Origin of the sequence: uncultured Thiothrix sp. (genome assembly GCF_937873765.1) — a bacterium.
Taxonomy (GTDB): domain Bacteria; phylum Pseudomonadota; class Gammaproteobacteria; order Thiotrichales; family Thiotrichaceae; genus Thiolinea.
In genome coordinates, this window is sequence record NZ_CALMZC010000012.1 from 56,627 (window position 1) to 114,297 (window position 57,671).

Sequence of the window (57,671 nt, forward strand, 5' to 3'; positions counted from 1 at the left end):
AGCCTTTCTGTTGAGCTGCTTTTTTGAAGTAATTACTGAATTGACGCTCAAGCACACCATAAATACGACGTACTTTTTGCTTTTCACGTAACTGAACACCATAGTCTGAAAGACGACCACGGCCTTCACCATGTTGACCCGGTTTTTTATCCAGTTTACATTTTTTCTCAAGAGACACACCGCGGCTCTTAAGATAAAGATCTGTACCTTCGCGTCTGCTCAGCTTACAGGTAGGTCCAATATATCTTGCCATTGTTAACTGCTCCCGTTACACACGACGCTTCTTAGGCGGACGGCAACCATTATGAGGAATGGGTGTAACATCCGTAATGTTGGTAATTTTGTAGCCTACATTATTTAAGGCACGTACTGCAGATTCACGACCAGGACCTGGACCTTTGACTTCAACATCTAAGTTTTTCAGGCCATATTCTTTAGCTGCGGTCCCTGCACGCTCAGCTGCAACTTGCGCCGCAAATGGAGTGCTTTTACGTGAGCCACGGAAACCTGAACCACCTGCAGTCGCCCATGCTAAGGCATTACCTTGACGGTCAGTAATGGTAACAATGGTATTGTTAAAAGACGCAAAGATGTGTGCAACACCATCAGTAACCGTCTTTTTAACTTTTTTAGCGCGCGCATTGGCAACGCTCTTTTTGGTTGGCTGTTTTGCCATAACTTAACTATCCTGTAACCTGATCACTTACGGATTGGACGGCGCGGCCCTTTACGGGTGCGAGCATTAGTTTTGCTACGTTGTCCACGTACGGGAAGACCACGTCTATGACGGACGCCACGATAGCAGCCCATATCCATTAAGCGTTTAATGCTCATGGAAACTTCACGACGCAGATCGCCTTCGACCAGGAACTTAGCGACTTCAGCGCGAACTCGTTCTAATTGTTCTTCGTTCAAGTCACGAATCTTAGTTTGCGGTTCGATACCAGCCGCTTTACAAATGTCTTGAGCGCGCGGACGCCCAATTCCGTAAATAGCTGTCAAACCAATGACAGTATGCTTATTTACAGGAAGATTAATACCCGCAATACGAGCCATTAAAGATATTCTCCAGATTCTCGGAAAAGCCGGCGATTATGCCGAAACTTTTACTATTTATCAACAAATAACCCCTGCCGAGGCAGAGGTCATTTACGGTCCTTACCCTAACAAGAGTAAGAACAATCTGTTTTTAACCCTGACGTTGTTTATGACGCGGATCAGACGAGCAGATTACACGTACTACCCCACTGCGACGAATAATACGGCAGTTACGGCATAATTTTTTTACAGAAGCTCTAACCTTCATGACAACCTCTTCACTAAATCAATTAACGCACTGTGCTAGGACGAGTTTGCGTTTTGAAATTGGCTTTCTTCATCAGGCCTTCGTACTGATGTGACATCATGTGTGCTTGCAATTGAGATAAGAAATCCATAACGACAACCACGATTATTAACAATGATGTACCACCCCAACCTAAGATTAAAAACTCGGGCAATAAGCACACTAAAGTAATATAGATTGCACCAACGCCAGTTAGACGAGTCATAACACCATCAATATATTTGGCAGTTTGCTCACCTGGACGAATACCAGGAATAAAAGCACCTGCTTTCTTTAAATTGTCTGCAGTTTCCCGTGAGTTGAAGACTAAGGCTGTATAGAAGAAGGAGAAAAACACAATAGCCATTGCATAAAACAACACATAGAGTGGCTGCCCAGGCTGTAGCATATTGACGAAATTTTGGATGATACCTGTACCATCAGAACCGCTAAACCAATGCCCTAAAGTAGCAGGAAACAAGATAATACTAGAAGCAAAAATAGGTGGGATTACGCCTGCCATATTGAGCTTCAAAGGCAAATGACTAGACTGACCCGCATACATTTTCCGTCCTTGCTGACGATTAGCATAGTTAACCGTAATCCGCCGCTGCCCACGCTCAACAAAGATAACGAAGGCAGTCACAATGATGACTAACACCATCAACAAGATAACAAAGAAAGGAGATAATTCACCAGTATTTACTAGCTCCAAGGTACCTGCAACAGCTGCTGGTAACCCAGCCACAATGCCAGCAAAGATAATCAATGAAATACCATTACCAATACCGCGTTCAGTAATTTGCTCGCCTAACCACATTAGGAATAAAGTTCCAGTGACTAAAGTAACTACTGTTGTCAGAATAAAGCCGTAACCCGGGTTGATAGCTATGGTTTGACCACCACCAATATCTTGACCACCTAGGGCGATAGCGACACCTAAACTTTGAAACAAGGCCAAAGCCACCGTCCCATAGCGCGTATATTGCGTTATCTTGCGTCTACCGGTTTCACCTTCCTTCTTGAGTTGTTCAAGGGAGGGAATAACTGTCGTCATTAACTGAATAATGATAGATGCTGAGATATAAGGCATTACGCCTAAGGCGAATACACTTAGACGCTCTAAAGCACCACCGGAGAACATATTGAAGACGCCAAGGATGGTACCACTGTTTTGCTCAAAAAATTGAGACATCGCCAGTGGATTCACACCTGGAACAGGAATGAAAGTACCAATCCGATAAACAATCAAGGCCAGCAGCACAAAAACGAGCCGCTGACGCACTTCAGCTATGTTGCCAAATCCTGCAAAGGATCCGGTTGAAGCAGGTGACTTTGCCATTTTTAGTAATTATTCCTCGATTTTGCCGCCCACGGCTTCAATCGCTGATTTAGCACCTTTAGTAGCGCCTACACCTTGCAGGGTGAAAGCTTTTTCGACTTTACCAGATAAAATAACTTTAGCTTGTAAAGTACGTGCTGGGATAACATTAGCTGCTTTTAAAGAAGCCAAGCTAATCACATCACCTTCAACTTTTGCTAATTCGTCTAAACGAATCTCAGCGGTACGCGCACCAATCCGGGAGATAAAGCCCATTTTTGGTAGACGACGTTGCAAAGGCATTTGACCGCCCTCGAAACCGACTTTATGGAAACCGCCAGCACGTGATTTTTGCCCTTTATGACCGCGGCCTGCCGTTTTACCCAAGCCTGAACCAATACCACGACCTACACGTGTACGCGCAGGACGGCTACCAGCGGCTGGTTGTAAGGTATTTAGTTTCATCTTAAGCTTCCTCAACCTTAAGCAGGTAAGAAATTTTATTGATCATGCCACGATTTTCTGGTGTATCAATAACTTCTACCATGCGATTCATACGACGAATGCCTAAGCCGCTTGCGCATTGCTGATGGCTTTTCAGACGACCACTAATGCTACGCACTAGGGTCAATTTAATTTTTTTAACTTCTGACATGGCTTATCCTTTGATCTCTTCAACGGTTTTGCCACGCTTAGCTGCAATCATTTCTGGAGCATGCATAGAAGCTAAACCGCCAATCGTAGCGCGGATGACGTTGCCTGCGTTCCGTGTACCAATACACTTAGATAGAACGTTTTTCACTCCAGCCACCTCAAGCACGGCACGCATTGCACCACCGGCGATAACACCCGTACCTTCAGAAGCAGGTTGCATAAACACAGTCGCAGCGCCAGAGGAATACTTGATTGGATACTGTAAAGTACCATCCACTAAAGCGACATTAACCATACTTTTACGAGCCTGTTCCATCGCTTTTTGGATCGCAGCTGGCACTTCACGTGCTTTGCCATAACCAAAACCAACGCGGCCATTGCCATCACCTACTACTGTTAAAGCAGTAAAACTGAAGATACGGCCACCCTTAACTACTTTAGAAACGCGGTTAACATGAACCAACTTTTCCTGCAGGCCGTCTGTTGACGCTGTTGTATTTTCTACCTTTGCCATAAGACTTAACCCTTAGAATTTCAAGCCAGCTTCACGAGCAGCATCTGCTAAAGCTTTGATACGGCCATGATATTTAAAACCGGAACGGTCAAAGGCTACTGCCTCAACACCTTGGGCTCTAGCACGCTCAGCGACTAATTTGCCAACGGCTGCTGCTGCATCCACATTACCGGTATAATCTAATGAACCACGCAAATCTTTTTCTACTGTAGAAGCACTAGCAATTACTTTATCCCCTTCGGGCGTAATAATTTGTGCATAGATATGACGTGGCGTGCGATGTACGCACAAACGTGTAGCACGTAACTCACGCATTTTACTACGTGCTGTTTTGCTACGACGAATACGACTTAATTTCTTTTCCATGCTAGGCTACCTTACTTCTTCTTGGCTTCTTTACGGATGATCTTTTCATCAACGTATTTCACACCTTTACCTTTGTAAGGTTCTGGTGGACGATAGGCACGCACTTCGGCAGCGACTTGACCTACTTTCTGTTTGTCAACGCCACGGATAATAATGTCAGTCTGGCTTGGAGTTTCTACCGTAATGCCAGCGGGTACTTCATACACGACTGGATGAGAGAAACCTAAAGACAGATTTAACTTACTACCTTGAGCTTGTGCACGATAACCAACACCAACCAGTTGTAGTTTCTTTTCGAAACCTTCACTGACACCTTTAACCATACTAGTGGTTAAAGCAGAAGTTGTACCAGCTAAAGCCCATGCACTTTCAGCACGTGGGCGGAAACTCAATACATTGTTTTCTTGGGTAACTTCTACATCTGTATGGACATTTAGTTCTAAAGAACCTTTAGAACCTTTGACATTCAGACGCTGCCCGTCAATTTTGACCTCAACACCATTCGGTACTGTCAGGCCTCTTTTCGCGATACGTGACATGAGAATCTGCCTACCTTACTCAACCACACAGATGACTTCGCCACCTTGACCAATAGCACGTGCTGCACGATCACTCATGACACCTGCAGAGGTGGAAACGATAGCCACACCATAACCACCCATGACTTTAGGCAGTTCATCTTTGCCGCGAAATACACGCAGACCAGGACGGCTAGTGCGAGCAATTCGGCTAATAACAGGCTTGCCTTGGAAGTATTTTAACTTCACGGTAGTGACAGGCTTACCGCCATTCTCATCTACATCATAACCAAGGATATAACCTTCGTTCAGTAATACTTCCAAAATCGCTTTCTTTTGCTTAGAAGCTGGGAAAGAGACTGTGGCTTTGCTAGCTGCTTGACCGTTACGAATGCGCGTCAGCATATCGGCAATAGGATCACTCATACTCATGATATTTTTCTCCTCTTACCAACTAGCTTTAGTTAAACCGGGAACATCACCACGCATGGCAGCTTCACGTAATTTGTTACGGCATAGGCCAAACTTACGATAAACACCATGTGGGCGACCTGTCACATTGCAACGACGTTGCTTACGCACTGTACTGCTGTCACGGGGTAACTTTTGCAGAGCAGTACTCGCTGCCAATACCTCTTCAAGAGAACTAGCTGGGCTTGCAATGACTTTTTTCAGTTGAGCACGCTTGTCAACAAACTTAGCGGCTATTTCGGCACGCTTAACTTCACGTGCAATCATGGATTTCTTTGCCATGTAACTCGTATCCTCTTACTGTCTGAAAGGGAATTTGAAGGCTTCAAGTAGAGCCCGTCCCTCTTCGTCAGTCTTAGCAGTAGTGGTAATGGTAATATTCATACCGCGTAGAGCGTCGATTTTATCGTAATCAATCTCAGGGAAAATGATTTGCTCTTTAACGCCCATGTTGTAGTTACCACGGCCATCAAAACCTTTTGGGTTAAGACCACGGAAGTCACGGATACGAGGAATAGATACGTTGATTAAACGATCTAAAAACTCATACATGCGCTCACGACGCAAGGTTACCTTACAACCAATTGGCCAGTTGTCGCGAATTTTAAAACCTGCAATCGATTTGCGGCTTAGCGTGACAACGGGTTTTTGACCAGCGATTTTTGTCATATCATTGACTGCATGCTCAATGACTTTTTTATCCCCGACCGCCTCACCTAAACCCATATTTAGAGTGATTTTAGTGATACGAGGGATCTCCATTACATTTTGTGTACCGAGCTTTTCTGTCAGTTCTTTAATGACAGTTTCACGGTAATATTGCTGTAACCTTGCCATGAAATATTTTACCTATTAAGCGTCTACGCGCTCACCGTTGGATTTGAAGACACGGATTTTCTTGCCATCTTCCAGGAGCTTGAATCCAATCCGATCACCCTTGCCAGTGGCCGGGTTGACTAACATCACATTAGAAGCTTGGATGGGCATCTCTTTTTCGACCACACCACCTTGCACACCTAATGTTGGATTTGGTTTTTGATGTTTCTTTACAACATTAACACCTTTGACCAAAACTTTACCGGTTGCCAGAACTTGCATCACAGAACCACGGCGCCCTTTGTCTTTGCCTGTAATGACAACAACTTGGTCGTTTTTACGAATCTTTTGCATCACTTCACCTACGCTATGTCAGCTCAGCCGTCTTAAAGCACTTCTGGTGCCAGCGAGATAATCTTCATAAAACGGTCACCACGCAATTCACGAGTAACCGGGCCAAAGATACGAGTTCCAATAGGCTCTAACTTGTTATTCAGTAATACGGCTGCATTACCATCAAAACGAATAACAGAGCCATCGTTACGACGTACACCCTTAGCAGTACGAACGATAACGGCGTTGTACACGTCACCTTTCTTCACTTTGCCGCGTGGAATAGCATCTTTAATACTTACTTTGATTACATCGCCAATATTGGCATAGCGACGATGTGAACCACCTAAAACCTTGATACACATTACGCGACGTGCACCACTGTTATCTGCGATTTGCAGCATTGATTGCATCTGGATCATGTCTATTCTCCGTCTTAGGCTTCGCCAGCTGCACGCTCGACGACCTTAACCAAAGTCCAGTGCTTGGTCTTTGACAGAGGGCGGCACTCTTTAAAACTCACAGTGTCGCCAACCTTGCACTCATTATTCTCATCATGAACATGATACTTTTTAGAACGCTTAATAAACTTTCCATAAATAGGATGCTTTACTTGACGCTCCATCAATACCACGATGGATTTATCCATTTTGTCGCTGATGACGCGCCCCATCAAACTGCGTTCGACTTTAACTTCTTCGCTCATCATCATTTACCTGCAACTTTCTTTTCTGACAGAATCGTTTTAATACGTGCAATTTCAAGACGCACACGTTTCATTTCTGAAGGACGTGACAACTGGCCAGCAGCCTGTTGCATACGCAATTTAAATTGCTCTTTCAGGTTTTCAGTCAGTTCAGACTTAAGCTCATCAACGGACTTTTGACGTAATTCTACTGCTTTCATCACATCACCTGACGGGAAACGAATGCTGTTTTAAACGGTAATTTGGCTGCTGCTAAGCGGAAAGCTTCACGCGCCATTTCTTCACTCACACCTTGCATCTCATATAAGACTAGGCCGGGTTGTACTAGGGCTACCCAGTATTCAACGTTACCTTTACCTTTACCCATACGGACTTCTAAAGGTTTTTTGCTAATCGGTTTGTCAGGGAATACACGAATCCACAACTTACCCCCACGACGTACATGACGGTTAATTGCACGACGTGCTGATTCAATTTGGCGAGCCGTCATCCGGCCACGCTCTAATGCTTTTAATCCGTATTCGCCAAAGCTAACTGCATTACCTGCTTGAGCTAAGCCGCGATTACGGCCTTTGTGCATTTTACGGAATTTGGTTCTTTTGGGCTGTAACATCTCAAACCTCTATCACTTCTTCTTTCTAGCCTGCTGGTTATTTGCATTCCCAGAGTTAGATTGTTTCTGTTCAAGGTCAAAGACCTCACCCTTGAAAATCCAAACTTTCACACCGATGATGCCATAAGTTGTTAAGGCTTCAGCCGTTGCGTAGTCGATATCAGCACGCAGTGTATGCAATGGAACACGACCTTCACGATACCATTCGGTACGCGCAATTTCTGCACCATTCAAACGACCTGCAACGCTGACTTTGATACCCAACGCGCCTAAACGCATGGCATTGCTCACAGCACGCTTCATCGCACGACGGAACATAATCCGACGCTCAAGCTGACTAGTGATACTTTCTGCAACCAACTGAGCATCTAATTCAGGCTTGCGAATTTCTTCAATGTTTAATTTCACATTGTTGACATGCAGCCCCATGATGCTAGCAACATCAGCGCGTAACTTCTCAATATCCTCACCTTTCTTGCCGATAACCATACCGGGACGAGCTGTGTGGATAGTGATGAAAGCAGACTTAGCCGGACGCTCAATTTGAATACGACTGACTGAAGCTTCTTTCAGTTTTTTCTTTAAAAATGCACGAACTTCTAAATCTTTATGTAGAAATTCTGCATAATCTTTACCTTCTGCATACCACTTTGAACGCCAATCAGATGCGATGCCAAGACGGATGCCAGTTGGATGTACTTTTTGACCCATATTTAACCTCTGACCTCAATCGCCAACAGCGACAGTGATATGACTGGTACGTTTCAAAATGCGATTTCCACGACCTTTGGCACGAGGCATCATACGTTTCATGATCGGCCCCTGATCGACAAAAATCGTTTTTACAGAAAGCTCATCCACATCTGCACCATCGTTATGCTCAGCATTAGCAATCGCAGATTCGAGTACTTTCTTAATGATTTCAGCGCCTTTTTTCGGGCTGAACGTCAAAATTTCTAAAGCTTTGCCAACAGGTAGACCACGAATCTGATCGGCAACTAATCGACCTTTCTGAGGCGAAATACGCGCAAAGCGCAAGCGAGCTGCAACTTCCATATTTATACCCCTTACTTCTTCGATTTCTTGTCAGCAGCATGACCACGATAAGAACGGGTAGCTGCAAACTCACCCAACTTGTGGCCAACCATATTTTCATTAACCAACACAGGTACGTGTTGTTTGCCATTATGCACAGCAATCGTCAAACCAACCATATCTGGCAGGATCATTGAGCGGCGAGACCAAGTCTTAATCGGCTTGCGATCATTTTTGGCAACCGCAGCTTCAACCTTACTCATCAAATGATGGTCAACGAATGGACCTTTCTTTAGTGAACGTGGCACGACTTAATCCCCTTACTTTTTGTTCCGGCGACGTACGATCATCTTATCAGTACGCTTATTACTACGAGTCTTATAACCCTTGGTTGGAACACCCCAAGGTGTTACTGGATGACGACCACCAGAGGTACGACCTTCACCACCACCGTGTGGATGGTCAACTGGGTTCATAGCGACACCGCGCACGGTTGGACGCACACCACGCCACCGCTTGGCACCTGCTTTACCCAGTTTAGTCAAACCATGTTCTGAGTTGCCGACTTCACCGATAGTGGCACGGCACTCAGATAATACTTTACGCATTTCACCAGAGCGTAAACGCAAGGTTGCGTAGTTACCTTCTTTAGCTACCAACTGAACGGATGCACCTGCGCTACGCGCTAATTGAGCACCTTTGCCCGGACGCATTTCCACACAATGAATGACAGAACCGACTGGAATATTCCGTAGTGGCAAAGAGTTACCCACTGCAATAGGAGCATGTTGACCAGAAAGAATAGAATCGCCAGCAGATAAGTTTTTTGGGGCGATAATATAACGACGCTCACCATCCGCGTAAAGCACTAATGCAATATTCGCACTACGATTAGGATCGTATTCTAAATGCTCAACGCGTCCTGGAATTTCATCTTTACGCCGCTTGAAATCCACCAAGCGATAATGTTGACGATGGCCACCACCGATGTGGCGCACAGTCATTCGACCGCGATTATTACGCCCACCGCTTTTGGTTTTCCGCTCCAGTAGGCTTTTGCAAGGTGCACCCGTGTGCAACTCCTTATTAACAACATGGACCTGGAAGCGACGCCCTGGGGATGTTGGTTTTGCCTTAACGACTGCCATGACTAATCCTTAACCTTATTCAGCGGAAGCATCGAGAGATTGACCTTCAGCCAAGCGCACATACGCTTTTTTCCAGTCACTACGTTGACCGGCACGGCGACCAAAGTTCTTCTGCTTACCTTTAACATTGACAGTCCGCACTTGATCAACTACGACCTCGAACAACAACTGAACTGCCTCTTTAATGTCTTCCTTAGTCGCATTTTTAGCAACTTTGAACACATATTGATTTGCTGACTCAGTAGCAGCGACGCTCTTTTCGGTCATGCGTGGAGCCAACAGTACTTTGTATAAACGTTCTTGGCTCATGCCAACCACTCCTGAATCTTTTCTACCGCTGAGCGAGTCATTACAACTTTCTCGTGGCCAACCAAGCTCACTGGATTCAACTCAGTTACTGAAGTAACTTCACAATAAGGAATATTGCGCGCTGCCAGTAAGACATTGACATCAGCCACATCAGATACTAACAATACATCGTTAGTACCGTAATCTTTTAATTTTGTAACCATCAATTTAGTCTTAGAGTCTTCTAAGCTAATTGAATCAACAATTACAAAACGTTCTTGACGTACTAACTCAGATAAAATGGCGCGCATAGCAGCACGATACATTTTCTTATTGAGTTTTTGCTCAAAACTACGAGGGCGAGCGGCAAAAGTCACACCACCAGTACGCCACAAAGGGCCACGGGTAGTACCTGCACGTGCACGGCCTGTACCTTTTTGGCGGAAAGGCTTCAGACCACCACCACTAACATCAGAACGATTCTTTTGGGCTTTAGTGCCAGAACGGCCTGCTGCCATATAGGCAACCACTGCTTGATGCACTAAGCCCTCATTAAATTCGCGGTTAAACACCACTTCATTTACGGTAAGGGTGCCGCCGTTTGCTACTTGCAATTCCATACCTAAATCCTTATGCCTTTACTGAGTGCTTCACGGAGACACTACCACCAGTAGCACCAGGAACTGCACCCTTCACTAATAACAAGTTGCGCTCAGTATCAACGCGGATGACTTCTAAGTTCTGCACACTAGTGTTTACACCACCTAAACGACCAGCCATTTTCTTACCGGGAAAAACGCGACCTGGAGTTTGGTTTTGACCAGTAGAGCCTGGTACACGGTGAGAACGAGAGTTACCGTGAGTAGCATCTTGACCACGGAAGTTGTGACGCTTGATAGTACCAGCATAACCTTTACCTTTGCTGACACCTGCCACGTCTACGTATTGGCCTTGCTCAAACATGCTAACGGTTAACTCAGCGCCTGCTTGATATTCAGCAGCTGCATCAACACGAGACTCTTGCACTTGTGTCCCGACCGGAACACCAGACTTGGCGAAATGCCCAATCAGAGCTTTATTCACACGTGAAGCTTTTTTCTCACCTACAGATAACTGAATGGCTTCATAGCCATCGCTTTCTTTAGTTTTGACTTGAGACACACGGTTTGGCGCAATCTCTAAGACGGTGACAGGAACCGCATCCCCAGATTCACCGAAAATACGGGTCATACCAATTTTGCGACCCAATAGACTGATAGCCATTTGCTTACCTCTTCACTACTCTGACGAGCACTTCTGCTAATTCTTGTCTTTAGAAAAACTCGGCTCGACAATATGTCGAGCCGAAGAAAGCCGCGCATTATATATGGAAAATTAACGCACGTTAAGTATTTATTTCAAATCAGTTCAATTTAATCTGAACATCAACGCCTGCCGCTAAATCCAACTTCATCAGTGCATCAACGGTTTTGTCGGTTGGATCAATAATATCCATCAAACGCTTGTGAGTACGGATCTCATATTGATCACGAGCATCCTTATTCACGTGTGGAGAAATCAGGATAGTGTGACGCTCAATACGAGTGGGTAATGGGATTGGACCCTTTACTCGTGCACCAGTACGCTTTGCAGTTTCAACAATTTCCATTGCTGAACGATCAATCAAACGATGATCAAATGCTTTCAGACGAATACGAATTCTTTGGTCAGACATATGTTTTACTCAATAATTTTAGCGACGACACCAGCGCCTACAGTACGACCGCCTTCACGAATCGCAAACCGCAAACCATCTTCCATCGCAATCGGATTGATCAGAGTGATTACCATCTTCACGTTGTCACCTGGCATCACCATCTCCACGCCCTCAGGTAACTCACAAGCACCGGTCACGTCCGTGGTACGGAAGTAGAACTGTGGACGATAGCCATTAAAGAACGGGGTATGACGACCACCTTCTTCCTTAGATAAGACGTACACTTCAGCTTCAAATTTGTTGTGGGGCTTAATCGTGCCCGGTTTGCACAGCACTTGACCACGCTCAACGTCATCACGCTTAGTACCACGTAATAACAAGCCTACATTGTCACCGGCTTGACCTTGGTCTAACAGCTTACGGAACATTTCAACGCCCGTTACAGTAGTAGAAGTCGTGGCACGAATACCAACGATTTCTACGGTCTCACCCACTTTGATCACGCCACGTTCGATACGACCCGTGACTACCGTACCACGACCCGAGATCGAGAAAACGTCTTCAACCGGCATCAAGAACGCACCATCAATCGCACGCTCAGGTTCTGGGATGTAAGTATCTAAAGCATGGATCAGTTCAGCAATCGATGGTTCGCCAATCGGTGACGTATCACCTTCTAAAGCAGCACGAGCTGAACCTTTAATAATCGGGGTATCATCACCTGGGAATTCGTAGCTGGATAACAGTTCACGTAATTCCATCTCGACCAGTTCTAACAGTTCTTCATCATCAACAAGGTCACATTTGTTCATGTAAACCACGATGTACGGAACACCCACTTGGCGAGATAATAGGATGTGCTCACGGGTTTGTGGCATGGGGCCATCAGCCGCTGAACAGACCAGAATCGCGCCGTCCATTTGTGCAGCACCGGTGATCATGTTCTTTACATAGTCCGCGTGGCCGGGGCAGTCGACGTGAGCGTAGTGGCGATTTTCTGATTCGTATTCTACGTGTGCGGTAGAAATAGTAATACCACGTGCTTTCTCTTCCGGAGCTGCGTCAATTTGGTCATACGCTTTCGCTTCACCACCAAATTTACGGGATTGAACGACTGTCAACGCTGCGGTCAAGGTCGTCTTGCCGTGGTCTACGTGACCTATCGTTCCGACGTTCACGTGCGGCTTCGTGCGCTCAAATTTACTCTTTGCCATTTATTTCACCTTTTTTTCAACACTGCCTGAACAACATGGGCAGGCGCTTCTGCGTATTTCGCGAACTCCATTGAGTAACTAGCACGCCCCTGCGTTGCTGAACGCACATCAGTAGCATAACCAAACATTTCACTCAACGGCACTTCCGCACGTATAATCTTACCAGCGGGAGAATCATCCATCCCTTGAACGACGCCACGACGACGATTTAAATCGCCCATGACATCGCCCATATAATCTTCTGGAGTCACTACTTCAACTTTCATAATTGGCTCTAATAAAGCTGGATCAGCGTCTAACACACCGCTACGCAAAGCCATAGAGCCTGCAATTTTGAAAGACAACTCACTTGAATCAACATCGTGATATGAACCATCAAAAGCAGTTACTTTCATATCAACTAAGGGGTAACCAACCATTACGCCATTACCCATCTGTTCGCGAACACCTTTATCGACTGCAGGCACGAATTCTTTAGGAACTACACCACCCACAATCGCATTCTCGAACTTATAACCTTCACCTTCAGCTAAAGGTTCTAGGCGCAACCAAATGTGTCCGTATTGACCACGCCCACCTGATTGCCGCACGAATTTACCTTCAGCCTCCACCGTTTTCCGAATAGTCTCTCGGTAAGCAACTTGTGGAGCACCGACATTACACTCGACTTTGAACTCACGCTTCATGCGGTCAACAATAATGTCGAGGTGTAACTCACCCATACCAGAAATAATCGTCTGCCCTGAATCTTGATCAGTATGCACACGGAAGGACGGATCCTCTTGTGCCAAACGACTTAAAGCTAAGCCCATTTTTTCTTGGTCTGCTTGAGACTTTGGCTCAACCGCGACTGAAATAACCGGCTCAGGAAAATCCATTTTTTCTAAAGTGATTACATGAGTGAGATCACTTAAAGTCTCACCCGTCGTGACATCTTTTAAGCCAACCGCAGCTGCAATATCACCTGCGTAAACTTCTTTAATTTCTTCACGCGAATTGGCATGCATTTGCATAATACGGCCAATACGCTCACGCTTACCTTTCGTAGGATTAAAAATAACATCTCCCGTTTTTAATACACCTGAGTAAACACGGAAAAATGTCAGGGAACCTACAAAAGGATCGGTAGCGATTTTGAAAGCTAACGCTGCAAACGGCTCAGTATCTGAGGCATGGCGCTCTGCTGGAGTCTCCTTAGCATCATCAGTAATACCTTTAATCGCGGGCACATCAACTGGAGCGGGTAAATAGCGCACGACTGCATCTAAAACCGCCTGCACACCTTTATTTTTAAAGGCAGAACCGCACAGCACTGGCACAATTTCACCTGACAAAGCACGCAACCGTAAGCCACGGTGAATATCATCAAGGGATAATTCACCAGACTCTAAATACTGATCCATCAGCACTTCATCGGCTTCAGCAGCAGCTTCGACCATGTGCTCGCGCCACTCTTGACAAGCGGCCAACATAGCGTCTGGAATGGCTTTAGCGGTGTAGCTCATGCCCATGTCCGCTTCATTCCAGTAGATCGCTTCCATCCGTGTTAAATCAACTACACCCGTGAAATTCTCTTCAGCCCCGATCGGCAACTGAACAGGCACTGCCGTAGAACCTAGGCGAGTTTTAATTTGCTCGATAACACGTAGGAAATTTGCACCGGCTCGATCCATCTTATTGACGAAAGCAACCCGTGGAACATGGTATTTATTCGCTTGCCGCCAAACGGTCTCTGATTGTGGCTCGACACCGCCAACCGCACAAAACACCGCCACTGCACCATCTAAAACGCGTAGTGAGCGCTCTACTTCAATGGTAAAATCAACATGGCCGGGCGTATCGATAATATTGATACGATGTTGATCAAACTGCTGATCCATACCCGACCAGAAGCAAGTAGTCGCCGCAGAAGTAATGGTAATTCCACGCTCCTGCTCTTGCTCCATCCAGTCCATGGTAGCCGCGCCATCATGAACTTCGCCAATCTTATGCGAGACGCCTGTGTAGAACAAAACACGCTCAGTCGTTGTCGTTTTACCTGCATCAATGTGAGCCATGATGCCGATATTACGATAGCGTTCTATGGGTGTTTTACGAGACACAGGCCAAGTTCCAAGTTAGTTCCAGCGGAAGTGGGCAAAAGCCTTATTGGCTTCAGCCATACGGTGAGTATCTTCACGCTTTTTCACTGCTGAACCACGCTTTTCAGCAGCATCCATCAATTCGCCTGCCAACTTGCGTGCCATTGATTTTTCACCACGCTTACGTGCAGCTTCAATCAACCAACGCATCGCTAAAGCGTTTTGACGAGAAGGACGTACTTCAACGGGCACTTGATAAGTAGCACCACCGACGCGACGGGCTTTTACTTCTACAGCAGGGCGAGCATTGTCTAAGGCATCACTCAACACGTTCATACCGTCACCGCCCTTTTTCTGAGCGATTTCGTCTAAAGCGCCGTAAATGATTTTTTCAGCAACAGCCTTTTTGCCATCTTTCATCACAGCATTCATAAATTTGCTGAGCATTTCACTGCCGAACTTTGGATCTGGCAACACTTCGCGTTTGGGGACTTCTCTTCTTCTAGGCATTTCTAGGATCTCTATTCAATTACTTCTTAGGACGCTTAGTGCCGTATTTGGAGCGGCCTTGCTTGCGGTCTTTAACACCTTGGGTATCAAGACTGCCACGGACAGTGTGATAACGCACACCAGGTAAATCCTTAACACGTCCGCCGCGAATCAAAACCACGGAGTGTTCTTGTAGATTGTGGCCTTCACCACCGATATAGCTAGTGACCTCAAAACCATTGGTTAAGCGTACACGCGCTACTTTACGTAATGCCGAATTCGGCTTTTTCGGGGTTGTGGTATACACGCGAGTGCACACACCACGACGCTGCGGGCATGCTTCAAGAGCAGGCACGTTGCTTTTATCAACTATGCTTTTGCGCGGTTTGCGCACCAACTGGTTAATCGTTGCCATTAAAAAAATTTCTCCTAACCCACATGAGGATATGCTTTACTTGCGATACCCCATAAAAACAACAGACCGAATATCCGGTCTGTCTAAGGTCGCAAGATTTTAGGGATGGCTCAAGCATCTGTCAAGGCAAGATTACCAAACCCTGTAATTAAACCTCCTACTTGGCTTTACTTCCGCGTAGGAGTGAGTTTTTTATAGCGAAACTGAATTACTCAGCTTCATAAGACTCGTCCGAAGCCGAGCTAAAGCTTTCATGACGCACCGCAAAAGCATCTTCCAAAGCGAACGGATCGCGTTGACGACGACGGCTTTCGTGATAGGCCAAGCCGGTACCGGCTGGAATCAAGCGACCAACGATAACGTTTTCTTTCAAGCCACGTAATTCATCACGTGCACCACGGACAGCCGCATCCGTCAGAACACGGGTGGTTTCTTGGAAAGATGCCGCAGATACGAAGGAATCAGTGACTAAGGAAGCCTTAGTAATACCCATCAAGACACGATCAAACTTAATCGGTAATTTTGCTTCTTCCAGTAACTTTTTATTCGCCTCGACGACACGCCAGTAGTCAGTCTGCTCACCACGCAAGAAATCACTATCGCCCGGATCAATCACATCCACTTTACGCATCATCTGACGAATGATGACCTCAATGTGTTTATCATTGATTTTTACACCTTGTAGACGATAAACGTCTTGGATCTCTTTCACTAGGTACTCAGCTAAAGAGGTGGCACCTAATAAGCGTAAGATGTCATGGGGGTTCGGCTCGCCATCAGCGATGATTTCACCACGTTTGACCTTTTCCCCCTCGAACACATCAAGGTTACGCCATTTTGGAATTAACTCTTCGTATTGCTCACCCTCTTCATCGGTGATGATAATCCGCTGCTTACCTTTAGTTTCTTTACCGAAGGAAATAGTACCGGTCTTTTCCGCCAGAATCGCACCATCTTTTGGACGACGTACCTCAAACAAGTCCGCAACTCGTGGCAAACCGCCTGTGATATCGCGAGTTTTGGAAGAAGCTTGCGGTAGACGCGCTACCACCTCACCAACCTTTACATTCGCACCATTGGTAGTAGTAACAATTGTACCTGCTGGTAATGGGTACTGAACGGGAATCTTCGTACCTTCAAAGAAAATACTGTCACCATGCTCATCCAATAAACGTACCGTAGGCCGTAAGTCACGGCCACTGCTTGGACGGCTTTTCGGATCCATGATCTCAATCGAAGACAAACCGGTGATTTCGTCAACCTTGGTCTGGACAGTGATATTGTCCAAGAACTCGATAAAGTCGATACGCCCAGACACCTCCGAAATAATCGGATGGGTATGTGGATCCCATTGCGCCACTGTTTGGCCTGCAGTGACGGTATCCCCTTCACGTACTTTCAAAGTCGCACCATAAGGCAACTTATAACGCTCTTTGTCGCGGCCATTATCGTCAACAATCCCCAGCTCACCTGAACGAGATACCGCAACTAAGTTGCCTTGTTCATTACGTACTGTTTTAACGTTGATTAGATGGACTTTACCGGCTGACTTCACTGCAATACCACTTTCAGCAGCCGCTCTACTAGCAGCACCACCAATGTGGAAAGTACGCATGGTCAACTGTGTACCTGGCTCGCCGATGGACTGTGCTGCAATAACACCGACAGACTCACCTTTACCAACCAGAATACCGCGTGCAAGATCACGACCATAGCATTGACGGCAGACGCCATAACGTGATTCGCAAGTGATACCTGAGCGCACTATAATTTCGTCGATACCGAGCTGGTCAATTTTCTCGACCCACTCTTCATCGATTAACGTACCGGCCGGCAAAACAGCCTCATCACTACGAATAACATCTTGAGCCACTACACGACCTAAAACACGCTCAGCTAGACCCTCAACGACATCACCACCTTCAATGATGGGACGCATTAACATACCTTTGGTAGTCCCACAGTCATCCATAATGACTGCCATGTCTTGGGCAACGTCGACTAAACGACGTGTTAAGTAACCAGAGTTCGCTGTCTTAAGAGCAGTGTCTGCTAAACCTTTGCGCGCACCGTGCGTAGAGATGAAGTATTGTAATACCGTCAAACCTTCACGGAAGTTAGAGGTAATAGGTGTTTCGATGATCGAGCCATCTGGCTTCGCCATTAAACCCCGCATCCCTGCTAACTGACGAATCTGCGCGGCAGAACCCCGCGCACCTGAGTCAGCCATCATAAAGATCGAATTAAAAGAAGGCTGAGTGACCGTTTTACCTTCCACATTTACAACAGGCTCATTACCAATTTTTTCCATCATCGCTTTGGCGACTTTTTCGTTGGTACTGGCCCAAATGTCAACAACCTTGTTATAGCGTTCGCCTTGAGTGACTAAACCACCTGCAAATTGCAGCTCAATTTCTTTCACTGCATCTTCAGCCTCTGCTAACAGATGAACTTTCTTCTCAGGAATGATCATATCATCTGCACAGAAAGAAACGCCCGAGCGCGTCGCATAACGGTAACCGGTATACATCAATTGGTCAGCGAAAATAACCGCCTCTTTCATACCGACATGACGATAGGATTCATCCAACAGGCGAGAAATTGCCTTTTTCTTCAACACCGTATTAAAGATCTCGAAGGGCAAACCTTTCGGCATGATGTTAGTGAGAATTGAACGACCAACGGTTGTATCAATTAAGCGGGTACGCTTAGTGAATTCGCCATTCTCTTCTTTCACATAGTCAGTAATCCGGACTTTCACCTTAGCGTGTAAAGACGCATTACCTGTTTCATAAGCACGTTGCGCTTCTTGTGGATCAGCGAAGACCATGCCTTCGCCTTTCGCGCCAATCGCTTCGCGTGACATATAGTACAAGCCAAGCACGATATCCTGAGACGGTACAATAATCGGCGCACCATTCGCAGGTGACAGCACATTATTGGTCGACATCATTAAGCTACGTGCTTCAAGTTGGGCTTCTAATGACAACGGTACATGTACCGCCATTTGGTCACCGTCAAAGTCCGCATTGAATGCCGAACAGACTAAGGGATGCAACTGAATCGCTTTACCTTCGATCAAGACTGGCTCAAAAGCTTGGATACCTAAACGGTGCAGTGTAGGTGCACGATTCAGTAAGACTGGATGTTCACGAATAACTTCAGCAAGGATATCCCAGACTTCTGCCGTTTCACGCTCAACTAGCTTCTTTGCAGCCTTAATGGTTGTAGCTAAACCACGGCGCTGTAACTTACCGAAAATGAAGGGTTTGAATAACTCCAAAGCCATTTTCTTTGGTAGACCGCATTGATGCAAACGTAAAGTCGGGCCAACCACGATAACTGAACGACCTGAGTAGTCAACTCGCTTACCCAATAAGTTTTGACGGAAGCGACCTTGCTTACCCTTGATCATGTCAGACAAGGATTTCAACGGACGTTTATTAGACCCAGTAATCGCACGACCCCGGCGACCGTTATCTAAAAGCGCATCCACAGACTCTTGTAACATACGCTTTTCATTACGCACGATAATATCAGGTGCATTCAGCTCGAGCAGACGCTTCAAGCGGTTGTTACGGTTAATGACGCGGCGATACAAATCATTCAGATCTGAAGTTGCAAAACGACCACCATCCAAGGGCACTAATGGACGTAAATCCGGCGGCAACACAGGTAGCACATTCATAATCATCCACTCAGGACGATTACCGGAGGACACAAAGGACTCCATTACTTTTAAACGTTTGCCTAGACGCTTCAGCTTAGTTTCGGAGCCGGTTTCATTAATCTCTTCACGCATCTTGGCGATTTCATGCTTAAGGTCGATACCTTTTAATAGATCCTGAATCGCTTCAGCACCCATTTTCGCCTCGAATTCATCACCAAACTCTTCAACCGCTTCTAAATAAGCTTCATCCGAAAGTAGTGAACCACGCTCTAAAGTCGTCATGCCCGGCTCCGTGACCACGAAAATCTCGAAATAGAGAATACGTTCAATGTCACGTAAAGTCATATCCAGCATCAAGCCAATCCGAGATGGCAGTGACTTTAAGAACCAGATATGTGCAACAGGGCTAGCTAAATCAATATGCCCCATGCGATCACGACGGACTTTAGTTTGAGTCACTTCAACGCCGCACTTTTCGCAAACCACCCCACGATGCTTCAAGCGCTTGTACTTACCGCACAAGCATTCGAAATCTTTCACTGGGCCAAAGATTTTTGCACAGAACAGACCATCCCGCTCTGGTTTAAAAGTACGATAGTTAATGGTTTCAGGTTTTTTAACTTCACCATAAGACCATGAACGAATCACTTCAGGGGAAGCGAGGCCGATACGAATCGCATCGAACTCTTGAATTTCCTGCTGTTGCTTATAAAGGTTTAATAAATCTTTCATCGCTATTTTTCCGCCTGCTGTATTCGGTCAAATTAGTCTCTTTCCAGCTCGATATTTAAACCGAGAGAACGGATTTCCTTCATTAAAACATTAAAGGACTCAGGCATACTGGCTTCCATATAGTGATCGCCATCCACGATGTTCTTATACATCTTATTCCGTCCATTCACGTCGTCTGACTTCACGGTGAGCATTTCTTGCAAGGTATAAGCAGCACCATACGCTTCCAGTGCCCACACCTCCATCTCACCAAAGCGTTGACCGCCAAACTGCGCTTTACCACCCAGCGGTTGCTGCGTCACCAAGCTATAAGGACCGGTAGAGCGTGCATGCATTTTGTCATCGACTAAATGGTTCAGTTTCAGCATATGCATATAACCGACAGTTACAGTACGCTCGAAGGCATCGCCAGTACGACCATCGTATAAACGTGCTTGACCGCTTTCTGGTAAATCAGCCAGTCTCAACATTGCTTTAATTTCAGCTTCATCCGCACCATCAAAGACTTGGGTAGCCATTGGCACGCCTTTACGCAGATTGCCTGCCATTTCCAACACTTCAGTGTCTGTCATTTCAGACAAATCACCTTGACGTGGATTACCACCTGTTTCATAGATTTCGGTGAGGAACTTACGCATCTCATCGACTTTCGCTTTCGCGTCAATCATGCGGCCAATTTTATGACCTAAACCTTTGGCAGCCCAACCTAAATGAGTCTCCAAGACCTGACCTACGTTCATCCGTGAAGGAACACCTAAGGGGTTAAGTACGATATCGACGGTCTGGCCATTTTCTAGATAAGGCATATCTTCGACGGGAACAATGCGTGAAACCACACCCTTGTTACCGTGACGGCCTGCCATCTTGTCACCCGGTTGCATGCGACGCTTCACCGCGACATACACTTTCACCATCTTCAAGACGCCAGGAGCTAGATCATCACCCGCTGTTAACTTATCGCGTTGCTTCTGTAAGCGAATTTCGTACTCTTTCTTCTTTTCAGACATCTGAGTTGCGAGCGTTTCGAGCTGAAGGTTTAAGTTGTCGTCTTGCATACGCACAGAGAACCACTCATGCCGTGGCACAGCCGCTAACTGCTCTTGAGTCACGACAGTACCTGCTTTCAAACCCTTCAAACCGCCATCAGCTACTTGACCAACAACCATTTTCGAGACCCGCGCAAATACGTCACCTTCATAGATCCGCAACTCATCCAATAAGTCTTTACGAACCTTTTTCAAGTCCTCTTCTTGGATAGCTAAGGCACGAGCATCCCGCTCTACTCCATCACGAGTAAAGACACGCACATCAATAACCGTACCTGTCATACCGGTAGGTACACGCAGGGAGCTATCTTTAACATCAGATGCCTTTTCACCGAAGATGGCACGCAAAAGTTTTTCTTCTGGCGTTAATTGGCTTTCACCTTTAGGCGTAACTTTGCCAACCAAAATATCGTTAGGCTTGACCTCAGCACCGACATGAATAATCCCGCACTCATCTAGCTTTGCCAATAAGCTTTCGCTAACGTTAGGAATATCTGCAGTAATTTCCTCAGGACCTAACTTCGTGTCACGTGCTAAGCAAGACATTTCCTCGATATGGATGGTGGTATAACGATCTTCATCCACTACACGCTCAGATAACAAAATTGAGTCTTCAAAGTTGTAACCATTCCAAGGCATGAAGGCGATGAACATATTCTGACCTAAAGCCAATTCGCCTAGATCGGTTGAAGAACCATCCGCTAAGACATCACCGCGTGCAACCACATCGCCTACTTTCACGATTGGACGCTGATTGATACAGGTGTTTTGGTTAGAACGCGTATACTTAATCAGGTTGTAAATATCAACCCCGCCACGCTCATCCGCTTCATCATCATTGACACGCACGACTACACGCCCTGCGTCAACCGAATCAATCACACCACCACGACGTGCTGCTACCGTTGAACCAGAGTCAACGGCAACCGCTCGTTCCATACCCGTACCGACGATAGCTGTTTCCGCGCGTAAACAAGGTACGGCCTGACGTTGCATGTTTGAACCCATCAAGGCACGGTTCGCATCATCATGCTCTAAGAAGGGAATCAAGGAAGCTGCCACCGAGACGATCTGCTTCGGTGATACATCCATGTATTGCATACGATCGGAGGTCATGGTGGTGAATTCATTACGATAACGACAATTAATGAATTCTTCGAGGAAAGCACCATTTTCATCTAAGTCAGCATTCGCCTGTGCGATCACATACTGCGACTCTTCAATCGCTGACAGGTAATCAATTGCACGGGTTACTTTACCATCTACCACACGACGATAAGGGGTCTCTAAGAAACCATATTCATTCGTGCGTGCATACACCGACAGCGAGTTAATCAGACCGATGTTTGGACCCTCAGGGGTTTCAATTGGGCAAACACGACCATAATGCGTTGGGTGAACGTCACGTACCTCAAAACCGGCACGCTCACGGGTCAACCCCCCCGGGCCTAACGCAGAAATACGGCGCTTATGCGTTACTTCAGACAATGGATTATTCTGATCCATAAACTGTGATAACTGGCTAGAGCCGAAGAATTCTTTGATCGCTGCCGACACTGGCTTCGAATTTACCAATTCTTGTGGCATCAAACCTTCGCTTTCTGCCATCGTTAAACGTTCTTTTACCGCACGCTCAACCCGCACTAAACCAACACGGAAGGCATTTTCAGCCATTTCACCAACGCTACGAATACGACGGTTGCCTAAGTGATCAATATCGTCTACATCATCGCGCCCATCACGAATATCGATCAACTTTCTTAGCACAGCTAAAATATCGGCTTGATCTAACACACCACTACCCGTGGATTCATCACGACCTAAGCGGCGATTGAATTTCATCCGGCCTACCGCTGATAAGTCATAACGCTCATCAGTGAAGAACAGGTTATTGAATAAACTCTCAGCCGACTCTTTCGTAGGTGGCTCACCGGGGCGCATCATTCGGTAGATTTCAATTTGCGCTTCCAATTTGGTACGTGTTGGATCGATATTCAAAGTGTTAGAAATGAACGGCCCGCGATCCAAATCATTAGTATAGAGAATATCAAATTCACTAACACCATTATCACGCAACTTATTAACCAACTCTTCAGTGATTTCAGAATTAGCTTCTGCTACTAACTCACCGGTTGCAGTGTCAATAATATTGTGTGCTAGCACCTTACCGTACATATAATCTTCAGGCACGGCTAATTTGCTGATGCCACTTTTTTCTAGTTGACGAATGTGTTTGGCCGTAATCCGACGACCCGTTTCAACAATCACATTTCCATCTAGCAGAATATCAAAAGCAGCTAATTCACCACGCAAGCGTTCGGGTACTAGATCAATTTCTACGCCTTTATCTAGTAAATGGACTTTTACATTCTCAAAGAAATAATCAAGAATCTGCTCATTTTCCATGCCTAAAGCACGTAACAGAATGGTTGAAGCTAATTTACGACGACGATCAATCCGTACATAAATGCTGTCTTTAGGATCAAACTCAAAATCTAACCAAGAACCACGATAAGGAATAACGCGAGCACTATGTAATAACTTGCCTGCTGTGTTCGACTTCCCTTTATCATGCTCAAAGAATACACCGGGCGAACGGTGTAATTGGGAAACGATGACACGCTCAGTACCATTAATAATAAAGGTACCTTTATCGGTCATTAGGGGTAATTCGCCTAAATAAACATCCTGCTCCTTAATCGACTTAACGACTTTAGCTTCAACTGGCGCTTCTTTATCATGAATTACCAAGCGTAATTTGACACGTAAGGAAGCGGCATAAGTTAAACCACGTAATTGACATTCGTAAACATCAAAAACAGGTTCAGCCAACCGATAATCCACATACTCAAGTGTGATATAGTTGTTGTAACTTACAATCGGAAAGACTGAAGAAAAGGCAGCGTGCAAACCAGTAGCAGAGCGCTCTTGCACAGGTCGATCCAGTTGCAAAAACTGCCGATAGGACTCCAACTGAATGGTTAACAGGTCGGGTACTTCCAGAATCTGCTCACGTTTGCCAAAGTCTTTGCGGATCCGTTTTTTCTCAGTGTAACTTAGTCCCATTGTGCTTCCTCAACTGGAATCAAAATCTTATTTGTCATTTAATGTCTGACAAGCGACAAAAGGCCGACAGCGTTAAACACTGCCAGCCTTGGGATTTTTTGAACTATTAGAAGTTGCTTAAAATCATCCTGACCTCAAGATTACTTGAGTTCGACCTCAGCACCAGCGTCTTCCAGTTCTTTCTTAATCTTGGCAGCATCTTCTTTAGAAGCGCCTTCTTTAACAGTAGAAGGAACGCCTTCAACCATATCTTTCGCTTCTTTTAAGCCCAGACCGGTGATGCCACGAATCGCTTTAATAACGTTGATCTTATTAGCGCCGAAGCTCTTCATGATAACGTTGAATTCAGTTTGCTCTTCAACAACTGCAGCCGCTTCACCACCACCCGCAGGGCCAGCAGCCACTGCAACTGCAGCAGTTACACCAAATTTTTCTTCAATTGCTGAAATCAGATCAACGACTTCAGTTACAGTCATGTTGGCAATCGTTTCCAACATATCGTCTTTTGTACAGGCCATGTAAATCTCCAAAACCTTTGTCAGTAATTACTCTACGCTAACGCCAGTGGCTTCAGCTTTTTGGTCACGCACTGCAGCAAGTGTACGAGCAAATTTGTCGAGAGGCGCACGAATCGCAGCCGCCAAGGTAGCGATTGCTTGTGAGCGAGTCGGCAATTTTGCCAGACGCTCCAACTCAGCAGATGGCAGCATTTTTCCGTCAATAGCGACGAATTGAACTGCTAACTTGTCGTTGGCTTTGTCTTTCAGGAAGTCTTTAACTAGACGCGCCGCAGAACCTGGATCTTCTTGAGAAAATGCCAGAATCAGAGGGCCTTTCAAGCCGTCTTGGATACACTCGAAAGCAGTACCTTTAACAGCAATACGCGCCAGATTATTCTTCACTACACTTAAATAAACTCCACCTTTACGTGCGTTTTTGCGCAGTGTGGTGAGTTGTGACACGGTCAATCCACGGTACTCAGCAGCAACCGCAGAATGAGCACTTGCAGCAACTGCGGCCACTTCAGAGACAATCTCTTTTTTCTCTTCCAGTGTTAATGCCACGTTATCTACTCCTGGTTTGGTGGTTAATTCCACCAGTTATCAATCTCAACTTAAAAATTTAAGTTAAGAAGGAAACAGCGCCCCAAACCAGTTACTGACTCGGGAAACGCCATCTGCGCAGGTTCTCTACATAGTATGCAGAACTATTAAGTTGTTAAAACGCCTGCGGTCTTTGACGACATACAGCCTTGTATATCTCAACGCTTTTCAGCCGCTTACTTCCTTGTAAGCACAGTTTGAGTTCAAGAACTCAAAATCTTTATTGAGCAGTAACGCTCGCTTGATCTACTTTTAAGCCAGGCCCCATTGTCGTGGACAAGGCGATACCCTTTAGGTAAATACCTTTAGAAGTAGATGGTTTCATTTTAACTAAATCAGTGACTAAAGCGGCTAAATTTTGTGCTAAGGCTTCCGTACCGAAACTGGTGTTACCAATGCCACAATGGATAATACCTGCTTTATCAGTGCGATAGCGAACTTGACCTGACTTGGCATTTTTCACTGCTTCGGCCACGTTTGGAGTAACCGTACCGACTTTAGGGTTAGGCATTAAGCCGCGTGGACCTAAAATTTGACCTAACTGGCCAACAACACGCATCGCATCTGGGCTAGCAATAACTACGTCGAAGTCCATTTTACCCGCTTTAACTTCAGCAGCTAAATCATCGAAACCAACGATATCTGCACCGGCGGCTCTTGCTGCTTCAGCATTAGGGCCTTGAGTAAAAACTGCGACACGCACAGTTTTACCATTGCCATTGGGTAATACCGTAGAACCACGCACAACTTGATCAGATTTACGTGGATCAACACCTAGATTGATAGCCACATCAACACTTTCAGTAAATTTAGCGGCTGGTAAGGACTTTAACAAATCCAGAGCATTGGTCACTGCATAAACTTTAGTGCTATCTACTTTTTCACGAATTGCTTTTTGACGCTTAGTTAGCTTTGCCATTTATACGCCCTCCACTTCTAAGCCCATGCTACGAGCAGTACCTGCAATAGTACGAACTGCGGCATCTAAATTGGCTGCTGTTAAGTCTGGCTCTTTAGTCTTAGCAATTTCTTCTAATTGCGCACGACTGATCTTGCCAACTTTGTCACTATTTGGACGAGCACTACCTGATTTCAAGCCCATCGCTTTTTTCAATAGTACTGAAGCGGGTGGAGTTTTGGTAATGAAGGTAAAACTTTTATCACTGTAGACCGTGATAACGACTGGAATTGGCATACCGACTTCCATGCCTTGAGTAGCAGCATTGAAGGCTTTACAAAACTCCATAATATTCACACCTTTTTGACCCAATGCAGGACCAACTGGTGGACTCGGATTAGCTTTACCAGCAGCAACTTGCAGCTTAATATAGCCGGTTACTTTTTTTGCCATTTTGATTTACCTATGAATGGGTACAAACGCCTCACGGCTCCCCGTTGTGCAATCAGGCTTTTTCCACCTGATAGAACTCAAGCTCAACAGGCGTTGAGCGACCAAAAATTTGTACTGCAACTAACAAACGGCTCTTCTCATAGTTTACTTCTTCAACAACACCATTGAAGTCTTTAAATGGACCATCGTTGACACGCACTACTTCGCCGGCATCGAACAAAACTTTAGGCTTAGGTTTATCAACACCTTCTTCTACTCGACGCAAAATAGTATCGACTTCTTTTTGGGTGATCGGTGCAGGTTTATCACCAGAACCACCGATGAAACCTAGGACACGTGTAGTATTCTTAACCATATGCCAAGTTTCATCATTCATTTCCATTTGAACTAATACATAGCCCGGAAAGAACTTGCGCTCACTACGACGCTTCTGGCCTTCACGCATTTCGACAACTTCTTCGGTAGGGACTAAAATATCACCGAATTGCTCTTCCATACCAAAGCGCACCACACGCTCTTTTAAAGAACGCTGCACTTGACCTTCAAAGCCAGAAAAGGCTTGAACTACATACCAACGCTTAGCCATCAACCACCACCTAGCAAGGTTTTAACACCCCAGCCTAGAAGCATATCTACCAGCCAGAGGAAGAGAGAAAGCAATAAAACAATCACCATGACCATCAAGGTTGTCTGCATGGTTTCAGCGCGGGTAGGCCATACCATCTTGCGGACTTCCATCCGACTATCTTTCAAGAAGGTAATTAAGCCACGCCCTTTCTCAGTGGTTGCTGCAACAGTTACTGCTATTGCAACAAATGCTAATAACCCTAAAACCCGAATTAAGACTGAAACTGCTTCACCTTTCCAAGTGGCGAAATAGTAGAAGCCACCGATACCCACTAACAGCAAGACAAAAGCTAAAATAAGCTTAATCGTATCGAGCGAGGACGTTTGTTGTTCAGCTTTTAAAGACATAATTTTTTGATACAACCTAAACAGCCTAAATGACTTTATACAAAGACTTGCACAAAGATAAGCTAGAATTTGTAGAAAGCCATCTTGCTAAAAGATGGCAGGCCAAGAGGGAATCGAACCCCCAACCTGCGGTTTTGGAGACCGCCGCTCTGCCAATTGAGCTATTGGCCTAACAAACGAGAGGACGGGAGTGTACAGACTCCCGCCATATTCTGCAACTAATTAATTGAATATTGTTAGCTTACTCAATAATTTTAGCGACGACACCAGCGCCTACAGTACGACCGCCTTCACGAATCGCAAACCGCAAACCATCTTCCATCGCAATCGGATTGATCAGAGTGATTACCATCTTCACGTTGTCACCTGGCATCACCATCTCCACGCCCTCAGGTAACTCACAAGCACCGGTCACGTCCGTGGTACGGAAGTAGAACTGTGGACGATAGCCATTAAAGAACGGGGTATGACGACCACCTTCTTCCTTAGATAAGACGTACACTTCAGCTTCAAATTTGTTGTGGGGCTTAATCGTGCCCGGTTTGCACAGCACTTGACCACGCTCAACGTCATCACGCTTAGTACCACGTAATAACAAGCCTACATTGTCACCGGCTTGACCTTGGTCTAACAGCTTACGGAACATTTCAACGCCCGTTACAGTAGTAGAAGTCGTGGCACGAATACCAACGATTTCTACGGTCTCACCCACTTTGATCACGCCACGTTCGATACGACCCGTGACTACCGTACCACGACCCGAGATCGAGAAAACGTCTTCAACCGGCATCAAGAACGCACCATCAATCGCACGCTCAGGTTCTGGGATGTAAGTATCTAAAGCATGGATCAGTTCAGCAATCGATGGTTCGCCAATCGGTGACGTATCACCTTCTAAAGCAGCACGAGCTGAACCTTTAATAATCGGGGTATCATCACCTGGGAATTCGTAGCTGGATAACAGTTCACGTAATTCCATCTCGACCAGTTCTAACAGTTCTTCATCATCAACAAGGTCACATTTGTTCATGTAAACCACGATGTACGGAACACCCACTTGGCGAGATAATAGGATGTGCTCACGGGTTTGTGGCATGGGGCCATCAGCCGCTGAACAGACCAGAATCGCGCCGTCCATTTGTGCAGCACCGGTGATCATGTTCTTTACATAGTCCGCGTGGCCGGGGCAGTCGACGTGAGCGTAGTGGCGATTTTCTGATTCGTATTCTACGTGTGCGGTAGAAATAGTAATACCACGTGCTTTCTCTTCCGGAGCTGCGTCAATTTGGTCATACGCTTTCGCTTCACCACCAAATTTACGGGATTGAACGACTGTCAACGCTGCGGTCAAGGTCGTCTTGCCGTGGTCTACGTGACCTATCGTTCCGACGTTCACGTGCGGCTTCGTGCGCTCAAATTTACTCTTTGCCATCTCGAAAACCCCTAAGAAGGATCAATAACTTGGTGCTCTTGGGCAGAATCGAACTGCCGACCTCATCCTTACCAAGGATGCGCTCTACCATCTGAGCTACAAGAGCGTAAATTCTTAAACGACTCAGCCACACTATTTGGAGCGGGTGATGGGAATCGAACCCACGCCATCAGCTTGGAAGGCTGAGGTTCTACCATTGAACTACACCCGCTTAATTTATTTCGCATTAGCACGAAACCTTAAACGTGCGCACCAAATCAAAAAATATGGTGGAGGGGGAAGGATTCGAACCTTCGAAGGCAGAGCCAACAAATTTACAGTCTGTCCCCTTTGACCGCTCGGGAACCCCTCCGACTGGAAAGGCGCATAGTGTGATTTAATCGTTTTTTTTTGTCAACTCAAGATTTGAGCTTTTTTTCAGAAATTCACAGTAAACGTTTAAAATCTAATCGCCTTAACTAACTCTTACTTACCAAATGGCCCCGTATTGGTTTCAAGCTTATAAATTAAACCGATACTTTGGTTAGCACCACTGGTAGCTTCTACTTGTAAACGCTTGTTCACCTGATAAGTCACTGCGACTTTTTGCAGCGAATCAAACAGGCCCACAATATACTTCACATACAATTTAGAGCCAAGCTTTTTCCCGAGAGCTAGCTCACTTTGTTTGTAATCTCCACTATTTGAATTAATTCCAACATCATCCAAGCCTAAATTACCACCGATACTTTGTGCTAAACTTTCCCCACCTGCTAAACCTAAACTGGTAATAGCACGCGTCAAAACAGCCGTATCGCCCCCTGATACACCCGATAAGGCGCGCCCTGTTAACAAATAACTTAAAGTATCGCTTTGGGTTTGTTGTGGTGAGGAAAATAAGGTGGACTCGGGCTGCTTGACAGTCCCACCTAGGCTAATACCAACTGTAATATCATCTTCTACCTCACGTGTAGCACGTACATCTAAAGCCGGATTGGTCATTGGCCCGTTAAAAATCAACCGTCCACGCTCTATCTTGAGATCTTGCCCATAGGCTTTATAGAAACCCTCCACCACGCTTAGAGCACCCTCGGCAATAATGTCCTGTTTATTGCGTAGAATCCGCATTTTGCCATTTAGACGAGCTTCTAACCCAAAGGCATTCATCCGCACGCGATCGCCCACCTCTACCAAAATATTAGGCTGGATATCAATCGCTGCACCGTCTTGAGGAGTTCTTAGCTTTTTACGCACAGTCGCTGGCTGGTTACGCCCAACAAAGACAATATCGTCTGAGCGCACACTCGCCTCCATCGGCAAAGCTTGGATATTGATAGACGCCTCTGGTACACGCAAAGCACCGGTAATAATTACTGACTTAGGCGTTGCTTGAATATTTAAATCAGGAGAAATTTGCCCCTGAACTTCATACGTGTTCATCAGCAGTAAATTACTACCTTGCAGGCGCAAATCAGCACTCCAATTTGGTAAGTTAGCTAAACGCAAAACACCATTTGCTTTCAGTATCCCCTGCCCTGCACGTAGTGAGCCAGTAATATTCATTTGATCCGCTTGGCTAGCTTGAACGGCTACACTGATATCCTCAATTTTTGCGCCCGTTTCTGGCAGGTATAGTGAAGCATTTTGTAGGCGTAAAGTGCCGGTGACCTGTGGCTTATTGAGCAAGCCCTGAATACGTACATCGCCATTGACCTGCCCTTTTAGCTCATCTACTTGCGGTGAATAGGCTTGTAGCCAACTTATATCTGGCATAGTGACGGTAGCCTTCACATCCAAGCGGGGTTGACCACCTTCATCCGCTAAATCAATGCGTCCATCAGCACGTAGTTGTCCACGTCCACGAATATCCATTTGCGCTTGAAAGGTAGCGCTACGATCAGTTAAGATCAAACTAGCTTGCGCCTGTGTATATTGCAAAGTTTCTGTGCGCTTATTATCCGTACGCAGCACAATCATATTGTCTGGCAAGTTGATATTGACCCGCGCAAACGGCTTACCGCCGCGCTGCTCAAATTGATAATCCGCATTGATTAAGCCCGGTAACTGTACAGTCGTGGGTAAGAAGGCTTTCGCAAGACTAATCGGTACTTGCTGCAAGACACCATTCGCAGTTAAGCCGCGTTGTGTACTCCAATCTGCTTTACTACAGATGCGCGCATTCTGTGGATTCACTAGACAGGCATTGGCTAGGATAAAAGTTTGGGCTGAGGCTGTCACACCAACTGCACTCGTCAACTGCCAATTGCCAGCCGCAGTATCTCGCAGATTCAGAGACTCGACCGCTCCTTTCCATTGTTGCCCATTCCAAGAACCTGAAGCACGTCCTTCTAATCTGCCCGCTTGATGTACTACTTTAAGATTTAAAGTATGGCGCGATAGCTGACCTTGTAAAGTGAATTCAGCTTGTTTAATTTGATTTGTACCTTGGCGCAAACCTTCAAGCGTACCACGCAAATCATACTGTGCACCTGCTTGATTAGCCTGCAAAGATAATTTGGCAATTTTTAAATCTTGGTAACCGACTTGATTGCCCTGCAAATTGCCTTGCACCTGCGGCTGAGCCAAATTACCGCGTAAAGACCCTTCGCCTTTTAAGCTACCCGCTAAGCCCGGCCAAAGCTGTGCTAGATTAGGTGCTTGAACCCACCATTGAATATCAAAAGGCTCACTAGCACGACCATTAGCCTCTAGCTCATTAGAACCTGCTAAGACCCTCACAGACTGCAAAGTAATTTGTTTGCCTTGAATCTTAACTTTGCCATTGGCCTGCAAAGGTCGGCCTTCGATTTGCCCCTTGAGGCTCGCTACCTCTAAATCAAATTGACTGCCATCTAAACGTCCTGATAAGCGCCCATTTCCTTTGACATTACCATTTAATTTAGGGCTGAGTTGGCTAAGATTTTTCGCATCTAAGTCCCAATCCACCCCTAAGGTCGTGCTCGCACTGCCATTTAAACGTAGGCGATTTTGCCCTACATCCACTAACACATTATGTGCGGTTACGACTTTATCGCGTAGCTTAAGCTCACCACTCGCACTTACCGGAAAGCCTTGGACATTGCCTTTGAGACTATCCACTTTTACTGCTAGTTTGGAGCCATCTAATAACCCTTGTAAGCGACCATTCCCTTTTAACTCACCTTTCACTGTAGGACTTAATTGACTTAAATCCTTAGCATCTAAAGACCAAGCTAAACCCGCCGCATCATTCGCAATCCCATCCAGTTGAATCCGATTTTTGCCCAAAGATAGCGCTAAGCCATTGGCTGAAAACTGCTTATTACGAATGCGTAATTCACCACTAGCATTAATGGGGAAGTTCTGCACATTGCCGGTGAGGCTATCGATATTGACTGTCAGCCTTGAACCATCCAATAACCCAGTAGCCTTACCTTTACCTTTTAAATCGCCCTTGACCGCAGGCGCTAATTGACTCAAATCTTTGGCATCTAAAGCCCAACTTAGACCTTGCTTTTCATCGGCAACGCCATCTAAGCGAATTTGGTTTTTGCCCACTGAGAGATTCAGACCTTGTGCGGCAATTAATTTATTTTCTAATTTAACTTGCCCATCAGCCCGAATGGGAAAATCTTGTACCACACCATCTAAGCGCTCGACCTTCAGCGTGAAACGCGAACCGTCTAGTAAGCCACGGAAATTTCCACGTCCATTTAAGTTGCCGGTCAGTGTGGGATACAACTGCGCTAATTTATTCGCATCCAGCGACCAATTTAAGCCTTGGGCTTCATCAGCCACACCTTCTAGTTTAATATGATTATCGCCAACATCGATTTGCACGCCTTGTGCACTCATTACTTTTTCTTGAATAAGTAGGCTACCAGTGGCTTTAATCGGGTAATCTTTGACTATCCCTGCTAAGCGATCAATACGCAGCGCCAAGCGTGAGCCATCCATTAAACCTTGCACATTCCCTTTACCTGACAAATTACCGGGCAAACTAGGCATGAGCTGCTGCAATTTAGGTGCTTCTACTACCCAATCTAAACCTTTTTGCTCGTCTGCAATCCCTTCTAAAGTGATGCGATTATCTGCCACATCAATCCGTACCCCTTGCGCAGATAAAACTTTATCCTGAACTTTAAGCGTGCCTAGGGCTTTGACCGGTTGATCTAAGACTGAACCCGCTAATTCATTAATTTGTAAACTTAACCGTGAACCATCTAATAAGCCTTGTGCTTTACCATTACCAACCAAATTACCTTTGAGCTGAGATGAAAGTTGCGCAAGATTTTTAGCATTCAACTTCCAAATTAAACCTTGGGCTTCATCGGCTACACCATCCAGCTCAATTTGGTTATCGCCTAAGCTTAACTTGACCGCTTTAGCTGTGAGGATTTTGTCATTGACTAAAACTGTACCGTTGCCTTTGACAGCATAATCTAGCAACTCGCCTTGTAAATTATCAATGCGCAAGGCTGCGCGCGAACCATCCAATAGACCTTGGACATTACCACTACCCGCTAACTTACCTTTTAAGCTTGGGACAAGTTCGGTTAAATCTTTGGCATCAATCTTCCAATTAATCCCCTGAACTTCATCCGCAACTCCATCTAGCTCGACATGATTAGTCCCCACATCCAACTGTAAGGCTTTAGCAGTCACCAATTGATCACGCAACAGCACTGAGCCTTGAGCTTTAAGAGTGCGCTCTAACACCTCGCCATTGAGTTCATCAATCCGTAGAGCTAAACTTGAGCCATCCAATAAACCTTGCGCATTACCTTTGCCTTTCAAGTTGCCACGTAAATCTGGATGTAAATTACTCAGATTTTGTGCATCTAAAACCCAATCAATGCCTTGAGTCTCATCGGCTATCCCATTCATAGATAAATGGTTTTCACCCACAGAGACTTTTAAATCACGGGCGGTTAGTAAGCCATTGGTTAAACTAGCGCCCCCTTTCGCTTCGACGGGATAATCTAAAACCTGCCCCGCTAACTGCTCAATATCGAGCATAAACTCTGAACCATCGATCTTGCCTGAGAGCTTCCCTTTGCCTGCTAATTTACCTTCTAGGCTAGGATGAAGCTGCTCTAATAAGGGTGCGTCCAATTCCCAATCAATTAATAAACCATCCTCTGCAATACCTTTTGCCAAAAAGTGATTTTCCCCTATGGCTGCTTTAATAGAGTTAACTGTTAGAGCGTTTTTATCTAAACCTACTGACAAGGTGGCATCAATCGGATAATCACGCAAAGTACCGAGCAGTTTGCTGGCATCCAAACTCACCACTAACTGATTATTGACAAATTGCCCTTTGGAAGCGGCAGTAAGTTCTAAAGAGCCGGGTAAATCTGCAACAAAAGCTTCAGGATTAACTTTTGAGCCATTGAGCTTTGCATCCCAAGTTAATGTAGGACGCCATGCTAGATTACCGGTTATGCCCATCTCGCCTGCAGTGCTTCGTAATTGCCCTGCTTCAAAAGTTACCCCATCAAAACTACCTATTCCAGCGAGTTTGACCTGAGTTTCAGGAAAATCCCTATAAGTCCACTTGCCATCTGCTTGAAAGCGATAATTAGGCAAATCACCTGTAGCGGTTACCTTGAGTGAGCCGATGCCACACTTGGAGCCTTCAGAAGCAATCACTCCCGTCAATTCGGTCGGATGCGGTTTGAGTAAACCCATCTTACCTTTCAGATCCATGTTAACGCTGCCACCTAAGGGATCGACATAGCTACCTACCAATTTATTAACTTGCAACACGCCGGCGCGGTTGTAGGCTTGCAGATTAATATCCTTGAATTTCATCTGGAAGCTACCCCTATTGATCACCAATTCTTGGAGAACAACATCCTCTAGAGCAACCTCGGCTGGAATGCGAATATCAGGAATGGTAATAGGCTCAGTGCTGCTAGTTTCAAAAGTTGGAATAGTAATCACTAAGCGCTGACCGCTTAATTTATCCACCTGCACTTGCGAAGGAACAGCAAACCTTTTAATAGAAACATCCAACCGTGCATCTTCTATTTCAACTTTAACACTTGGGTTTTCCCATTCAATGCGCTCGACCTTCATCTGATCCAATAAAGCGCCTTCAACCCCTGTTAAACGTAAATCGGGTAAAACCTGCTGAATACTGCTGGCTAATAAGGCAGTACCTACCCGCGTAGTTGACAGTAATGCGATAGCTAATAAAACAATAAGACTAATGACTAGCAAAGCAGCTAGCGGATGAATCACGAAATACTTGACGGAACGCCTCACAAATCTGGCCCTAAACTAAAGTAAAAATGCAGATCCTTAGTATCATTTTTAGGGATAGCCAAATCCAAGCGTACTGGGCCTAATGGTGATTTATAGCGTATCCCAACTCCAGCCCCGACATGCAGCTCATAGTTTTTCCAATCATTAAAAGCACTACCGGCGTCGGCAAAAACCGCTGCACTGATTTTTTCAGTCATTGGGTGTTCATACTCGAGGCTAGTGACGATTAAGTTCTTGCCACCTGTTACCTCCCCATACTCATCCAGCTCACCCAAAGCATTAGAATCAAAACCTCTGACAGAATCCTGTCCACCCGTAGTAAACCCAAGCGACTTTGGCATAACACTATCGTTCTCTACCCAAGTTGCTCCCACTGCACCGCGTGCAATAGCCTTACTGCCATTTTCAAAACTATGTAGGTATTTTCCATCTACCCGAGCTTGCAACAAGGTCTCGTCACTCAACACACTTTTATGAGCACCCTTTATCTCACCGGATAAGCGCCAACCTTTCTCAGGATACAAAGGATCAGTAGTTTTGGTTTTATTCACCCGCGCCCCGATTAAAGTCAATTGGGTATTATCCGGAATCGAATCACCATCAATCACTAAGCGGAATTTTTCTTCAAAAAAGGAAATAAAAGCCGTCTGTTGCCAATCACTCTCAGTGCGCCGATTATAGTTAAATTCTAATTTGCGCTGATCTAGATAGGTTGCTAAAGGGATACCTGCAAAATCAATACTATCTTTAGATTTAATCCAAGACACATCAATACCCGCATATTCATGCTCGGGTTCCCACAAAGGTACGATGTATTTAAAACCTGTTTTTAAATAACCTGACTGGGTATAGAGCAAGGCTATATCCAATTTATGTCCTTTACGGTTTACCCAGCGCGCATTCATGCCACCTTCAATCGTAAAACCATCGTCTGACGCGAAAGCTAATTTACCCGTATAGGCATAGCGTTTATTACGTAGCGCTTTAATCTCGACAGGGACACGATTATTCTCAGTATTTTGATAATTGCTACTAATTTGCACATCACTGTAGTAACCACTATTTTCCAATAAACGCTGCTGCCGGAGTAGGTCTTCAGAATTATAATCTTCGCCTGCTTCTACTCGTAGATAACGCTTTAGGAATTTTTGATCAAGTACGTCTTGTTCAACATCCACTTGGCCAAATTGATAGCGCTTGCCGGTATCAAAATGCAGATTCACCACGGCTTGACGACTATCGAGATTTACTTGAATTTCTCGTTCTACGAATTGAGCATCAAAATACCCCAAGCGGCTGGCAGCACGGGTAAGACTAGATTTGAAGTCCTCGTATTTCTGTGTGACTAAGACCTCATGATCGGTATAAGGCGGCTCACTAGCAATTGCTTTAAAATCATCAGACTTTGCACCCTCACCTGTAATACGAATATTAGATTTAGCTACTGTTACAGTTGGACCCGGCTCTACCACAATATTGAAGTTCCAACAGTTATTTTGACGAGCCGAAGTCATATCAAACTTGGCCGTGAAATAGCCCATCGCCTCCGCACCTTTGGTTAATTTAGGCTGAGCAGCATCCACATAGCGCTCAATTCTCTCAGTGGGTGACTCACATTTCAGGTTGCGCAAGGAAGGCAAATAGGCACGTAAATTCTCTTCTAAACTCGGCTCAGCACCTTGAATACTCACTTTAACCGGCGACTCTTCAGGTTCTTTGTTATTTTGCTCAGCAGCCGGACTTGCAGTACTTACCACTAAAGTCGCCAATGCTAAGGCGCTTAGACGATAACCCGGCTTTAATTTCATAGATCTATCCTAGTTACTGTTCAAAGACCCATTCCAACAACAGATTTTGCAAACTATGTCCGAAACCTGCTGAACGCTGGCCGTTTTGCTGCATCACAATAATCATGCGTTTCCCGCTACGGGTGAGCATATAACCCGCAATGGCGCTCACATCACGCAAAGTGCCTGTTTTTAAGCGCGTCCTGCCGGCTAAATCACTCCGCCTAAAGCGCCGAGCTAAAGTGCCATCTTGACCCAATAAAGGTAAAGAGTTGAGCATTTCTGGCATATAAGGATCGCGCCAAATGGCTTGTAGTAACTCCCCTACTTGGCGGGCACTAACCCGCTCATTCCGCGATAAGCCTGAACCGTTATCTATCACCAAACCTTGGGTAGAAATACCTTGGTCGGTTAAAACCTTTAATACAGCTAAACGCCCTTTCTCCAGTGTAGCAGGGGCTTCGAACATTTTCGCGCCTACTGTTAACATGACTTGGCGCGTCATAACATTATTACTCCATTTATTAATCAACCGAATCTGCTCGGCTAAAGGCATGGAAGTATGCACATAATATTGACGATCACCTGTTTTGAGTTGTCCCGTTTGTAACCTCCCATCTAACTTCCCACCAAGCATTTGCCAAAAATCACGGAAGGCATTAAATACATGTTCTTCAGGACTCGAAAGGACTAGGGTTTCTAAGCGTGAACCACAACTACCGATATAAGAGCCAGAGACTTTAATACGGCCATCTATTTGGGTTTGCACCTGGGGATTATGCCGCTTCTTGGTACAATCGCCACTCACAAACTCTAATTGCTCGTTTAACGCTGCTGTTGGTTTAGGAAAGGCAATCACATTAACCTTATTAGCAGCCATATCTGGCTCAAATAACAGACGTGTAGCTTGGAAGTTAAACATCAAAGCTGAAGGTGGTGCGTTATAAACGCGCTCGCGCTCACCATCAAAGGCGGCTGGATTAATGGAGGGTAACTCAAAAAAGCTATTATCAATGATAAGATCGCCTGTAATCTCTTGTAGGCCTTTTAAACGCAGATCATGCACTAACTGCCAAAATGATTCGTAGACTAAAAAAGGATCACCATAGCCTTTTAGAACTAGGTCACCGTGTAAAACTCCATCCCGTAATTCACCACGTGTCCAAACTTCCGTATCCCAAGTCCACGCTGGCCCTAAAGTTTTTAAAGCCGCCCAAGTGGTTAAGAGCTTCATTGTTGAAGCGGGATTACGCGGCACTTCAACCTCATGCTGAATTAAAGGGCCGTCCGCACTCACATCGCGTACATACACGCTAATTTCATCAGCAGAAATATTACGCTCTTGCATAAAAGCTAGAACTGAGGGCGGTAAATCCTGTACCTGAGAATGCCGGGTAGTAGCTTGTTCAGCTGGTTGAGGGGGAGTGCGCGTTAGTGTAGGACTAGTAACTTCCTCAGCAGATGTAGTCGCTGCGTCCTCTTCATCTGTCCACCCCGGGTTCGCAAAAAAAACCGCGAGGACGAGGATAAAACCTAAAAAGAGGGTGAGACTACACTGATGCGGAGTAGAGAATCTATTTAACATGCTTATTTATAAGATATTTCAACAGCGTTAATGCTTAGCTTATGACTTGTTTAAGTCAACTAGCCCAATGACTTCAATTAATTTTGCCTTATAATGCCATTGTAAATCGAAATCGTACAATTTCATTGCATAAATGTGTTTATCTACAGATTGAGCCCGATAAGATGGGCGCGGGTCTTGCTTTAAAATTTGTCGAATTAATGACTCAAGCTCCGTTCCAAGCTGGCAACTTTTTTTCTCACACTGTCGCTTAGCTTCTAGGGTAAAAACCACTTCCCACTCGCTAGCTGGCGCTTGCTCAGCAAAACCACCTTGTGCTCCCAAAATGCTGTCAGCATAAGGCAAGTAAGGCTTAATATCGAATACTGGAGTGCCATCTAATAGATCCACAGCACTCAAATGTAAACAAGTCGTTTGTCCTACAAATTCAATTTTCTCTAAACCTGCTACCGATAAACCTAAGGGATTAGGCCGGAATGTAGAACGCGTTGCAAATACCCCTAAGCGCTTATTACCACCTAGACGTGGTGGTCTAACAGTATTCGACCATGAATCATTAAGATTAGCGTGAAACTGAAAAATCAACCAGATATGACTAAATTGCTCTAAGCCTTTAAAGGCTTCAGGCTGAGAAAAAGTGGGTAATAGTTGCAATTTTGCTTGCGCTGCCGTGACTAACCCAGATTGGCGGGGAATGCCAAACTTTTCCTTATAGCAAGATTGAATGAACCCAATCGGCTGCAGTTTCAACTCAGTCTCAGCATTTAATGATGAATATTGTCCAGTTGTCACGCGAGGATTGCCATGAGCCTAACAAAATTTAATAATTTGCCTGCAACTTTTGCAGTGTCACCTGCTCTACATTATTACAATAATACCAAAGGTTCAGCATCGTGATTAAAAAAATACTCGGCTCAATCGCCGGCCAACTGTTTATTGTGCTGATGGCTTTAGCCATTATGTCTGCCTGTAGTCGGGGTATTAAAGCCAATGATCCCGTACCACAAGCCGCTTTAGATAAGCACTCCTGGCAACTGACTGCTATTGAGGGCAAAGCTATTCCTAATGATGCAGCTGCACCGACGTTAAAATTTGAAAATGGTCGTTTAACCGGTTTCACTGGCTGCAATCGCTTATTTGCTAGTTATCTAGCTAGCTCAACTGGAAGCTTAGCTTTAAGTGCTTTGGGAACTACTAAAATGGCCTGTATGGGAACAGGTGGAGCTTTGGAGCGGGCAGTATTGCAAGCTTTAGAAGCAGTGGACTTATATGCTTTGCCACTTGGGCAACTAAATCTGTTAGATGCGAATCACAAAATTTTACTGACTTATATTCCCGAGAAACCATAAAACTATTGCTTAATCCCCTCCAGTTAGAGGGGATCAAGCAAATACTTAGTTTATTGAGCCATGAGCTTCTCATACTTTAGTTGTAACTGCTCTTTGGTCTCAGTATGCGTAGGATCTTTAGGAATACAATCTACTGGGCAAACGGCAACACATTGTGGTTCATCATAGTGACCCACACACTCGGTGCAGCGATTGTGGTCAATCACATAAATTTCGTCGCCCGGAGAAATCGCATTGTTGGGGCACTCTGGCTCACAAACATCACAATTGATGCATTCATCAGTAATCATCAAGGCCATGAATAAGTTCCTTATCAGTATTCAAGTGGCAGACATTCTAGCAAGCTCATGCTAGGAAGAACATTAACCCAAATCATGGTCGGACTTAGATTTGAATGCTATCCTGTCCAGCTTTCCACTCAGCAATTTTGCGCTGTAAAGCTTCATTCACCGGTGGTGAAACAAAACGTGAGATATCTCCACCTAGTTTTCCTACCTCTTTGACTAAAGTCGAGGAAACGAAGGAAAAGCTCTCACCCGGCATTAAAAAAACCGACTCGACATCAGGAGCTAAAGCACGGTTCATACTAGCTAATTGGAATTCAAATTCGAAATCAGACACAGCGCGCATCCCACGAATTAATACACGAGCATTACATTGGCGGGCGAAATCGACTAATAAGCACTCAAACCCGACAACTTTGACACTACTGTCTAAGCCCAGATTGATTACTTCTTGCTGAATCAGATGAACACGTTCCTCTAAGCTGAAGAGTGGTTTCTTGCGAGGATTTGCAGCAACACCAACAACCACGTTTTTAAATAAACGACGCGCACGCTTGATTAAATCCAGATGCCCATTCGTTAAGGGGTCAAAGGTTCCCGGATAGATTGCTGTTAGTTCCATTCAAAACCGCCACTTCATTAAATTAAACAATAGATTGGCATGCTGCCAATTTGAATGTTGTATCATTTTTTTGTGCGGTGCACAATAAAATGATACATACAAATCTACGCTTAGTGAGTGGCTAGCTCGTTGCCTACAACAAACTTAAAACGATAGGCCTTTCCGACTCGGGCGCAGCTCCCCACCTGCATAATCAAAGCGCTTGATCTCAGCGACTTGGGCATCAGGTTTGTATTGGCCTACTTTAAAAGAACTTCCGCCGCGAAGCATCACAATATTTCGATCTAGCATGCGTAACTGCAGGGTTGCTCCTCTCACAGTGCTGACTGTGTCATCGGCATAAATTGCATCGCCTCTCTTTAAGATGCGCATTGTTTCTCCAGGACGAATAGCTGTTACTTTGCCACGCTTTGAGAGTACCGATCCTACTGTTGAAGTTTCTAACTGTTGTTGAGCCATAATCAAACTCCTTTTGGTTCATGGTTCCTCATAAGCATAGACTACTTAGCTAGAGATGCTTAGTTACCCCAGCGGAAATACCCTAAATACAAGCTCAATGGTGGTTCTAACCTTGCAATACCCCGACACAAGCTATTAAAAAATGGCATAATCTAAAAGAGCAGCAATTAAGAAATCGGGTCTTTTCTCTTATGCTAAAAGAAATTCCTTTATTTGAAGGTTTGCCAGAACCCCAATTAGCTGAACTACTCAGCCTCACGCATGAATTTACTTATCCGCGTGGTAGTATCATCACCTCACAAGGTGAGATGAGTAATTCATTGCATATTATTTTAGAAGGCCGCCTGAAAGTTTTTGTGAATGGTTCAGAAGGCAAACAAGTCGTGCTCTCTTTCTTAGGAACTGGTGACTTTGTAGGTGAATTGAGCTTGCTCGATAATGAGCCACGTTCTGCATCAGTTTTAGCAGTAGCTAAAACACGCACTTTGATGCTCACCCAAGAATCGTTTAATCGGTTTGTTGATAATCATCCAGAAACCTTATTGCCGATGCTGCGTGTATTAGCTAAGCGTTTGCGGGCATTGGATGAGACCATTTGCTCTTTATCGACTTTAGATGTATATGGACGGGTCGCTCGCGTACTCTTACAACAAGCGAAAGAGCATGACGAGGGGCAAATTACCCCACGTATGACGCATCAAGATATTGCAGAGATGGTAGGTTGCTCACGGGAAATGGTCAGTCGTATTTTGAAGGACTTACGTACGGGTGGTTATATCAGCATTGACGGTCAAAAACGCATTGTTATCAACCGCAAACTGCCTTTACGCTGGTAAAATGGCTTCACCACGCCATAAATCTTCGAGAGTTTCACGTTGTCTAACGACATGAACCTTTGCACCATCCACCATCAACTCACAAGCCCGTGGGCGTGAGTTATAATTAGAAGACATCGCAAACCCATAAGCACCCGCCGAACGTACCACTAAAATATCGCCCGCTTGGATATTCAAATCTCGATCTTTCCCTAAAAAATCGCTGGTCTCACAAATCGGTCCTACAATGTCGAAGGTTTCAACTTCACCTGTAGTACGCGGCTGAACTGGGATAATTTCTTGCCAAGCAGAATATAAAGCGGGGCGAATTAAATCATTCATCGCGGCATCTACAATGGCAAAATTCTTATAGTCAGAATGTTTTAGATACTCAACCTTAGTAACTAAAATGCCAGAATTTGCGGCAATGGTTCGACCCGGCTCTACAACAATTTCGTATTTTTTTAGACGCCCATCAGTAAATAGCTGACGCATATAATCAGCCGGCTCAGGTGGCTGCTCATCGTAATAACGTACCCCTAAACCACCACCTAAATCTAAATGATGGATGTGAATCCCTTGCTGCTCTAAACGTGCTGCTAAAGCTAATAAACGATCTAAGGCATCCATAAACGGCGAAAGCGTTAACAGCTGCGAGCCAATATGACAATCGATACCCTGTACACTAATATTTGGCAAATCAGCAGCATGCCGATACACAGCTTCAGCATTATCAATGCTAATGCCAAATTTATTTTCTTTTAAACCGGTTGAAATATAAGGATGTGTCTGTGCATCGACATCAGGATTAATCCGTAGCGAAATAGGCGCAATCTTGCCCATATCAGCGGCGATGACTTGAATACGTTCTAACTCCGCCTCGGACTCGATATTAAAGCAGCGAATCCCAACCTCAAGCGCATAGCGAATTTCCAAATGCGTTTTGCCAACACCAGAAAATACAATTTTATTCGCCGCTCCACCCGCAGTGAGCACCCGGTCTAACTCACCGCGCGAGACAATATCAAAACCCGATCCCAAACGCGCGAATAAATTTAAAATTGCTAAATTTGAGTTAGCTTTAACGGCATAACACACTAAATGCTGCTGCTCACCAAAAGCATCATTAAACGCATGCCAATGCCGCTCTAAAGTAGCACGTGAATAGACATAACAAGGTGTGCCGTATTCTTTAGCTAAACTAGCGACTGAAACTTCTTCAGCGAACAATTCGCCATCACGATAATTGAAATAATCCATTACTGCTTTTTCTCAATTTGTTGTTTTTGCGGAGCTTGGTCTGCATTGACGACTGACTGCTTAGCTGCTACTTGATCCGGTAAATAGAGTGGACCTTTATTTCCGCAAGCACTTAAACCTATCAGCACACAAAAGCCTAAACTTAAGCTAATTAACGGCTTCACGCTTTAAAATCCTGCAACTCAAAACGCATCGATAAATCCACCGCGCGCACATGCTTAGTGATACCACCAACCGATATGAAATCTACCCCAGTTTCCGCAATCGTCTTCACAGTCTCCAAATTGACACCGCCCGATGCTTCTAAAGGAATGCGGCCTGCCGTGATTTTTACGGCTTCACGCAGCAGTTCCATAGGATAATCGTCTAGCATAATAATATCTGCTTGCGCCGCAGTCGCCTCCGCTAATTCTTTTAAACCTTCCGTTTCCACTTCAACTTTAAGCGTAGGATGTAAACGGCGGGCTTGTGCCACCGCTGCAGTAATCGACCCAGCCGCCATAATATGATTTTCTTTCACTAAGACACGATCATACAAGCCAATGCGATGGTTGACCCCACCGCCACAACGCACTGCATATTTCTGTGCATTACGTAAACCGGGCAGAGTTTTACGTGTGTCCAAAATACGACAGCTCGTATGCGCAATTAGATCTACATAACGGCGGGTAGCAGTCGCTGTGCCAGAGAGCGTTTGCAGGAAATTCAAAGCACTACGTTCGGCAGTGAGCATACCGCGAGCATTGCCTTTAATATGGCAGAGGATATCATTGGCTTTGACTTGATCCCCATCTTGGAAATGCCAAGTGATTTGAATAGTAGGATTAACTTGGTGGAAGACCTCATCAAACCAAGCAATCCCACAAATAATCGCATCCTCACGGGTGATAACCGTGGCACGGGAAATCGTATCGGGAGCAATTAAATCAGCAGTGACATCGCCACTACCAAGATCTTCAGCTAAGGCAATTCTTACCGACTCAGCCATTTCAGCAGGATTTGGAGTATTCATAGATAAGGTATTTTGCGCGTTTGCAATCCAAATAAAAACGGGAAATAGCATACACTATTTCCCGTTGCAAAAGCCCAGACTCCTGATTCTGGATTCGCTTGCGTTCCTAAATTCGGGTAATACCCATCATTTTTAGGATCGACTTTTCGTAGAACGGCTCGGAGCTGCCTTTTTTCATTTTACGGATAAAGTACTTTTCAAACGCGATTTTTGCTAAGTGTACCCATTTACCCTTCTTGAACCACGCTACATTGCGTGGAGGCAACTGCGGCAAGGCCACAAATGCTGCACCGGTATCACCGAAGTCTGCTAAACAGATCGTATTCCAAGTACCGGTGGTGTGAGGCTGATTACCTGCCAGTTCGTCTGCTATATTATGTACCGCAGAAGTAACCATGGATTCAATCATATATCCGGTCTTCGGTGCACCTGTGGGGACAGGCGTAGCTTCAACCGGTGGAATGGCAATACATACGCCAGCGGAATAGATATTTTTGTAGGTTGGATTGCGATGCAACTCATCAACAAATACGAAACCACGTGGATTACATAAATTAGGCACTGCTGCAACTGCATCTACTCCTTTGAAAGCAGGCAGCATCATCGCTAAATCAAAGGCAATTTCATGCGTTTTCTTCAGTGCTTTATCTTCACCGTATTCTTCAATATGTAACTTACCCGCTTCAACATTCACTGTTTTAGCATTAACAATCCAGTCAATATGGTGGTTACGCAATTCGTGCTCTAACATACCTTTAGAATCACCCACACCACCCAAACCTAAATGCCCGATATAAGGCTCAGAACTGACATAGGTCATTTTGAATTTATGGCGAATTTTGCGCTTACGTAAGTCACAGTCCACAATAAACGCGAACTCATAAGCTGGACCAAAGCAGCTTGCAAAAGGCATCGCGCCAATCACAATATGTCCACTTCCTTTTTGTAACAGCTTCTGATAGTCCTGCCAGAGTGCTTCAGCATGATCGACCGTGCAAACTGAATGGGTATTTCCAGTTGGCGGCCCTGCACCTGGAACTTCCTCAAAGAATAACTTCGGGCCAGTAGTAATCATTAAATAGTCATATTTAACCGTTTGCCCTCCCGCTAGTTCGAGTTGATTAGCAGTGGGATCGATTTTTTCACAACGACCGGCAATAAACTTAATGTTCTTACGCTCTAAATAGGGAGCAATATCAAAGGTAATATCTGCTCGGTTACGCCAACCTACAGCCACCCATGGATTAGACGGCACAAATTGAAAGTAATCACGTTCATTGATCACAGTAATTTCGTGCTCATTGCCCAACGCATCTCTTAATTCATAAGCAGCAGGCATCCCCCCGGTTCCTGCACCCAGTACAACTACATGAGCCATGTTTTAACTCTCCTAGACTTACAGTTACCACACCCCTCTCAAAAGTAGGGTAACTAGACTCCAATCATAAGTATTGAACTTTCCCAAGCACTTCGATAAGACCATAAACACCTAGGAGCGTCAACGTAATAAAAGGAATAAGTTGCAATCCATCAAGTAAATACTGTTCAGTGCTGTATATCCTCATGCTATGCTTTCATAAGACTCGTTAAAACAGTAAATAATGCACAAATTACAATACTACTTAGTAGGTGGAGCTGTCCGTGATCGCTTGTTAGGCCGTCCTATTAAGGATCGAGACTGGGTTGTCACTGGCGCTACTCCAGCAGACATGCAAGCCTTAGGTTTTCGCCCTGTTGGTAAAGATTTTCCAGTTTTTTTGCATCCTGAAACGCATGAAGAATACGCACTAGCACGCACTGAGCGTAAAACAGCTAAGGGTTATCATGGTTTTGCATTTTACACTGACCCTAGCATTACCTTAGTCGAGGACTTGCAACGACGTGATCTAACTATTAATGCTTTGGCCGAAACAGCGGAGGGAGAGATTATTGACCCCTATGGTGGACAGGCTGACCTTGAACAACGTATTTTACGCCATGTGTCTCCTGCCTTTGCTGAAGATCCCGTACGAATTTTGCGAGTAGCCCGGTTTCATGCCCGTTATGCACACTATGGTTTTACCATTGCTGCAGAAACTTTAGAGCTAATGCGTTCGATGATAGCAGCAGGTGAGGTTGATAGCTTGGTGCCAGAACGTGTTTGGCAGGAACTAGAACAAGCATTAACAGAACCTAACCCAGAATGCTTTATTCAAACCTTACGCGATTGTGGTGCTTTAAAAGTCCTATTTCCAGAGCTTGAGCGTTTGTTTGGTGTACCACAATCCGCTCAGCATCACCCAGAAGTTGATACCGGTATTCATACTTTGATGGTTCTACAACACGCCACTCAGTTGAGCAACTCAAGCGCGGTTCGCTTTGCAGCCTTAACTCATGACTTGGGCAAAGGTTTAACTCCGCCAGATATTTTGCCTAGTCATTATGGACATGAAGAACGTAGCTATGCTTTAGTTCGTGAACTTTGCCAACGTTATCACGCCCCTAAAGCTTTCCAACAATTAGCCGAACTGAATGCACGCTATCACACCCATATTCATAGAGCCTTTGAGCAGCAAGCGAAGACTTGTGTCAATGTATTAGAAAGCTGTGATGCTTTCCGGAAACCTGAACGCTTTGAAGATTTATTGATTGCTTGCCAAGCGGATAGCCAAGGCAGGTTAGGTTTTGAGCAGCGGCCCTATCCACAAGCCGATTTTTTCCGTACTGTTTTACGATCCTGCCAAGCAGTGAATGTGCACGCGATTATCCAGCAGGGCTATCAAGGTGAGCAAATTCGTGAACACTTACATCGTGAACGGATTAGTGCCACTCAACAAGTGATTCGAGACTTCAAAGCACAAGGCTCTTGATAAGCTTGTTAATAAACCCCATATTTAGTTTATTAGCTCGTGTTTGGTGAAGGACTATCCTAGAAATGCATAAGAAAGCAGATTTTGCCATCGGTCAAATCATTCAGCATCGCCTGTTTAATTATCGTGGTGTTGTCTTCGACGTCGACGCTGAATTTCAAGGCTCTGAAGAGTGGTATGAGAAAAATGCCAATACTGGTACACCACCCAAAAATGAGCCTTGGTATCACGTTTTGATAGATGAGGATGGGCGAGTTGCTTATGTAGCTCAACGCAATTTAGCAGCAGATCATTCTAATGAGCCAATTGAGCATCCTCTACTCACTAATTTCTTTGCGGGTTATGACCAAGGTCAGTACCAAACCCGCTATCTGCTTAACTAATCAGTATGGATCTCACTTGGCTTAGCCAATTCCAACAACAGATTGATGTCTTGCTTGGCCAGTCTCAATACCTTGCAGCTTTCGCCATTGGCCTGTTTAGTGGTGTACATTGTTTAGGGATGTGTGGAGGTTTAATTAGTGCAGTGGGTTTTACTCGCCAAGCCAATCACCAAAGCTTTCCTATATTACTCGCCTATAACTTAGGAAGAATTAGTAGTTATGCCCTAGCGGGGGCTTTAGCTGGTGGTTTAGGTGCTGCCGCTTTATCTTTAACCGGTTTACACGCAGCCCAACAAGTGCTTTATTTGTTTGCTGCACTGTTTATGATCGCTTTAGGTCTCTACCTAGCAGGTATTTGGCGTGGAATTGCGCAACTAGAACGGGGTGGAGCTATTTTCTGGCGCAAGTTAGAGCCATTCAGTCGACGTTTTATTCCTATCCAAACCCCCTTGCAGGCGCTGCCCTTCGGGATGATTTGGGGCTGGCTACCTTGTGGTTTAGTTTATACCATTCTAATTTGGAGTTTATCTGCAGGTAGTGCTGTCAATGGCTTATTGTTGATGTTAGCTTTTGGACTGGGTACTTTGCCTAATCTGCTGTTGATGGGGATCGCTGCTAGTCGATTGAATCAACTCATTCGCAAACCTGTTACTCGTTTAATAGCAGGCTTAATCGTAAGTTCATTTGGTCTAATCATGCTGGCACGCTTGGGGATCAGATTTTAGTTGAAATTTTCGGTAACCCATAACCGGAGACGTAAGCCCCAACTGGTACTCGCGCCCACTTCACGAAAGCTAATTGAGCCTTCGCTGTCTAATACATAACTGGTAGGCACACCTACCACACCATATTGACGAGCCAATTCGCCGTCATTATCGACAATCGTGATCCAGTCACTGATACCCTTGCGCTCCATATAACGTTTGACTTCTTCAGCTTCACCTGAAGAGTAAGCCACTGTTATCAATGGCCAACCTGCCTTAATCACACTATTGATGCTGCCCTGCTCCATTTCACAAATGGGACACCATGAAGCCCAAAAATGTAGCAACATAGGTTTACCGCGATAGGCAGCCAGTGAAACTTCTTGTCCCTGCAAATCAATTTCATTGAAGGCTGGCGCTTCACCTACGATTAAAGTGCGTTGTTGCCAAGCCCGCACACCAAAAATCAGTACTAGCACAATCGCTAGCTCAATCCCCCATTTCACCCAACGCCTAGAGCGCTTTACTGGGACGCTTTGTGTTCCAATCACTTAGTTATTCCTAGCTACCAATCAATGGGTCAGACTTTAACTTAGGGTGTTTAGTTGCACTAAGTTCCAAGCTCGACTAGTTTAACGTGAATCAATAGAAAATAAGAACGGGCAATGATGGAAAGTCATTGCCCGATTTAGTAGCTTGAAGATTATGGAGTTGGCAGCTATCTAATCAATATTGATATAGACAGTCGCGGTATCTTCCTTGCCAGACGCATCACGCACGGTATAAGTAAAGCTATGGTCATTACAATAGCCATGCCGTGGGGTGTAAATAATCGATAGACCATCAGTACTAATTTTAGCCGTGCCGTATTGCGGTATACTGACTGCTACAATCTGCAAATCAGTACCAATATCGTTATCTAACACTGTTAAGGTGCGTGATTTGACATTGGTGGCTGCAAAATCAGCGCTTGTAAAATTATAAATAGTGTCTTTCGTATTCACCCCATCATCTACTGCATCAAAGGTAGTACCGCTACCAGAGTCAGGCAAAGTAATGGTTACTGTAGCTGGATTACTCACCTTACCGTCACTGTCGATTAAGACATAAGTGAAACTATCTGTTTGACCCGTGCCAATTGCATTAGGTTTGTACTTAACCCTAGGTCCACTAGTAGTGTTATCAGCACTCAGTGAACTAAGACTTCCATAACTCGGTAAACGCTCAACCCGAATCGTGACTGCTGTTGAGTATTCGTCCCCAGTTAAAATATCCAAACTGGCTTCACCATTACTGTCTAAATCAGCCGCGGTAACTTGATAGCTATCATCATCAGGCTTGAGTGATGTTTCAGTAGAGCCTACGGTTAAGGAAACTACGCCCATTGCTGTACCGCCACGCCCATCAGAAATGGTGTAATTAAAGGTATCAACGCCGTTATAGCCATCAGGTGCAGTATAAGATAGTTCTCCATCAACTAAGCTAATGCTACCACCCTTAACACTGGTTTCATCGGCACTGGTAATCGTTAAAGTATCACCGTCAGCATCTGAATCATTGGCTAAAGCGTCAATGGTCACGGTACCTCCCATTGCTACGGTGACATAGTCAGTCGCTGTAATCGGCTTTTGATTTTCACCCGAACCATTCGTATTTACTGTAATGGCAACAGTCGCCTCATCTTTCCCACCTCGACCATCAGAGATGATATAATTAAAAGTATCAGTCCCAGTAAAGCCAGCTTTTGGAATATAAGACAATTTTCCATCCACTAAGCTCACACTCCCACCCTCGGTACTGGTTTCGTCAAAACTACTGATCGTCAGGGTATCGTTATTCGCATCCGTGTCATTCGCTAAGACATCAATAATGACTTTAGAATCCGCAACCGTTGTCTCTGCATCATCCTCCGCAACAGGAGCCGTATTCGGAGTTGTATTTCCCGTATCACCCGCAGCACCTAAAGTACGATAAGTATCAATCGTTTGCTTATATTGAATATTGTTGTGTAGGGCCTGACCCACCCAATTGGGTACGGATTGAATTAGCTCTTTACGCCAAACGACTTGCGGCTCGGTTTGAGTACGTATTTCTTGACCTTGCTGAACGGTTTGATCTTGGTATTTAGTCTCGTAAGTAACGTATTCAATATCAACACGTCGATTTTTATGCGCAGTTTCCGGCTTATTTGGATATTTAGGGTGCAACTCGCCTAGACCACGGGCTAATAACTCTTGCTCAGCAAAACCATTGTTAACCATGAAATGGCGCACCGCATTAGCACGATTCTCTGAGAGCGTTTGGTTATGCTCAGTGGAGCCTTTATCACAGGTATTCCCCGTAATGCGAATATTTCCCTCATGACCAGAATCCCGAATCCGCGCCATTACTGAGCGTAAACGCTGCTGAGCCTCCTGAGTTAAATTATACTTATCGACCTCGAAGAAAGCATCAGACTCTAGCTCCATTGTATGCTTAACCAATTTACGCTCAATTTTAGGAGCTTTTTTGGTAACAATGGTTTTGCCCGGAATCTCGACTCGAACTCGCTTATATTTTTGGTCAGCTTGATAAATGCCTTCGCCACCAAACTCATAACGATAGCTCACATTGCCACGCACATCGGCTTTGTGTTCATCGTTCACGTAGCCGCCCTGCTCTTTGACGACTTCCACATTCGCACCTACGCTATGGGGTGAGTCAAAGAAAAACTTCTCCAGACCACCAGAGACCGTCAATTGTGAAGCTGTTTTTTCACCCTGAGCTTTTTCTTTACCCCATTCATAATCGAGACCGCCTTGCACTCGCATCAGTTGCTCATCAATAAATGAACCCACACGTCCGCCAACCCCATAGTCATAGGCTTTTTCATAAATCACCTGACCATCAGCAGTTTTGCCGGATTCGCGACTATCTGATAAACCTTTGCTGAGATGTCCTGACCAAAACATATCTTCGTTTTCTTGACCATAACCGACGCTAACTTTCTTGTCTTTCAACTCATTTTGATCATAAGCTCCAAAGATTTTATTCACACTAACAGGTTGACCCGTAGCATCAGTACTCACCCAATTATGATTGAGTTTGACGCCTGCCCCAGTCAGTATCTCCTCATCTTTTTCAGCAGATGTTTTAGCTTTCTTTGCACTAGGATTAATGCCTACCCACGCTTGCCCACTGGTAGCACTATTTTTGGTGTCTGAAAAGGTATGACTAATATCAGCACGGCCTTTAAATTCAGTATCTAAACCAACTCCAATGCGTGTTTGCCCACCTACATAACTAAATGTACCGCTATTAGTTTCTTGAGCATCCTCTAGAAAACCGTCACTTTCTTGAGAGAGCGCTTGAGTCTGCTTAGCAGCAGCGCCATCCATAGTCGAGTCACTTGTTGGAACTGACGCCTCATTTAAAACCGGACATTGCTCACAAGGCTCATCTGCATTGAACATAAGACCTTGATCAGCTGCAAGTACGGTTACCGAAGAAAATAAGACTGGAAGTAAAAGCAGTTGGAGGGAAGCTCCAGCTCCCTTGATGTAGTTCATAGCCACTCTCTCTTGTTGTTATTATTTTGGCGCGCCTAGAAAATAGAACTCTTATAGTCTAAATATAGGCTAGCTTGTTGTAATTGCTCATTTTCAGCCGACAAACGTTAATAAAAGACTAAAAAGCATACATAGCCTGACAAAACAACCTATCACTCCGCCTGACGGTGTGTCCTTAGTGATTTATAATGCTAGCATTACAGATTCTCGGACTTGTCAAGCAACATCTAACTGAGAGGAGCGTCTACCGCATAGAATAATCGGTAGAGAGGAGTTTGACTCCTTATCTAGCAACCCCAAAGGAAACAAGTTTATGATTCGTACACTGCAATTCATCCCTCTATTTGGAGTTTTGCTGCTGATTTATTGGTTTTGTGTCAAAATTAACTTTTTCCCTGGGCATCTAAACGATGTATTGTTCACTCTGACTCTACCTTCTAAAAGCCCATGGAAACCCACATGGGGGGATGTTTTGGTACTAGCTGGGATAGTTACGCTTTATATTGAACTGTTTAAATCGACTCGCACCTCAGAAGTCACTATATTTGACCATCTTTTATCCACTTTTGTGCTGATTGGCTATTTAGTAGGATGGTTGATTTATCCCTGGGGTGGGAATTCAGTATTTTTAATTTTAGCGGCGATGTCATTTTTAGATGTGATAGCAGGTTTCACCATTACGATTTCTGCCGCACGACGTGATCTATCTTTAGGCGGTAAGTGAGGTTTAAACTCCTCATTTGGCTTAAATACAATTAACTTGGAACTGAGGACTATAGCATGCAGAAATTACCGACGGGTTTGATCCTAACAACCCTGATATCGGCGAATGTGCTTGCGGAAACGCAAACAGCTACCCCACCGAGCACCGAACCGACTGTTTACAATAGTTCTAACCCCAGTGTAATCGCCACTCCTACTCCTAGCCTTTATAACAATACCAATGGCCTCGCTCAATCAGGTGAACTGTATCCACAGACTTTTGATACGATGGGGATGTACACTGGCGATGTGCCGACTGTACCGAACGTGGGGTTTGCGCCTGCAAATAATATGTACTGTATTCCAAGTTCACTAATGCTAGCTCCACCGATGTTAGTCAGTGCTATTCCTGGACCAGCTCTACAACCCATGCCGATGATGCCAACGCCTTATCCTATGGATCAAGCAGTAATGCCACAAGGTCTATTGGATCAGCCGCCAGCAAATCCCGAATTAGAACAAAAACTAGCTGAAGAACAAGCACGCCAAGAAGAGCTTAAACGAAAGCTCGTTGAGCGCTCTGAAGCGCTCGACAATATGCGCTTTCAACTGATAGACAAAGAAGAAGATCGTGCACTCCTAGAAGACAAACTTAATGCCAGTAAAGATACTGAAACTCAGCTTAAACAACAATTAGAAGAAGCAAATACCAAGCAAGCTGAATTAACTGCGCAGATTGAAGCAGCGAACGCTAAACAAGCTGAACTCTTAAGCCAAGTGGAAGCAGCCAACAGCCAACAGGCTGAATTTACTAACCAATTAGAAGCCGCGAACGCTAAACAAGCCGAATTGGCTAGTCAAGTCGAGACTGCAAATGCGAAGCAGGCCGAATTAACAGCTCAACTGGATGCGGCAAATAGCAAACAGACCGAATTAACGACTCAACTGGATGCGGCAAATAGCAAACAGGCTGAGTTAATTACCCAGTTGGATACGTCGACCGCTAAACAAGCGGAACTCACTAGCCAGGTGGAAACAGCCAATGCCAAACAAACTGAGCTAAGCACACAGCTACAAACTAGTCAAAATCAATTGGCCGAGTTAGACACCTGTAGAGCTAATAGCCAAGACATGCAGCAGCAAGTCAGTGCTTTAAATCAGCAAGTCGCAACTATTCCTGAAATCGCCAAGCAACTGAGTCTAGTCAGTACCAACTACAGCGCTTTAGAAACTGAAAAGCAACAATTAGCTGGTGCTTTAGAAGCCGCGAAAAAAGATTCTGACGGAGATGGCGTTCTAGATCAAACCGATCTTTGCCAAGATACCGCTGCTGGCATCAAAGTTGATTTCACAGGCTGCGAATTAGATTCAGACAAAGACGGCATTAAAGACAGCGCTGACCAATGTCCAGATAGCAAAAATGATAGCGTTGTGGATGCAACCGGTTGCGAACCTGATGCAGATAAAGATGGTGTCAAAGACAGCGCTGATGGATGTGCTAATACGCCTGCAAACACCGAGGTCGATGAAACGGGTTGTGAGCCTGACACTGATAAAGATGGCGTCATTGACAGTACCGATAAATGCCCAACGACTGAAGCTGGTAAAGCCGTCGATACTACTGGCTGTGAACTGGATACGGATAAAGATGGCGTCGTGGACAGTGCTGACAAATGCCCAACGACTGAAGCCGGTAAAACTGTGGATGTTACTGGTTGTGAACTCGATGCTGATAAAGATGGCGTCGTGGATAGTGCCGATAAATGCGCTGAGACCCCAATGGGTATTAAAGTCGACGCAACTGGTTGTGAATTAGACACCGACAAAGATGGCGTGGCCGATAGTGCGGATAAATGCCCAACGACTGAAGCCGGTAAAACCGTCGATGCGACTGGCTGCGAACTGGATACGGATAAAGATGGTGTGGTCGATAGCGTAGACCAATGTGCTGATACCCCAGCAGGTACAGCCGTGGATGCTGCAACTGGTTGTGAACCTGATACAGATAAAGACGGCGTGGTCGACAGTGCGGATAAATGTGCAAATACGGCAGAAGGCACTAAAGTCGATGAAACCGGTTGTGAATTAGACACCGACAAAGATGGCGTGGCCGATAGCGCGGATAAATGCCCAACGACTGAAGGCGGTAAAACCGTCGATGCGACTGGCTGCGAACTGGATACGGATAAAGATGGTGTGGTCGATAGCGTAGACCAATGTGCTGATACCCCAGCAGGTACAGCCGTGGATGCTGCAACTGGTTGTGAACCTGATACAGATAAAGACGGCGTGGTCGACAGTGCGGATAAATGTGCAAATACGGCAGAAGGCACTAAAGTCGATGAAACCGGTTGTGAATTAGATACCGATAAAGATGGCGTGGCCGATAGCTCGGATAAATGCCCGACGACTGGCGGTAAAACCGTCGATGCGACTGGCTGCGAACTTGACACGGATAAAGATGGTGTGGTCGATAGCTTAGACCAATGTGCTGATACCCCAGCAGGTACAGCCGTGGATGCTGCAACTGGTTGTGAACCTGATACAGATAAAGACGGCGTGGTCGACAGTGCGGATAAATGTGCAAATACGGCAGAAGGCACTAAAGTCGATGAAACCGGTTGTGAATTAGATACCGATAAAGATGGCGTGGCCGATAGCGCGGATAAGTGCCCGACGACTGAAACCGGTAAAACCGTGGATGCTACTGGTTGTGAACTCGATACTGATAAAGACGGCGTGGTCGATAGTGCTGATAAATGTGCAAATACGGCAGAAGGCACTAAAGTCGATGAAACCGGCTGCGAATTAGACACCGATAAAGATGGCGTGGCCGATAGCGCGGATAAGTGCCCGACGACTGAAACCGGTAAAACCGTGGATGCTACTGGTTGTGAACTCGATACTGATAAAGACGGCGTGGTCGATAGTGCTGATAAATGTGCAAATACGGCAGAAGGCACTAAAGTCGATGAAACCGGCTGCGAATTAGACACCGATAAAGATGGCGTGGCCGATAGCGCGGATAAGTGCCCGACGACTGAAGCCGGTAAAACCGTCGATGCGATCGGCTGCGAACCCGACACAGATAAAGACGGCGTCGTGGATAGTGCCGATAAATGTGCGAATACGGCAGAAGGTACTAAAGTCGATGAAGCCGGCTGCGAATTAGACACCGATAAAGATGGCGTGGCTGATAGCGCGGATAAGTGCCCGACGACTGAAGCTGGTAAAACCGTCGATGCGATCGGCTGTGAACCCGATGCAGATAAAGACGGTGTGGTCGATAGTGCTGATAAATGCCCAACGACTGAAGCCGGTAAAACCGTGGATGCGATCGGCTGCGAACCTGATACCGATAAAGACGGCGTGGTCGATAGTGCTGATAAATGTGCAAATACGGCGGAAGGCACTAAAGTCGATGAAACCGGTTGTGAATTAGACACCGATAAAGATGGCGTGGCCGATAGCGCGGATAAGTGCCCGACGACTGAAGCCGGTAAAACCGTGGATGCTACAGGCTGCGAACCTGATACAGATAAAGACGGCATGGTCGATAGTGCTGATAAATGTGCAAATACGGCGGAAGGCACTAAAGTTGATGAAACTGGCTGTGATGCTATTGCTGATGCGGATAAAGATGGTGTCGCTGATGATAGCGATCTTTGTGCAGACACTGCAGCAGGCACTAGCGTCAACCAAGTGGGCTGTGCCAAAACTGAGAATATTAACTTACAAGGGGTTAATTTCGAGAAAGGCTCTGATCAGTTAACCGCCGATTCCTTACCCATCTTGGATGAAGCAGCCGCAACTCTCAAAAAATATCCAGAGTTAAAAATTGAAGTGGATGGTCATACCGACTCTAGCGGTGATAACACCTTAAATAAAAACCTCTCACAAAAACGTGCTGAGGCCGTGAAAAAATACCTGACTGATAAAGGTGTAACAGCAGCTTTGACCGCTGTGGGTTATGGTGAAGAAAAACCCGTTGCTGATAACAACAGCAATGAGGGGCGTGCTAAGAATCGCCGTGTTGAGTTAAAGATTCAGGAATAACTTTGAATTCTTACGAACAACAGGCTAAAAAACGCTTCGGTCAGCATTTTCTGCATGACCGGGGTGTAATTGAGCGCATGCTACGTGCTTTAAACTTAAGCTCCAAGGATCGAGTCGTGGAAATCGGCCCTGGTCCTGGGGCTTTAACTTTCCCATTACTTGAACGCTTACCCCAACTCGATGTGGTTGAAATTGACCGTGATGTGATTGCTTGGTGGCAACAGCAAGCACAAGCACAAGGTAAACTCACTATTCATGCTCTGGATGCTTTAAAACTGGATGTGCAAAGTTTGCGGGGCAACAGTGAACCCTTAAGGATCGTGGGCAATCTACCCTATAATATTTCCACGCCACTACTCTTTCATTTACTTGAGCAAGGCAGTCATATACGCGACATGCTGTTTATGTTGCAAAAAGAAGTAGTGGATCGCATCACTGCGGCCCCTGATAGCAATAACTATGGGCGTTTATCAGTGATGATTCAGTATTTCTGCGAAACCTCTTATTTAATGAAAGTCGGCCCCGGTGCTTTTAATCCACCGCCGAAGGTTGACTCTGCTGTGGTGTATTTAAAACCTTGGACTCATCTGCCCTATCCAGCCAAGAGCCTAGCAACTTTCTCACAATTAGTTGCGCAAGCCTTTGCACAGC

Annotated in this window: 60 protein-coding genes and 4 tRNA genes (2 of these 64 running past the window's edge); 8 read left to right on the forward strand and 56 right to left on the reverse strand. The window is 45.3% G+C overall.

What is annotated here, in order from left to right:
* The 47 genes from rpsD to tsaA form a co-directional block, all read right to left on the reverse strand.
* Positions 1-253, reverse strand: the start of a protein-coding gene (rpsD, locus tag Q0307_RS02130; RefSeq protein ID WP_298655808.1) for a 30S ribosomal protein S4. It extends 368 nt beyond the left edge of the window; the window shows 253 of its 621 coding nt (coding positions 1-253); it begins with the start codon at positions 251-253; its stop codon lies beyond the left edge, outside the window.
* Between the two features lie 15 nt (positions 254-268).
* The gene (gene rpsK / locus Q0307_RS02135) at positions 269-676 is read right to left on the reverse strand and encodes a 30S ribosomal protein S11 (RefSeq protein ID WP_298655811.1); all 408 of its coding nucleotides are present in this window, start codon (positions 674-676) and stop codon (positions 269-271) included.
* 23 nt (positions 677-699) lie between these two features.
* A complete protein-coding gene (rpsM, locus tag Q0307_RS02140) occupies positions 700-1,056 on the reverse strand; it encodes a 30S ribosomal protein S13 (RefSeq protein WP_298610273.1) in 357 nt (118 codons plus the stop codon).
* Between the two features lie 133 nt (positions 1,057-1,189).
* The gene (gene rpmJ / locus Q0307_RS02145; protein WP_078923916.1) at positions 1,190-1,306 is read right to left on the reverse strand and encodes a 50S ribosomal protein L36; all 117 of its coding nucleotides are present in this window, start codon (positions 1,304-1,306) and stop codon (positions 1,190-1,192) included.
* A 22-nt stretch (positions 1,307-1,328) separates the two neighbouring features.
* The gene (gene secY, locus Q0307_RS02150; RefSeq protein WP_298655814.1) at positions 1,329-2,666 is read right to left on the reverse strand and encodes a preprotein translocase subunit SecY; all 1,338 of its coding nucleotides are present in this window, start codon (positions 2,664-2,666) and stop codon (positions 1,329-1,331) included.
* A gap of 9 nt (positions 2,667-2,675) precedes the next feature.
* Positions 2,676-3,110: a 50S ribosomal protein L15 gene (gene rplO / locus Q0307_RS02155; RefSeq protein WP_298655816.1), complete on the reverse strand. Its 435-nt coding sequence runs from the start codon at positions 3,108-3,110 to the stop codon at positions 2,676-2,678.
* 1 nt (position 3,111) lies between these two features.
* Entirely contained in the window at positions 3,112-3,300 is a 189-nt protein-coding gene (rpmD, locus tag Q0307_RS02160) for a 50S ribosomal protein L30 (RefSeq protein WP_298655818.1), read from the reverse strand.
* 3 nt (positions 3,301-3,303) lie between these two features.
* Positions 3,304-3,813, reverse strand: coding sequence for a 30S ribosomal protein S5 (gene rpsE, locus Q0307_RS02165; protein ID WP_078923920.1), 510 nt, complete (start codon positions 3,811-3,813; stop codon positions 3,304-3,306).
* 12 nt (positions 3,814-3,825) lie between these two features.
* Complete coding sequence (gene rplR / locus Q0307_RS02170) at positions 3,826-4,179, reverse strand: 50S ribosomal protein L18 (RefSeq protein WP_298655821.1); 354 nt, start codon at positions 4,177-4,179, stop codon at positions 3,826-3,828.
* 11 nt (positions 4,180-4,190) lie between these two features.
* Positions 4,191-4,718: a 50S ribosomal protein L6 gene (gene rplF / locus Q0307_RS02175; protein WP_298655824.1), complete on the reverse strand. Its 528-nt coding sequence runs from the start codon at positions 4,716-4,718 to the stop codon at positions 4,191-4,193.
* Positions 4,719-4,733: 15 nt separating this feature from the next.
* Positions 4,734-5,129 (reverse strand): 30S ribosomal protein S8, encoded by a 396-nt coding sequence (gene rpsH, locus Q0307_RS02180; RefSeq protein ID WP_298655827.1) that lies wholly within the window; start codon positions 5,127-5,129, stop codon positions 4,734-4,736.
* A gap of 15 nt (positions 5,130-5,144) precedes the next feature.
* Positions 5,145-5,450, reverse strand: coding sequence for a 30S ribosomal protein S14 (rpsN, locus tag Q0307_RS02185; protein ID WP_298655829.1), 306 nt, complete (start codon positions 5,448-5,450; stop codon positions 5,145-5,147).
* A gap of 15 nt (positions 5,451-5,465) precedes the next feature.
* Entirely contained in the window at positions 5,466-6,005 is a 540-nt protein-coding gene (gene rplE / locus Q0307_RS02190) for a 50S ribosomal protein L5 (protein WP_298655832.1), read from the reverse strand.
* 15 nt (positions 6,006-6,020) lie between these two features.
* On the reverse strand, positions 6,021-6,341 hold the full coding sequence (gene rplX, locus Q0307_RS02195) for a 50S ribosomal protein L24 (RefSeq protein ID WP_298610292.1): 321 nt from the start codon (positions 6,339-6,341) through the stop codon (positions 6,021-6,023).
* A gap of 29 nt (positions 6,342-6,370) precedes the next feature.
* Entirely contained in the window at positions 6,371-6,739 is a 369-nt protein-coding gene (rplN, locus tag Q0307_RS02200; RefSeq protein WP_298610293.1) for a 50S ribosomal protein L14, read from the reverse strand.
* 14 nt (positions 6,740-6,753) lie between these two features.
* Positions 6,754-7,023: a 30S ribosomal protein S17 gene (gene rpsQ / locus Q0307_RS02205; protein ID WP_298610335.1), complete on the reverse strand. Its 270-nt coding sequence runs from the start codon at positions 7,021-7,023 to the stop codon at positions 6,754-6,756.
* A gap of 2 nt (positions 7,024-7,025) precedes the next feature.
* Positions 7,026-7,223 carry a 50S ribosomal protein L29 gene (rpmC, locus tag Q0307_RS02210; RefSeq protein WP_078923929.1) on the reverse strand — a complete coding sequence of 66 codons (198 nt, stop codon included), beginning with the start codon at positions 7,221-7,223 and terminating at the stop codon, positions 7,026-7,028.
* Positions 7,223-7,636 carry a 50S ribosomal protein L16 gene (gene rplP / locus Q0307_RS02215; RefSeq protein WP_078923930.1) on the reverse strand — a complete coding sequence of 138 codons (414 nt, stop codon included), beginning with the start codon at positions 7,634-7,636 and terminating at the stop codon, positions 7,223-7,225. The genes rpmC and rplP overlap by 1 nt, the downstream gene beginning before the upstream one ends.
* Positions 7,637-7,648: 12 nt before the next feature.
* Positions 7,649-8,347, reverse strand: a complete 699-nt coding sequence (gene rpsC / locus Q0307_RS02220; RefSeq protein ID WP_078923931.1) for a 30S ribosomal protein S3 — start codon at positions 8,345-8,347, stop codon at positions 7,649-7,651.
* Positions 8,348-8,362: 15 nt separating this feature from the next.
* The gene (gene rplV, locus Q0307_RS02225; protein ID WP_298655840.1) at positions 8,363-8,692 is read right to left on the reverse strand and encodes a 50S ribosomal protein L22; all 330 of its coding nucleotides are present in this window, start codon (positions 8,690-8,692) and stop codon (positions 8,363-8,365) included.
* Positions 8,693-8,703: 11 nt separating this feature from the next.
* Complete coding sequence (gene rpsS, locus Q0307_RS02230; RefSeq protein ID WP_078923933.1) at positions 8,704-8,979, reverse strand: 30S ribosomal protein S19; 276 nt, start codon at positions 8,977-8,979, stop codon at positions 8,704-8,706.
* Positions 8,980-8,991: 12 nt separating this feature from the next.
* Entirely contained in the window at positions 8,992-9,819 is an 828-nt protein-coding gene (rplB, locus tag Q0307_RS02235) for a 50S ribosomal protein L2 (protein WP_298655843.1), read from the reverse strand.
* Between the two features lie 15 nt (positions 9,820-9,834).
* On the reverse strand, positions 9,835-10,128 hold the full coding sequence (gene rplW, locus Q0307_RS02240) for a 50S ribosomal protein L23 (RefSeq protein WP_298655846.1): 294 nt from the start codon (positions 10,126-10,128) through the stop codon (positions 9,835-9,837).
* Positions 10,125-10,727, reverse strand: a complete 603-nt coding sequence (gene rplD / locus Q0307_RS02245; RefSeq protein ID WP_298655849.1) for a 50S ribosomal protein L4 — start codon at positions 10,725-10,727, stop codon at positions 10,125-10,127. Before rplD ends, rplW begins: the two co-directional genes overlap by 4 nt.
* 10 nt (positions 10,728-10,737) lie before the next feature.
* Positions 10,738-11,370, reverse strand: coding sequence for a 50S ribosomal protein L3 (gene rplC / locus Q0307_RS02250; protein WP_298655852.1), 633 nt, complete (start codon positions 11,368-11,370; stop codon positions 10,738-10,740).
* Between the two features lie 139 nt (positions 11,371-11,509).
* The gene (gene rpsJ, locus Q0307_RS02255; protein ID WP_078923938.1) at positions 11,510-11,821 is read right to left on the reverse strand and encodes a 30S ribosomal protein S10; all 312 of its coding nucleotides are present in this window, start codon (positions 11,819-11,821) and stop codon (positions 11,510-11,512) included.
* A 5-nt stretch (positions 11,822-11,826) separates the two neighbouring features.
* Positions 11,827-13,017, reverse strand: coding sequence for an elongation factor Tu (gene tuf, locus Q0307_RS02260; protein WP_298655855.1), 1,191 nt, complete (start codon positions 13,015-13,017; stop codon positions 11,827-11,829).
* A 5-nt stretch (positions 13,018-13,022) separates the two neighbouring features.
* A complete protein-coding gene (fusA, locus tag Q0307_RS02265) occupies positions 13,023-15,119 on the reverse strand; it encodes an elongation factor G (RefSeq protein ID WP_298655858.1) in 2,097 nt (698 codons plus the stop codon).
* Between the two features lie 15 nt (positions 15,120-15,134).
* Positions 15,135-15,608 carry a 30S ribosomal protein S7 gene (gene rpsG / locus Q0307_RS02270; RefSeq protein ID WP_298610303.1) on the reverse strand — a complete coding sequence of 158 codons (474 nt, stop codon included), beginning with the start codon at positions 15,606-15,608 and terminating at the stop codon, positions 15,135-15,137.
* Between the two features lie 19 nt (positions 15,609-15,627).
* Positions 15,628-16,002, reverse strand: a complete 375-nt coding sequence (rpsL, locus tag Q0307_RS02275) for a 30S ribosomal protein S12 (protein WP_298610304.1) — start codon at positions 16,000-16,002, stop codon at positions 15,628-15,630.
* Between the two features lie 208 nt (positions 16,003-16,210).
* Positions 16,211-20,404, reverse strand: coding sequence for a DNA-directed RNA polymerase subunit beta' (gene rpoC / locus Q0307_RS02280; protein ID WP_298655861.1), 4,194 nt, complete (start codon positions 20,402-20,404; stop codon positions 16,211-16,213).
* 32 nt (positions 20,405-20,436) lie between these two features.
* Complete coding sequence (gene rpoB, locus Q0307_RS02285; RefSeq protein WP_298655863.1) at positions 20,437-24,516, reverse strand: DNA-directed RNA polymerase subunit beta; 4,080 nt, start codon at positions 24,514-24,516, stop codon at positions 20,437-20,439.
* Between the two features lie 140 nt (positions 24,517-24,656).
* The gene (gene rplL, locus Q0307_RS02290) at positions 24,657-25,034 is read right to left on the reverse strand and encodes a 50S ribosomal protein L7/L12 (RefSeq protein WP_298655866.1); all 378 of its coding nucleotides are present in this window, start codon (positions 25,032-25,034) and stop codon (positions 24,657-24,659) included.
* A gap of 27 nt (positions 25,035-25,061) precedes the next feature.
* Positions 25,062-25,580: a 50S ribosomal protein L10 gene (gene rplJ, locus Q0307_RS02295; RefSeq protein WP_298655868.1), complete on the reverse strand. Its 519-nt coding sequence runs from the start codon at positions 25,578-25,580 to the stop codon at positions 25,062-25,064.
* A gap of 259 nt (positions 25,581-25,839) precedes the next feature.
* Positions 25,840-26,538, reverse strand: a complete 699-nt coding sequence (gene rplA / locus Q0307_RS02300) for a 50S ribosomal protein L1 (RefSeq protein ID WP_298655871.1) — start codon at positions 26,536-26,538, stop codon at positions 25,840-25,842.
* Positions 26,539-26,970 carry a 50S ribosomal protein L11 gene (gene rplK / locus Q0307_RS02305; protein ID WP_298655874.1) on the reverse strand — a complete coding sequence of 144 codons (432 nt, stop codon included), beginning with the start codon at positions 26,968-26,970 and terminating at the stop codon, positions 26,539-26,541.
* 52 nt (positions 26,971-27,022) lie between these two features.
* Positions 27,023-27,556 carry a transcription termination/antitermination protein NusG gene (nusG, locus tag Q0307_RS02310; RefSeq protein ID WP_298655877.1) on the reverse strand — a complete coding sequence of 178 codons (534 nt, stop codon included), beginning with the start codon at positions 27,554-27,556 and terminating at the stop codon, positions 27,023-27,025.
* The gene (gene secE, locus Q0307_RS02315) at positions 27,556-27,960 is read right to left on the reverse strand and encodes a preprotein translocase subunit SecE (RefSeq protein ID WP_298655880.1); all 405 of its coding nucleotides are present in this window, start codon (positions 27,958-27,960) and stop codon (positions 27,556-27,558) included. The genes nusG and secE overlap by 1 nt, the downstream gene beginning before the upstream one ends.
* Positions 27,961-28,040: 80 nt before the next feature.
* Positions 28,041-28,116 (reverse strand) — tRNA-Trp (locus Q0307_RS02320).
* A 70-nt stretch (positions 28,117-28,186) separates the two neighbouring features.
* Positions 28,187-29,377, reverse strand: coding sequence for an elongation factor Tu (gene tuf / locus Q0307_RS02325; RefSeq protein WP_298655855.1), 1,191 nt, complete (start codon positions 29,375-29,377; stop codon positions 28,187-28,189).
* Positions 29,378-29,407: 30 nt separating this feature from the next.
* A tRNA-Thr gene (locus Q0307_RS02330) sits at positions 29,408-29,483 on the reverse strand.
* Between the two features lie 31 nt (positions 29,484-29,514).
* Positions 29,515-29,588, reverse strand: a tRNA-Gly gene (locus tag Q0307_RS02335).
* Positions 29,589-29,644: 56 nt separating this feature from the next.
* Positions 29,645-29,729: transfer RNA gene (locus tag Q0307_RS02340), tRNA-Tyr, on the reverse strand.
* A 113-nt stretch (positions 29,730-29,842) separates the two neighbouring features.
* Positions 29,843-35,605, reverse strand: coding sequence for a translocation/assembly module TamB domain-containing protein (locus Q0307_RS02345; RefSeq protein WP_298655883.1), 5,763 nt, complete (start codon positions 35,603-35,605; stop codon positions 29,843-29,845).
* Positions 35,602-37,413, reverse strand: a complete 1,812-nt coding sequence (locus tag Q0307_RS02350; protein WP_298655886.1) for an autotransporter assembly complex family protein — start codon at positions 37,411-37,413, stop codon at positions 35,602-35,604. The genes Q0307_RS02345 and Q0307_RS02350 overlap by 4 nt, the downstream gene beginning before the upstream one ends.
* Before the next feature lie 13 nt (positions 37,414-37,426).
* Positions 37,427-38,977 carry a D-alanyl-D-alanine carboxypeptidase/D-alanyl-D-alanine-endopeptidase gene (gene dacB / locus Q0307_RS02355; protein ID WP_298655890.1) on the reverse strand — a complete coding sequence of 517 codons (1,551 nt, stop codon included), beginning with the start codon at positions 38,975-38,977 and terminating at the stop codon, positions 37,427-37,429.
* Positions 38,978-39,016: 39 nt separating this feature from the next.
* Positions 39,017-39,769, reverse strand: a complete 753-nt coding sequence (tsaA, locus tag Q0307_RS02360) for a tRNA (N6-threonylcarbamoyladenosine(37)-N6)-methyltransferase TrmO (protein ID WP_298655894.1) — start codon at positions 39,767-39,769, stop codon at positions 39,017-39,019.
* A gap of 101 nt (positions 39,770-39,870) precedes the next feature.
* Here tsaA and Q0307_RS02365 point away from each other — a divergent pair, with 101 nt between their 5' ends.
* On the forward strand, positions 39,871-40,326 hold the full coding sequence (locus Q0307_RS02365; RefSeq protein WP_298655896.1) for an META domain-containing protein: 456 nt from the start codon (positions 39,871-39,873) through the stop codon (positions 40,324-40,326).
* A 50-nt stretch (positions 40,327-40,376) separates the two neighbouring features.
* Here Q0307_RS02365 and Q0307_RS02370 read toward each other — a convergent pair whose 3' ends face one another.
* From Q0307_RS02370 to Q0307_RS02380, 3 genes are all read right to left on the reverse strand, one after another.
* The gene (locus Q0307_RS02370) at positions 40,377-40,625 is read right to left on the reverse strand and encodes a YfhL family 4Fe-4S dicluster ferredoxin (protein ID WP_298655899.1); all 249 of its coding nucleotides are present in this window, start codon (positions 40,623-40,625) and stop codon (positions 40,377-40,379) included.
* 85 nt (positions 40,626-40,710) lie between these two features.
* Positions 40,711-41,232, reverse strand: coding sequence for a pantetheine-phosphate adenylyltransferase (coaD, locus tag Q0307_RS02375; RefSeq protein ID WP_298655902.1), 522 nt, complete (start codon positions 41,230-41,232; stop codon positions 40,711-40,713).
* Positions 41,233-41,376: 144 nt separating this feature from the next.
* The gene (locus Q0307_RS02380) at positions 41,377-41,691 is read right to left on the reverse strand and encodes a hypothetical protein (RefSeq protein ID WP_298655905.1); all 315 of its coding nucleotides are present in this window, start codon (positions 41,689-41,691) and stop codon (positions 41,377-41,379) included.
* Between the two features lie 191 nt (positions 41,692-41,882).
* Between Q0307_RS02380 and Q0307_RS02385 the strand changes: the two genes are divergently transcribed.
* Positions 41,883-42,527: a Crp/Fnr family transcriptional regulator gene (locus Q0307_RS02385; RefSeq protein WP_298655908.1), complete on the forward strand. Its 645-nt coding sequence runs from the start codon at positions 41,883-41,885 to the stop codon at positions 42,525-42,527.
* On the opposite strand, the gene lysA is transcribed toward Q0307_RS02385, so the two are convergent.
* The 4 genes from lysA to Q0307_RS02405 all read right to left on the reverse strand — a co-directional run bounded on the left by lysA (position 42,516) and on the right by Q0307_RS02405 (position 46,156).
* A complete protein-coding gene (gene lysA, locus Q0307_RS02390) occupies positions 42,516-43,766 on the reverse strand; it encodes a diaminopimelate decarboxylase (RefSeq protein WP_298655911.1) in 1,251 nt (416 codons plus the stop codon). The genes Q0307_RS02385 and lysA overlap by 12 nt on opposite strands.
* Entirely contained in the window at positions 43,766-43,930 is a 165-nt protein-coding gene (locus Q0307_RS02395) for a lipoprotein (protein ID WP_298655914.1), read from the reverse strand. Before Q0307_RS02395 ends, lysA begins: the two co-directional genes overlap by 1 nt.
* Positions 43,927-44,778, reverse strand: coding sequence for a carboxylating nicotinate-nucleotide diphosphorylase (nadC, locus tag Q0307_RS02400; protein ID WP_298655973.1), 852 nt, complete (start codon positions 44,776-44,778; stop codon positions 43,927-43,929). The genes Q0307_RS02395 and nadC overlap by 4 nt, the downstream gene beginning before the upstream one ends.
* A gap of 106 nt (positions 44,779-44,884) precedes the next feature.
* Positions 44,885-46,156, reverse strand: coding sequence for an FAD/NAD(P)-binding oxidoreductase (locus Q0307_RS02405; protein WP_298655917.1), 1,272 nt, complete (start codon positions 46,154-46,156; stop codon positions 44,885-44,887).
* Between the two features lie 223 nt (positions 46,157-46,379).
* Here Q0307_RS02405 and Q0307_RS02410 point away from each other — a divergent pair, with 223 nt between their 5' ends.
* The 3 genes from Q0307_RS02410 (at position 46,380) to Q0307_RS02420 (ending at position 48,735) form a co-directional block, all read left to right on the forward strand.
* Complete coding sequence (locus tag Q0307_RS02410; protein ID WP_298655920.1) at positions 46,380-47,627, forward strand: multifunctional CCA addition/repair protein; 1,248 nt, start codon at positions 46,380-46,382, stop codon at positions 47,625-47,627.
* Between the two features lie 65 nt (positions 47,628-47,692).
* Positions 47,693-48,010 carry a heat shock protein HspQ gene (hspQ, locus tag Q0307_RS02415; protein WP_298655923.1) on the forward strand — a complete coding sequence of 106 codons (318 nt, stop codon included), beginning with the start codon at positions 47,693-47,695 and terminating at the stop codon, positions 48,008-48,010.
* Positions 48,011-48,015: 5 nt separating this feature from the next.
* Positions 48,016-48,735 (forward strand): sulfite exporter TauE/SafE family protein, encoded by a 720-nt coding sequence (locus tag Q0307_RS02420; RefSeq protein WP_298655925.1) that lies wholly within the window; start codon positions 48,016-48,018, stop codon positions 48,733-48,735.
* Here the strand turns inward: Q0307_RS02420 and Q0307_RS02425 are convergent.
* A complete protein-coding gene (locus Q0307_RS02425; RefSeq protein WP_298655927.1) occupies positions 48,732-49,265 on the reverse strand; it encodes a protein disulfide oxidoreductase in 534 nt (177 codons plus the stop codon). The two genes, Q0307_RS02420 and Q0307_RS02425, sit on opposite strands and share 4 nt — an antisense overlap.
* 171 nt (positions 49,266-49,436) lie before the next feature.
* Positions 49,437-52,262, reverse strand: coding sequence for an Ig-like domain-containing protein (locus Q0307_RS02430; RefSeq protein WP_298655930.1), 2,826 nt, complete (start codon positions 52,260-52,262; stop codon positions 49,437-49,439).
* A 313-nt stretch (positions 52,263-52,575) separates the two neighbouring features.
* Here Q0307_RS02430 and Q0307_RS02435 point away from each other — a divergent pair, with 313 nt between their 5' ends.
* The 3 genes in view from Q0307_RS02435 to rsmA are tightly spaced (at most 56 nt apart) and all read left to right on the forward strand, a layout consistent with a single transcriptional unit that may run on beyond the window.
* Complete coding sequence (locus Q0307_RS02435; RefSeq protein ID WP_298655933.1) at positions 52,576-52,986, forward strand: hypothetical protein; 411 nt, start codon at positions 52,576-52,578, stop codon at positions 52,984-52,986.
* Positions 52,987-53,042: 56 nt separating this feature from the next.
* Positions 53,043-57,020, forward strand: a complete 3,978-nt coding sequence (locus Q0307_RS02440) for a thrombospondin type 3 repeat-containing protein (protein WP_298655935.1) — start codon at positions 53,043-53,045, stop codon at positions 57,018-57,020.
* A 2-nt stretch (positions 57,021-57,022) separates the two neighbouring features.
* Positions 57,023-57,671 carry the 5' portion of a 16S rRNA (adenine(1518)-N(6)/adenine(1519)-N(6))-dimethyltransferase RsmA gene (gene rsmA / locus Q0307_RS02445; protein ID WP_298655938.1) on the forward strand. The gene runs 137 nt beyond the window's last position, so the window shows 649 of its 786 coding nt (coding positions 1-649); its start codon is at positions 57,023-57,025; its stop codon lies off the right edge, out of view.

Coding starts and splice junctions, on each gene's coding strand:
- Q0307_RS02405 (WP_298655917.1), bottom strand. CDS start 46,156: ATGGCTCATGTAGTTGTACTGGGTGCAGGAACCGGGGGGATGCCTGCT.
- rpsJ (WP_078923938.1), bottom strand. CDS start 11,821: ATGTCTGACCAAAGAATTCGTATTCGTCTGAAAGCATTTGATCATCGT.
- rpsQ (WP_298610335.1), bottom strand. CDS start 7,023: ATGAGCGAAGAAGTTAAAGTCGAACGCAGTTTGATGGGGCGCGTCATC.
- rplE (WP_298655832.1), bottom strand. CDS start 6,005: ATGGCAAGGTTACAGCAATATTACCGTGAAACTGTCATTAAAGAACTG.
- Q0307_RS02430 (WP_298655930.1), bottom strand. CDS start 52,262: ATGAACTACATCAAGGGAGCTGGAGCTTCCCTCCAACTGCTTTTACTT.
- rplO (WP_298655816.1), bottom strand. CDS start 3,110: ATGAAACTAAATACCTTACAACCAGCCGCTGGTAGCCGTCCTGCGCGT.
- rplF (WP_298655824.1), bottom strand. CDS start 4,718: ATGTCACGTATCGCGAAAAGAGGCCTGACAGTACCGAATGGTGTTGAG.
- rplV (WP_298655840.1), bottom strand. CDS start 8,692: ATGGAAGTTGCAGCTCGCTTGCGCTTTGCGCGTATTTCGCCTCAGAAA.
- lysA (WP_298655911.1), bottom strand. CDS start 43,766: ATGGATTATTTCAATTATCGTGATGGCGAATTGTTCGCTGAAGAAGTT.
- nadC (WP_298655973.1), bottom strand. CDS start 44,778: ATGAATACTCCAAATCCTGCTGAAATGGCTGAGTCGGTAAGAATTGCC.
- rpmC (WP_078923929.1), bottom strand. CDS start 7,223: ATGAAAGCAGTAGAATTACGTCAAAAGTCCGTTGATGAGCTTAAGTCT.
- tuf (WP_298655855.1), bottom strand. CDS start 13,017: ATGGCAAAGAGTAAATTTGAGCGCACGAAGCCGCACGTGAACGTCGGA.
- Q0307_RS02435 (WP_298655933.1), top strand. CDS start 52,576: ATGATTCGTACACTGCAATTCATCCCTCTATTTGGAGTTTTGCTGCTG.
- rpoB (WP_298655863.1), bottom strand. CDS start 24,516: ATGGGACTAAGTTACACTGAGAAAAAACGGATCCGCAAAGACTTTGGC.
- rplP (WP_078923930.1), bottom strand. CDS start 7,636: ATGTTACAGCCCAAAAGAACCAAATTCCGTAAAATGCACAAAGGCCGT.
- Q0307_RS02370 (WP_298655899.1), bottom strand. CDS start 40,625: ATGGCCTTGATGATTACTGATGAATGCATCAATTGTGATGTTTGTGAG.
- rpmD (WP_298655818.1), bottom strand. CDS start 3,300: ATGTCAGAAGTTAAAAAAATTAAATTGACCCTAGTGCGTAGCATTAGT.
- rpmJ (WP_078923916.1), bottom strand. CDS start 1,306: ATGAAGGTTAGAGCTTCTGTAAAAAAATTATGCCGTAACTGCCGTATT.
- rpsG (WP_298610303.1), bottom strand. CDS start 15,608: ATGCCTAGAAGAAGAGAAGTCCCCAAACGCGAAGTGTTGCCAGATCCA.
- rpsN (WP_298655829.1), bottom strand. CDS start 5,450: ATGGCAAAGAAATCCATGATTGCACGTGAAGTTAAGCGTGCCGAAATA.
- rplD (WP_298655849.1), bottom strand. CDS start 10,727: ATGGAATTGCAAGTAGCAAACGGCGGCACCCTTACCGTAAATGAAGTG.
- Q0307_RS02380 (WP_298655905.1), bottom strand. CDS start 41,691: ATGGCTCAACAACAGTTAGAAACTTCAACAGTAGGATCGGTACTCTCA.
- Q0307_RS02410 (WP_298655920.1), top strand. CDS start 46,380: ATGCACAAATTACAATACTACTTAGTAGGTGGAGCTGTCCGTGATCGC.
- Q0307_RS02350 (WP_298655886.1), bottom strand. CDS start 37,413: ATGAAATTAAAGCCGGGTTATCGTCTAAGCGCCTTAGCATTGGCGACT.
- secY (WP_298655814.1), bottom strand. CDS start 2,666: ATGGCAAAGTCACCTGCTTCAACCGGATCCTTTGCAGGATTTGGCAAC.
- dacB (WP_298655890.1), bottom strand. CDS start 38,977: ATGTTAAATAGATTCTCTACTCCGCATCAGTGTAGTCTCACCCTCTTT.
- Q0307_RS02420 (WP_298655925.1), top strand. CDS start 48,016: ATGGATCTCACTTGGCTTAGCCAATTCCAACAACAGATTGATGTCTTG.
- rplA (WP_298655871.1), bottom strand. CDS start 26,538: ATGGCAAAGCTAACTAAGCGTCAAAAAGCAATTCGTGAAAAAGTAGAT.
- rpsE (WP_078923920.1), bottom strand. CDS start 3,813: ATGGCAAAGGTAGAAAATACAACAGCGTCAACAGACGGCCTGCAGGAA.
- rpsC (WP_078923931.1), bottom strand. CDS start 8,347: ATGGGTCAAAAAGTACATCCAACTGGCATCCGTCTTGGCATCGCATCT.
- rpsM (WP_298610273.1), bottom strand. CDS start 1,056: ATGGCTCGTATTGCGGGTATTAATCTTCCTGTAAATAAGCATACTGTC.
- rplL (WP_298655866.1), bottom strand. CDS start 25,034: ATGGCCTGTACAAAAGACGATATGTTGGAAACGATTGCCAACATGACT.
- Q0307_RS02440 (WP_298655935.1), top strand. CDS start 53,043: ATGCAGAAATTACCGACGGGTTTGATCCTAACAACCCTGATATCGGCG.
- rplB (WP_298655843.1), bottom strand. CDS start 9,819: ATGGCAGTCGTTAAGGCAAAACCAACATCCCCAGGGCGTCGCTTCCAG.
- Q0307_RS02385 (WP_298655908.1), top strand. CDS start 41,883: ATGCTAAAAGAAATTCCTTTATTTGAAGGTTTGCCAGAACCCCAATTA.
- rplC (WP_298655852.1), bottom strand. CDS start 11,370: ATGGCTATCAGTCTATTGGGTCGCAAAATTGGTATGACCCGTATTTTC.
- nusG (WP_298655877.1), bottom strand. CDS start 27,556: ATGGCTAAGCGTTGGTATGTAGTTCAAGCCTTTTCTGGCTTTGAAGGT.
- rpsK (WP_298655811.1), bottom strand. CDS start 676: ATGGCAAAACAGCCAACCAAAAAGAGCGTTGCCAATGCGCGCGCTAAA.
- rplR (WP_298655821.1), bottom strand. CDS start 4,179: ATGGAAAAGAAATTAAGTCGTATTCGTCGTAGCAAAACAGCACGTAGT.
- rplW (WP_298655846.1), bottom strand. CDS start 10,128: ATGAGCCAAGAACGTTTATACAAAGTACTGTTGGCTCCACGCATGACC.
- rpoC (WP_298655861.1), bottom strand. CDS start 20,404: ATGAAAGATTTATTAAACCTTTATAAGCAACAGCAGGAAATTCAAGAG.
- rplN (WP_298610293.1), bottom strand. CDS start 6,739: ATGATCCAGATGCAATCAATGCTGCAAATCGCAGATAACAGTGGTGCA.
- rpsL (WP_298610304.1), bottom strand. CDS start 16,002: ATGGCAACGATTAACCAGTTGGTGCGCAAACCGCGCAAAAGCATAGTT.
- coaD (WP_298655902.1), bottom strand. CDS start 41,232: ATGGAACTAACAGCAATCTATCCGGGAACCTTTGACCCCTTAACGAAT.
- rplK (WP_298655874.1), bottom strand. CDS start 26,970: ATGGCAAAAAAAGTAACCGGCTATATTAAGCTGCAAGTTGCTGCTGGT.
- hspQ (WP_298655923.1), top strand. CDS start 47,693: ATGCATAAGAAAGCAGATTTTGCCATCGGTCAAATCATTCAGCATCGC.
- rpsH (WP_298655827.1), bottom strand. CDS start 5,129: ATGAGTATGAGTGATCCTATTGCCGATATGCTGACGCGCATTCGTAAC.
- tuf (WP_298655855.1), bottom strand. CDS start 29,377: ATGGCAAAGAGTAAATTTGAGCGCACGAAGCCGCACGTGAACGTCGGA.